Genomic DNA, 57671 nt, shown 5'->3' on the forward strand with positions numbered 1-57671 from the left:
GCAACAGGCCGACCCGCTGCGCAGGATGAAAGCTGCGCGGCCCGGCCTGTTGCTCACCCCACGCTGCGAGGCGTAACTAACCCAAGGACTCTGGTCGCCGCTGGATGAAACCTCAGAGGCACGTCAGGGGAGATGATGGTTCGCTCTGCGATCGTGCGACCCTATGTCGACACCAACTGGCTTCACCATTTCGAGGCGACTCATGATGTCGTGTTCAACGACAGGGCGTTGATCGTCGAGGATAGCGCCGACCTTCTAAAGGTCGGGGCCGGTTTCAACGCTCAGCTGACGCCGACGCTCAGTTCATACTTGGCCGTGGAATGGGGGACCGACCTGGATGGCGAAAGATACCGAAGCCTCGGGGGGACGTTCGGCGTCCGCATCCTCTGGTGAGGAGACGGTGTCGGGCGAACTGACGGCCTTCGTCCTGGAAGGCTATGAGATGCGCATTCGCCCGGCGCCGCTGGAGCGGCCGTGGATGGACGACAGCGCCCAGCGCTTCGCCTATCGCTGCCTGCCGCTGAATATCGCCAACGCCCACGGGTGGGAGCTGCTGTGTCCCACGGGCTTTTCGGCGATCTGGGACGGGAGTCCGCATCGCGAGGGGGTGGAGGTCAGGGCGGATCCCGGCACGATCGCGCCGGCGGTCAGCCATTTCGGCGAGGGCGTCCTGACCTTCCATCTGCCTTGCCTGTTCCGCACCGAGCCCGAGCACGACCTGTTCGTGACCGGGCCGCTCAACCGTCCCAAGGACGGCATCGGCGCCCTGACCGGCATCGTCGAGACGGACTGGTCGCCGTACACCTTCACCATGAACTGGCGCTTCACCCGGCCCGACTACCGGCTTCGCTTCGAGGCGGACGAGCCCTTCTGCCACATCTTCCCGGTGCGGCGCGGGGCGCTGGAGCGGCTCCAGCCGGTGGCGCGCCACCTTTCCAGCGATCCCGAGCTGGAGCGAGAGCACAAGCTGTGGTCCGCCAGCCGCAACAGCTTCAACAGCGAACTGGAACGCGCCGAGCCGGAATCAGCGCGTCAGGGTTGGCAGAAGTCCTATTTCCGCGGCGTCACGCCGTCCGGCGAGAAGGGCGTGGAAGACCACCGCAGCCGTCTTCGGCTGCGGCCTTTCCAGCCCAAGGAGTGACGCCTAGGAGCGTCAGGCACGGCCTCACGGCCGGCCGGTCATCGGCTCCGCCAGGCGGGGTCGAGATCGTTCAATAGCGCGCCCGGCCAGGCGCCGACGTAGGTGTAGCCCAGGCGTCGTTCCCGCTCGATGCTCGCCAGGTTGGCATGGGGAACGGAATCCCGTCCCATGAAGACGGGCGCATTGGTCTTCAGGTCGTAGAAACGAGCCCAGAGGGGATCGGCGCCGGGCGCGGGCGCCAATCGCTTGTCGGGGCGCCCTTCGGCGTCGGTAAAGGCTTCCAGGCGGGTGTCGCGGATCGCCGAGGCCTGGAACCAGGCTACGGCGGCCTCGATGGCGGCGACGACTTCCGGCGAGGGGCGGTCGATCTCCATCAGGAAGCGGACGATGCCGACGCTTTCGCTGCCGGACAGGGAAGGGGGCTCGAACCGCCGCGCCCAGGCGGGTTCGAGCGTGGCGGCGTCATGCTGGGCGCACCAGACGGTCAGCCGGCCGTCCTGACGTACCTGGGCCCTGAGGATCAGGTCGACGCCGCGCTGCACAGCGTCGGCGGCGCGCGCCCTCTGCGCCGTCCCGACAAAGCCGTAGGGTTCGCGACCGGTCGAGACGTCCCGCAGCAGGCGCATGACTCGGATCATGGCGTCGTCGTTGAAGGTCACGTGGTCGTGGTAGTCGCCTCGAAGCGGGTAATACTGCGGCCAGCCGCCGTTCGGATACTGGGCGGCCAGGGTGTAGTCGAGGCCGCGCTGGAAGGCGGCGGCGTAGGCCGGGTCGCCGGTCGCCGTCGCCATCCGGGCGAGAAAGGCCAGGGGCAGGGTCGTGGCCTGATTATCGAACGTGTTGGCGAGGCCGGGGTCGGCGTCCGCGCGGGGCGGATCGCCCAATGGCGTATTCTTGGGCCAGCCTCCCTCGGGGGATTGATGGCGGATGACGTTGTCCGCGATGCGACGCGCAGCAGGGGTCGCATACCAGTCCGCCGCCCGGTTCAGGATGGCGGCCTCCCAGGCGACGGGCGCCTCGGCCGCCAGCGCGGGCGGGGCCGAGATCGACGACAGGAGCAGAGCCGCTGCGGCGGCGCCCAGCCATTGGCGAGACATCATGGCGATCGCTCCTTGCTGTCAGGGGCCGATGCGTCGGTCGGCGGCCTCAGGTTGCGGGCAAAAGGAAGCGCCGTGTTTCCACGGCGCTTCAAGTGCGACAGTTCTCCTGGGAGGAGGCGCTGTCGATCCGAAATCAGAAGGTGAACCGGGCGCCGACGAAATACTGGCGGCCGGTGCTGGCGTAGTTCTGGACGACCGGGTCGTTCTGATAGGCCCAGCGGCTGTCCGTCTGATTGGTCAGGTTCAGCGCCTCGACTGTGATGGTGACGTGGTCGGTCAGCTTGTAGGTGGCCGAGGCGTCGACGTTCAGCGTCTCGTCGCTGCCGATGAAGTCGTTGATCAGCGGCGAGTCGCACACGCCCGGATCGCAACCGCCCGAGGCCAGGGGATAGGTCGTCTGATAGGCGGCGCGGTAGGCGGTCGAGACGCGGGCGCTGAACTTCTCGTCCTCGTAGAAGACGGTGGCGTTGAACGACTCCGGCGAGGCCCCGAGGAAGGGCGCGGTCCCGGTCAGGCCGCGGGCCGGATCCAGGATGTATTCCAGTTCGGAGTTGATCCTGGTGTAGTTCAGCTGGACGCCGGTGTTTTCAAGCAGGCCCGGCAGGAAGGTGAAGTTCTGCTGATAGGCGATCTCGAACCCGTCCAGGGTGCCGCCCGGCGCGTCGTTGTACTGGCGGATCTGGAAGGGCCGGTCGGTGTCGAGGTAGGCGCGGCGGCTTTCGGAGGCCTCGTCGACCAGACCGTCCCAGGTGGCGCGCAGATTGGCGATCGCTTCGGCCTCGAAGATCTCGCTCAGCTTGGCCTCGCGCAGGACGACCTGCGGGAAGCTGTCGATCTCCTTCCAGAAATAGGCGACCGACAGGATGGCGTCGCGAGCGAAATACCATTCGGCGTTGAAGTCGAGGTTGGTGGCGCGGAACGGCTTCAGGCGGGTGTTGCCCAGGGTGATGGCGGCGTTGCTGCCGTCGAATTCCGCCGGCGCCGTGCCGATGCCGGTCGGTACGTTGAAGGCGGTGACACCCGGATGCAGGGCCATCATCTGCGGGCGAGCCATGACCTTGGCCGCCGCGAAGCGCAGGATCAGCTTCTCGGTCGGTTCCCACGCCAGGTTCAGCGACGGCAGGAAGTCGTCGTATTCGTTCGAGTTTTCGACGGGACGACCGCTGGGCGAGCGACCGCGCGCGTCGACCTCGGTGTGGGCGTAACGCAGGCCGGCGTTGCCGCGCAGCGTCCCGAGATAGAGGGGGATGTTGAAATCGACCTGGCCGTAGAGCCCGTTGGACTTCTCATCCACCCAGAAGGTGTTGACGCCGCCATTGCGCAGGTCCGACAGGCGCCAGTCGCCCCATTCGTTGATGCAGTTGCAGTCGAAACCGAAGCGGTTCTGGAAGGCTTGCAGATTGGGCGCAAAGAACTGGGTCGGCATCCCGTCGGGCACGTTCAGTCCCTTGCCCCAGCTGACCGTCTGGCCCATCTGGCCGACGGTGGTGGCCGGCGCCAGACCCGAACGCACGCCTTCGAGCAGGCTGGGGTTCATGGTGTCGCCGATCAGGCGCTCAAAACGCGTGTAGTAGAAGTCGAACTCGCGCATGGTCCCGCCGAAGCGGAAGGTGATGTCGTCGTTATAGTCCCAGGCGAAGTCGACCTTGGCCGTGCGATAACCATTGTCGGTGATGGTCTTGAAGTGGCGCAGGGCCGAATAGCCCTTCACGAAATCCCATTTGGTCGGATCGGCCACGTCGAAGCCGAAATCCATGAAGGGCATATCGCCGCCATTGCGGGCGTCGAAGACGAAGTAGTCGTTGCCCGGCACGCCCTGACCTGAGTCCAGGCGGATGAAGTCCGCGAGAAGCCCGGTGTTCTCGTTGGTGGATCTGGAATCGCCGATCAGCGCCGTCATGCGGAAGCTGTCGCTGAACTCATGTGCGAGATTGATCGAGTTCTGGCGGAACTCGGTCGTGTAGCCGCCCTGGTCGACGCCCGAGCGCATATCGACATTGGCCAGCTTCAGATAGTCGGCGTTCTCGCCGTTGGCGCTGAGGGCGGCGTCTAGGACCCGCACCGAGGGACGGCCGATGAAGGCGCCGCGCATCGCCAGATAGTTGGGGTGGGCCACATAGCCGACCGAACCCGGCTGGTTGTAGTAGTCGTAAACTTCGAGGTTGTTCGGGTTGAAGCTGCCGGTGCCGGCCAGCAGGTTGTTGACGTTGGCGCCCGGCGCCGTCGTGAAGACCGGCGTGTTGCCGTACATGCTCTGGCCGCAGTCGATCGCGTCGCGGAACGCATTGGCTTCCTGGGTGGTGCAGGTGGCGTAGATGCCGCGCCGATTGCGGTAGCTGTTATTGGCCGCGCTGGTTGTCGGATAGGTCTGGTAGCTGAAGGCCGAGGTCGTGCGGTTGCCGTTGGTGTTGTTCCGGTTCAGCCCGACCGCGCCGATCTGATAGTTGGTCGAGATCTGGGTCATCTCGGAATAGAGGTTGTCGAAGCTGATCGTCGTCCGTTCCGACGGCCGCCACTGGCCCGACAGGGTCACACCCACCCGTTCCTGTTCGACCTCGCGGTGGTTCAGGCTGGCCAGCGACGGAATCTTGACCAGCGAGCCCTTGGTGCCGGCGCCGTTCAGCAGGGCGTAGGCCTGGGGGTTGGAGCCGATCAGATAGGCCAGGGCTTCGGGGTTGGTCACGCGCGGCAGGGCCGTGGCCGGGTTGGTCCCGATCGGCAGGGCGAAGCCCTGATGGTCGCCGGCCGCATTGGTTCCGACGTTGTTGAAGGTGGCGCCGCGATACAGATATTCGTTCGAACCGACGCCGCGTGAATAGCTGTCGATCGACTGATCGCGCTTGTTGTAGGCGACCGAACCCAGCAGGCCGAACTCGCCGATCTTGCTGTCCCACCGATCGGAGGCGAGCAGGGCGACCCTCGGATTATGGGTGCCGCCATTTTCGTAATAGGCGTCCTGCAGCGTCAGGGCGAAACGGCTGTCGCTGAAGTTGAACGGCTGACCCGAGATCAGGTCGACGGTGGCGCCCAGCGAACCTTCGTCCGTCATGGCGTCGGCCGACTTCTGCACCTTCAGCGAGTTGAACAGTTCGGAGGCGAAGGTGTTGAAGGCGAAGCCGCGGTCGCGGCGCAGGGCGCCGTCGGCGTTGCTGGCGCCCGAGGTCGACAGGGTCTCCAGGCCGTTCAGGCGCACGCGGGTGAAGTCGCCGCCCAGGCCGCGCACCGAGATGCTGTTGCCCTCGCCGTTCTCGCGGTCGATCGACACGCCGGGGATGCGCTGTAGGGATTCCGCCAGGTTGGCGTCGGGGAAGTCGGCGATGTCTTCGGCGTTGATGACGTCGACGATGGTGTTCGAGCGGCGCTTCTCGTTCAGGGCGCTGGCCAGCGAAGCGCGCAGGCCGGTGACGACGATCTCGTCCACGGTGGTGGGCTGATCGTTCGACTGTTCCTGGGCGACGGCGGGCGCCGCGGCCAGCATGGCCGCCAGGCAAAGCGCGATGGGCGACGCGGCCGCGCGCAACTGTAGCGTTGAGTGGTTCGTCATGGGGTCCCTCCTCCTCGATCCCAGCGCCTCTGACGGGCCCCGTCGATCATCCTGCGGCCAGGCGACCGCCCGGCTTCTCCAGAAAAGTATTATAATATTTTTACGCCGCCAAGCGATTTCTGATACCGGTGTCATCCTATTGATGATCATGTGTGAATCGGATGCGCAAGGGGGAGGGGCGTGGTTATGCACAATCGTCGAACAATGTTCGCATGGGCGGGCGTGGCGACGGCGGCCCTGCTTGCGCCGCGGGCCCTTGCTCAGTCGGCGGATGATTCCGGGCGGCTGATCCCTGCGCCCGAACCCAATCCCCATCCCTACAAGGGAACGAGCGGGGCAGGCGCGCCTGCAACCCCTGCCGACGCGCGCGGCGGCTGGATGTCGGGGCTGGTCGGCGTTCGCTATCGGGGCGGGCGGCCGATGGCCTATCCCACCTTGCCGTGGGGCGAGGCCGCGACGGGTTCGGCGGTGGACAAGGGGCTGCTGCCGTCGATCCATCCGTTGATGGAGCTGCACCTGCGCGACACCCAGATCTGTGTCGGCGGCGACGGCGCCTACTACATGACCGGCTCGACCGGCGACAATATCTGGGCCTTCAACGACGGGATCGAGCTGTGGCGCTCGACCGATCTGGTCGACTGGACCTATCTGGGTCTGGTCTGGAGCCTGGACCGCGAAGGCGGCTGGGCCAGGGAATGGCGGATGCGCCGGGGCGTGCCCTTCCGCGCCATCTGGGCGCCCGAGGTCCACTATGTCGCCGGGAACTACTTCCTCTGCTTCAGCGTCAGCCGCGCCGGTCTCGGCATCCTGCGCAGCACGACGGGCCGGCCGGAGGGGCCGTACGAATACGCCTTCTCGTCCGACGCCCATCTGCGCCGAGGCATCGACGCCACCCTGTTTCAGGACGACGACGGCGCCGTCTATCTGACCTACGGCTCGGGCGACGAGATCGTGCGGTTGAAGGACGACTTGTCCGGCTATGCCGAGGACTGGAAGCGGATCAGCTTCGCCGACACCCTATGCCTGGTCGCGCGCGATCGCGCCCGCTGCCTAAAGGGCGAGAACACCCTGGGCTATGAGGGCGCGACCTTCTTCAAGAAGGACGGGCTCTATTACCTGGGCGCGGTGGGCAATGTGGAGGGGCGCTATTCCTTCGTCTTCGCCGTGTCGGAAAACCTGCACGGCCCCTATCGGATGAAGCATGAGGCCGCGCCCTGCGCAGGGGGCGGCAATGTCTTCAAGGACCGCCAGGGCCGCTGGTGGTCCACCTTCTTCGGCAACGACGAGCAGAGCCATTTCCGCGAGAAGCCGGGCCTGATCCGCGTGGATTTCGACGCCGAGGGCCGCATCGTTGTCGCCGCCGACCAACCCTTCGCCAGACCCCTGCCGCCGCTGGAGCCGCTGACATGATCGATCGTCGCCGTCTGATACTGGCCGCGTCTGCGACCGCCGCCTTGCCCTTGCGGGCCCTCGCTGGCGGCGAGGTCTCGGCCTTTCCCGGCGCGATGGGCTGGGCGGCTTCGACGCCAGGCGGGCGGGGCGGGCGGATCGTCCGCGTCACCACCCTGGCGGGCGAGGGGCCGGGCTCGCTGCGCGCCGCGCTGGAGGCCGAGGGGCCGCGCATCGTGGTGTTCGAAGTCGGCGGCGTCATCGACCTGAAGCGCCGGGACATCCGCGTGGCGAACCCCTTCCTGACCATCGCCGGTCAGACCGCGCCCGAGCCGGGGATCACCCTGATCCGCGGCGGGATCAGCCTGCGCACCCACGACGTCATCGTGCGCCACATCCGCATTCGACCCGGCGCGGATGGGGCGGCGCCCAAGAGCGGCTGGGAAGTCGACGGCCTGACCACCTCGGGCGCGCATGACGTGATCGTGGACCAGTGCTCCTTCAGCTGGGCGACGGACGAGAACCTGTCGGCCTCTGGCCCGCGCTTCGACGGCGGCGACACGGCGGAGCAGTGGCGACAGCACACCTCGCGCCGCATCACCTTCAGCCGCAACATCGTGGCGGAGGGCCTGTCGAACGCCAGCCACGCCAAGGGCGAGCATTCCAAGGGCACGCTGATCCACGACAACGCGACCCAGGTGCTGATCGTCGGCAATCTCTACGCCCACGACCATGAGCGGAACCAGTTGTTCAAGGGCGGGGTCCACGCGGTGACGGCCAACAACCTGATCTACAACCCCGGCAATCGCTGCATGCACTATGCGCTGAACGCCTCGGAATGGGGCGATCATCCCTGGGAGGTCGGCCAGTTGTCCATCGTCGGCAACGTCGTGCGCGGCGGCCCCTCGACCCGCGCCGATCTGCCCTTCCTTATCGTGGAGGGGCAGGGGGATCTGGACATCTACGTCCTCGACAATCCGGCGCGGCACGCCGACGGGCGGGTGATGCAGGAGGTGGGGATCATCTCCGACCGCGAGCCGAAGATCACGCGGCTGGCGGCCCCGCCGCACTGGCCGATGGGTTTCCAGGCGCGGCCATCGGATCAGGTCGAGGCCTGGGTCATGGCCGAGGCGGGGGCGCGGCCCTGGGCGCGCGACGCCGTGGATCGGCGGATTCTGGAAGAGGTGCGGAGCGGAACGGGCCGCATCATCGACGACGAGCGCGAGGTCGGCGGCTATCCGGTCATGGGCGAGACGCATCGCCCCTTCGTCGAGGCGGATTGGGACCTGGCGAGCCTGACGCGCAAGGACGGCTCGCCGAGCTAGAAATGGGGGCGGAGCGCCGCGGCTCCGCCCCTTCATCGCCTTACAGAGCGCGGAACTTGAAGTTCTTGAACCGCGCCTCGCCCTCGCCGGCGGCGTAGAGGCCGGGGCGCAGCATCATGAAGCCGCCGCGGACGTTCTGGTTGTAGCCGGACACCTCCATGCCCCGGTCAAAGCGCTTCCAGTTCACCCCGTCGGCCGAGGTGTCGAAGTAGACGTTCTGATAGGCGTTGGTCAGGCGCATGAACATGCGACGGCCGTGCGGATTGGCGGGCCGCCCGCGCTCGATCCCGTACTGATGGGTGACGTAGCGCGTCGCGTCGAAACCCAGCCCGGCGTAGAGAGCGCGGTCGTAGAAGAGGATCAGGCCGGCCACGGCGCCGGGGTCGATCTCGATCTCGCATTCGATCTGATAGGCCTGTTCGCCCTGGACGAAGGTCAGCGGCGAGCAGTCGACCGGCGCCTTGCCCTTGGCCTTCATGTGCAGGACGCCGTTCTCGCGACGGAGGCGGTCCTTCTCGTTCGGCTGCGGGTCGTAGAAGCTCCACTGGGTTCCGAACTTGTCGGTGGTGAAGTCGTCCGACAGGGCCATGCCGTGGGGCACGGCCTGACCGCCGCGCGGCATGGCGATGGGCTTGGACAGGTCGCCGCCCTTGGCGCGGAACCAGCCGTCGTCGGTCCACTCGATCGGGTCGAGCAGGGTCTGGCGGCCCAGGCTCCAGTAGGCGTTTTCATAGCCGTGATAGACCATCCACCAATCGCCGTCAGTGGGGCCCTCGACCAGAGTGGCGTGACCGCGCGACCACCATTTCTCCGCGCCGCTACGGGTGCGCACGATGGGGTTGTGCGGGCATTCCTCCCACGGACCGTGGATCGACTTGGACCGCGCGGCGATGACCATGTGGCCGGTCGGCGGACCCGCCGTGCCGCCGATGGCGGTGATCATGTAGAAGTACTCGCCGCGCTTCAGCAGCTTCGGCCCCTCCTGGGCGTGGCCCTCGACGATCCAGTCCTCGGGATAGCGCCAGGCGTCATAGACCTGCTCCAGCGGACCGTCGGTGGCCAGGCCGTCGTCGGTCAGCCGCACCCGGTCGCCGCCGTTCAGGAACAGATAGCGCTTGCCGTCCTCGCCCACGATGTGGCCGGGGTCGATGTTGGCCGGGATCTTCAGGTCGATGGGCTCGCTCCACGGCCCTTCGATCTTGTCCGCCCAGATGACGTAGTTGGAGCGGTAGTTCGGGAAGCGGGCCGGGATGTAGCAGTAGAAGCGGCCCTCGTGCTTGATCAGCTCGGGCGCCCAGACCGAGCCGATGTTGGTGGTCAGGGCCGCCGTGATCGGCCGCCAGTTCACCAGATCGCGCGAGTGCCAGATGTGGATGCCCGGCACCGATTCGAACGACGAGAAGGTCATGTAGTAGTCGTCGCTGTCCTTGAGGATCGACGGGTCCGGATGGTCGCCCGACATGATGGGGTTCAGGAAGGTGCCGTCGCCCAGGTCGGCCATGCGCTGGCCCTCGATGCCGCGACGCCACTTCATCCCGGCCCATTCACGGCCCAGCGGCGCCGCCTCTTCATTGGTCTGGGCGAAGACCGCGCCGACCGGCAGGGCCGAGGCGGCGACGCCGCCGAGCAGGCCGCTCAGGGCGGTGCGACGGTTGATGGGGCTCATGGCGTTTCCTCTTTTCTTTTATGCGTTACGCGAACTGAACCGGGGTCAAGGCGCGGGGATGAAGGGATCGATGGTGGCGATCGCGCCGTCGGCATCGTGGTGCAGATCGACGACCTTGGCGCTGCGCAGGTGGGTGCGGTTTGACAACTGGGTGTCGTGGTAGAAGAGCCGCCATTGGCCCTCGACCTCGGCGATGGAGCGGTGCGTGGTCCAGCCCTGAACCGGCAGCAGGATCCGGCCCCGATAGGTGAAGGGGCCATAGGGCGTGGTCGCCGTCGCATAGGTGATGAAGTGGGTCTCGCCGGTCGACCAGCTGAGGTAATAGAGCCCCTCGCGCTTGTGCAGCCAGGCGGCCTCGAAGAAGCGCCGGTCCAGGTGGCCGCCCTTCAGCGGCTGGCCGTTCTCATCCAGGATCACCGCGTCGCGGACGGGTTCGGCCAGGGTCAGCATGTCGTCGCTGAGACGGGCGACCTTGGGCATGAGCGACGCCGCATCGGGCTGGTTCAGGTCGGTGTCGCCCGCCGCCGGGTCGTACTGGCCGCCGGCCCAGCGCTGCAGTTGTCCGCCGTGGATGCCGCCGAAATAGAGATAGGCTGCGCCGTCCGTGTCCACGAAGACGCTGGGGTCGATGCTGTAGGCGCCGGGGATGGGCGTTGGCTCGGGCGTGAAGGGGCCTTCGGGCCGGTCGCCGGTCGCCACGCCGATGCGAAAGACGCCGTCGCGGTCCTTGGCCGGGAAGTAGAGGTAGTAGCGTCCGTCCTTGTAGGCCGCGTCGGGCGCCCAGAGCTGGCGATCCGCCCAGGGCGCGTCGGCCAGGGCGAAGGCGACCGGATGGACGGTGACCGGCCCGCCGATGCGGTCCATCGACAGGACCACATAGTCCTTCATCACGAAGCCCTTGCCGGGCTGGTCGTCGGCGGGCGGTCCCTGAATGTCGTGCGAGCCATAGACATAGACCCGACCGTCGAAGACGTGGGCCGAGGGGTCGGCGAAATAGAGCTCGGTCGTCAGCGGCTGGGCCAGATAGGCGCGGCCGTCGGGCGCGCGGTCCTGGGCCGCGGCGCCGCTGGTTGCGAGCGCGGCGGCGAGAGCGGCGAGGGAGATCAGGCGTCGGTTCATGTCGATTTCGCCTCGCGCACCTGGGCGATCAGCCGGGCCATGTTGTTGATATAGGCCCCGGTCGAAATCCCCATCGGCCCGCTGGCCTCGGTGAAGGGCGAGGTGTCCCAGGCGTCGCCGACCTGGCCGCGATCGACGAAGCCGGGCGGCGGTTCGGCCGGACCGTCGCCGCGATAGGGATGGCTGGTCGTCCGCAGTTCCATCGGCCAATACCCCTCTGCATTCAGCCTCTCGATCATCAATGTAACCGGTGTCATTTCCGGACGCGAGACCGTGACGTTGAGGTCGGAACCTCCCTGGGGCCGCGTGATGACATAGTCGGGCAGCAGGCTGGGGCCGCGCCCCATCAGGGCGGATTGGCGCACGGCCTCTTCCGGCGCTAGGGCGGCGACCAGTTCGACGCGGCGGCGCAGGCGGGGCAGATCGATATGCTTTTCGCCGCGCTGACCGGTCATGTCGTAGTCGACATAGTATTCGCCGTTCTGGGCGTTCGACCCGCGCCGATGCACGGCGATGAAGCGGTTGGTTCCCGGCTCGACAAAGCGGAAATGGTTGCGGCCCTCGTGATGGGCGGTGGCGGGGGCCTCGACCTGCACGAGCCAGTCCAGGGCCTCGTCCAGACGGGCCAGGAAGCTGCGATCGCCGGTCAGGCGGTAGAAGTCCAGCATCCGCTCCACGGCGACGGCGGTGACGTGCGGCGAGACGGCGGCGGGTTCATAGGTCCGGCCCCAGGCGGGCTTGAAGTCGGGCGTGTATTGCAGCGCCCAGCCCGGCGTCGGCGCGGGCTGCTGCAGGTCGCGATAGCAGGCCATGGCGCGGCGGATCGCGGGCTCGACATCCGGGCGGCGCCACTGCTGCAGGACCAGCAGCAGGAAGTCGATGTTCTCGTCCATCACCTCGTCGTTGAGAGTGATCAGCCCGGTGTAGTCGGGGCGGCCGTGGTTCCTGAACTCGTCCGCGCGCGGCCAACGCTGGGGCTAGCCGCCGCTGGGCAGCTGGCTGTCCAGGAGGAAGGCGATGGTCCGGTCCACGGCGGCCAGGACGTGCGGCAGGTCGGTCGCCAGGGCCAGCCGCAGCAGGAAGCGTCCGCACTCGACCGTGGCGTGATCGTCGAAGGTGGCGTTGCCGTAGTAGTGCTGGAATTCCTCCAGCCGCCAGCCGTTCTTGCCGATGGTTTCGTACCAGCGGCGCAGCGAATCCTCGCCCGCGAAGTCGATGACATAGTTCCAGCCGCCGCTCGGGTGCTGCCCCTGGATCAGGGCGTCGCCCGCCGCGACGGCGGCCTCCAGATACTGGGCCTCGCCGGTGGCGCGCCAGGCGTCGAGGAAGATCTGGCCCATTTCCGGGGTGCCGGGCGCCTGGGTCCAGATCATGTTCGGCAGGGCCTCCATCTCGCCCCAGCGGCGAGAGAAGTCGGGCAGGTAGGACCAGACATAGCCGCCGTTGGTCGCCGCCCGTTCGGTCATGAAGCGGGTGGCCCGGCGCATGGCGTCCCGCGCCGCCTCGACCTCCGGCGCCGGCGCGACGGAGCGGGCGGCGGCCAGAAGCGGCGTCGCGGCGGCGACCGCCAGACAGGCGCGTCGGGTCAGCATCCCTGAAAACTCTCCTTCCCCTCGGTCCTGCCGTTCTGACGACGGCGCGGATCGCTCCGCGACCGCTGGACTCGTCAACTAATATAATAATACTTTTTAGTTCGTGCCTAGGGGGAGGAAGACTTGGTCCACTTCAGGATCGCAGGGCTGATGGCCGCAGCGTCCATCGCAAGCGGGGCGCAGGCCCAGACGGCGCCGGACTTCGTCGCCCTGACGCCGCCCATCGACTTCTCGCACGCGGGCTATCGCGGCGGGGGCGTGGCGGCGCCGATCCTGCCGGCTCTCATTCGCGTCGAGCCCGGCGAGGGCGACGACACCGACCGCATCGCGGCGGCGCTGGACCGGGCGGCGAAGGCAGCCCCCGATGCCGAGGGGCGTCGCGGCGCGGTGCTGCTGGGCGCGGGAGAATTTCAGGTCGAGGGACAGATCCGGCTCGACGCCGGCGGCGTGGTCCTGCGCGGCGAGGGTGAGCAGGCGACGGTCATCGTGGCCACTGGCGTGGACCGGCGCGCCCTGATCGCGGTCGGCGCGCGGGTCGCTGCGCCTGACGCCCCGGTCGCCGCCGACGTTCGGATCGTGGGCGAGGCGCCGGTCGGCGCGTCGCGTCTGGCCCTGGAAACAACCCAGGGGCTCGCGCCCGTCGACACGGTGGTCGTCCGCCGTCCCAGCACGGCGGAATGGATGGCCGCCCTGGGCATGGACGCCTTCGTCGGCTGGCGGCCGGAGAGTCGACTGAACTGGAAGCCGGGATCGCGCGACGTGGTCTGGGAGCGCCGCGTCGTCGCCGTGGAAGGGCGGACCATCGTTCTGGGCGCGCCCCTGACCATGGCGCTGGCGGCGGGCGACGGCGTGACCGTGCGGCGGGGGGCTTCGGCGTCGCGCATCCGCGAGGTCGGCGTCGAGAACCTGCGTCTCGTCTCTCGCCACGATCCCGCACGTCCCGCCGACGAGGACCATAGCTGGACAGGGATCGCCGTCGATCGGGCCGAGGACGTCTGGGTCCGCAACGTCGCGTTCGAGGGCTTCGTCGGATCGGCCGTCGATCTGGGGCCGGACAGCCGGCGGGTCACGGCGCGGGACGTGGGCTCTCGCCGCCCGGTGTCGGAGATCGGCGGCTTGCGCCGTCGCACCTTCTACACGGCGGGCCAGCAGACCCTGTTCCAGCGCTGCGCCAGCAACGACGGCATCCATGATTTTTCGGTCGGCCACGCCGCCGCTGGGCCCAACGTCTTTCTCGACTGCACGGCGACGGATTCGCGCGGCGATAGCGGCACGCAGGAAAGCTGGGCCACCGGAGCCCTGTTCGACGGGGTCAAGGTGCGGGGCGGCGGCCTGACCCTGACGAACCGGGGCCGGGACGGACAGGGCGTCGGCTGGTCGGCCGCCAACTCGGTCCTATGGAACTGCGAGGCGACCGTCGTCGTGGTCCGCAGCCCGCCGGGCGCGGCCAATGTCGCCGTCGGCTGTCGGGGCGAGCGTTCCGGCGACGGGGTGCTGGAGGACGCCCGCGCCATGCCGGGCCGCGACTTCCACCGCGCCCAGCCGCAGGAGCCAGCCAGCCTCTATCGGATGCAGTTGGAGAGGCGGCTTGGCGCAGCTGGTCTGGCGGGGCTGGACCCGGTCGCGCTTCCCGTCGAGGCGAGCGTTCCGCGTCTGACCGAGGCCGAGGTCGCGGCCTGGAGGACGGCGACGGCGCAGCCTGTCGTCAGTCATCCGCTGACAGTCGTGGACGGCCGCTTCGTCATCGACGGCCAGCCCGCCTGGCGACGCCGCATCGGCTTCGCCTTCTTCCAGGCCCAGATGATCCCGGCGCTGGCCGAGGCGTCCGGCCCCTTCCTCACGCGCTTTGCGCCGGGGCTGGAGGGGCGTGGGCTGACCGACGACCTGGACGCCTTCGCCGCCGGGCTGAAGACCGGCGACGTGGTCCATCATAACTACGGCCTCTGGTATGACCGTCGGCGGGTGGACCACGACTTCTACGGCTCGCCGGATCAGCGCGACGGCGAGGTCTGGGGGCCGTTCATGGAACTGCCCTGGGCGCGCAGCGGGCAGGGGCGGGCCTGGGACGGGCTGAGCAAGTTCGACCTGGAACGGTTCAATCCCTGGTTCTTCGACCGCATCGCCCGCTTCGCCGACCTGGCCGAGCAGCGGGGCGTGGTCCTGTATCACAAGCTCTATCTGCAGCACTGGCTGCTGGAGAGCCGATCCCACTACGTCGACTTCCCGTGGCGGCCGGTCAACGCGCTGCAGGCGACAGGAATGCCTCACGAGGTCCCGGCGGCCGAGGTCTTCTGGGATGTATCCGACCCCGTGCGGCGCGACCTGCATCGACGCTATATCCGCCATACGTTGGAGACGCTGAAGGGCCGGTCCAACGTCGTGATCGGCCTCGACCCCGAATACACGGGGCCGCTGTCTTTCGTGCGCTTCTGGCTGGACGAGATCGCGGCCTGGGAAGCCGAGACCGGCGCCGATGTCCGGGTTGCGCTGGAGGCGCCCAAGGATCAGATGGACGCCGTTCTGAACGACCCGACGCGGGCGCGGATCGTCGACGCGGTCGGCTTTCACCACTGGGTCTATCGCCCGGACGGGACGCTGTTCGCGGTGCGGGGCGGGCTGGACAAGGCGCCGCGCGAACAGGTCGACGCCATCGCCCGACCGCAGGACCTGCCCGAAGGCGCGGACGCGGGCGAGGTGCGGCGGGCTCTGTGGCGCTCGATCCCGGCCATGCGCTACCGGGCCTACCGCGAGTATCGCGACCGACGCGCCGATCTGGTGGTTCTGGACGCCGACGACGCCTTTCCCGACCTGAGCCGCGCCGTCGAGGCGGCGGTCGAGGCGAGTGCGCGGGCGTCGCTGCGTTCGGACCTGGACCTGATGGCGCCGACCCGTGCGGCCTGGGCGACTGCAGGGCCGGACGGGGCGGCCCTGATCTACAGTATCGACGGCGCGCCGATCGAGCTGGCGCGACCGCTGGTCGGCGCGCGGGGCGTGACATGGATCGCCGAGGGCTCCCTCGTCGAGGACCAGTCGTCCGAAGGACAGACGCAGTTGACGCCGCCGACGGCGCTGGCGGGGCGGCCGCTGGCGCTGTGGATCGCACCCGCGCCTTGACGCCGGCCCCGCTTGCCGCGACCAGTGCGGGGCCGATCGCCACCCCTTCCAGGACGACATGACCGCAGACGAGCGCAATCCGACGATCGGCGACATCGCCCGCATGGCGGGGGTCTCTCCCATGACGGTGTCGCGCGTCATCAACGGCGGCGCTCGGGTCAGCGCGGCGACGCGCGAGCGGGTTCAGGCGGTGATCGACGCGGCAGGCTATGTCCCCGATCCGGCGGCGCGGATTTTGGCGCGCGCGGGGGCGGGGCGGATCGGTCTGCTCTACGCCAACCCCAGCAACGCCTATCTGGCCGAGGTTCTGTCGGGCGCCCTGGCGGGGGCGCGGGCGGCGGGGCTGCTGTTGATGATCGAGCCGTCGCAGGCGGGCGATCCGGCGCAGGAGGCTGACGCCGTGCGACGGTTGGCGGCCGGCGGGGCGCAAGGCCTGATCGTGCCGCCGCCGCTGGGCGAGTCGCCCGCGACCCTCGACGCGGTGGCCCAAACCCTGAGCGCCCACCAATATCCTGACGGTTTCGCCCTCTACCTCGGCACCATGTTCGCGCCGGTCGAGGATCGTGACGAGGCCGACAAGGGCTTTACGCACAAGGTCGGGGACCGGGTGCGGGTGTCGTCGGAGAAGCTAGGCGTGCTCGAGAACATCGTGACGACCTGCGATCAGGCGCCGCCGTGGACCATGGGTGTCAGCGCCCTGATGCGAAATCTGGCCGGACGCGGCCTGCTGGGAGGCGCGGCATGAGCGGCGCCGTCTATCCCTCGCTGAAGGGGCGTCTGGTCGTCGTCACGGGCGGCGGCTCGGGCATCGGCGCGGGCGTGGTCGAGGCCTTCGCCCGGCAAGGCGCGCGCGTCGTCTTCTTCGATGTGGCTGAGGTCGAGTCCAGGGCGCTTGAGGCGTCTCTGGCTCACCTGGAACTGGCGCCGGTCTTTTACGGCTGCGACCTGACGCGGGTCGAGGCGCTGCAAGCCTGTCTGAGCGATGTGGCCGCCCGTTTCGGTCCGGTGGACGTCCTGATCAACAACGCCGCCAGCGACGATCGTCACGCCCTGGACGAGGTCACGCCCGCCTATTGGGATGACCGGATCGCGGTGAACCTGCGTCATCTCTATTTCGCGGCCCAGTCGGTCGCGCCGGCCATGCGCGACCAGGGGCGCGGCGTGATCCTCAATCTGGGCTCGATCAGCTGGCATCTGGGGCTGCCGGACCTGTCTATCTACGAGACCGCCAAGGCGGGCATCGAGGGCATGACGCGGGCGCTGGCGCGCGAGCTGGGCGCCGACGGGGTGCGGGTCGCCTGCATCGTGCCGGACAATGTCAAAACCCCGCGTCAGATGAAATGGTACACGCCCGAAGGCGAGGCCGAGATCGTCGCCGCCCAGTGCCTGAAGGGCCGCATCGAGCCGCGCGACGTGGCGGCCCTGGCCCTGTTCCTGGCTTCCGACGACGCCCGTTTCATCACCGGGCATGAGTATTTCGTGGACGCGGGCTGGCGCTGACGCAAACTGATCAACGACCGCCCGCGATCAACGACGGGTGGTAAACAAGAGACCTGGGGAGGGTCGAAAATGGCGGGACCAACGGGGGGCTCAGGCCCGGATATCGCGGGGGACGATCGGGTCAACATGGCGTTCATCGCCCTGATCGTGGCGGTGGCCACCATCGGCGGCTTCATGTTCGGCTATGATTCCGGCGTCATCAACGGCACGCAGGACGGGCTGGAGGCGGCCTTCAACCTGTCGGCCCTCGGTACGGGCTTCAACGTCGGCGCCATCCTGCTGGGCTGCGCCTTCGGGGCCTTCGCGGCGGGGCGTCTGGCGGACGCCGTCGGTCGCCGCACGGTGATGCAGATCGCCGCCGTCATGTTCATCATCTCGGCCGTCTGGGCCGGGGCGGCGGACACCTCGGCCCACTTCATCATGGCTCGCTTCATCGGCGGTCTGGGCGTCGGCGCGGCCTCGGTCCTGTCGCCGGCCTATATTTCCGAAGTCACCCCCGCCTCGATCCGGGGCCGGCTGTCGTCGGTCCAGCAGATCATGATCATCACGGGTCTGACCGGCGCCTTCGTCGCCAACTACGTCCTGGCCAAGACGGCGGGCGGCTCGACCGCTGAGTTCTGGCTGGGCTATCCGGCCTGGCGCTGGATGTTCTGGCTGCAGGTTGTGCCCGCCGGGATCTATTTCCTGGCCCTGCTGGCCATCCCGGAAAGCCCGCGCTTCCTGGTGGTCAAGAAGAAGGACGTCCAGGCCGAGGCCGTGCTGTCCAAGCTGTTCGGCCACGGCGCCGGGGCTCGCAAGGTTCAGGAAATCCGCGCCTCCCTGGCCGTGGACCACAAGCCCCGCTTCGCCGACCTGCTGGACCCCGCGACGCGCAAGGTGCGCCCCATCGTCTGGGCCGGCCTGATCCTGGCCGTGTTCCAGCAGCTGGTCGGCATCAACATCGTCTTCTACTACGGCGCGGTGCTGTGGCAGTCGGTCGGCTTCTCCGAGAACGACGCCCTGCAGATCAACATCCTGTCCGGCGTGCTGTCGATCGCGGCCTGCCTGGGCGCGGTGGCGGTGATCGACAAGATCGGGCGCAAGCCCTTGCTGCTGATCGGCTCGGCCGGGATGTTCGTGACCCTGGCCGTCGTGGCCTGGTGCTTCTCCAAGGCCGTCATGGTCAACGGCTCGCTGCATCTGGACGACCAGACGGGCCTGACCGCCCTGATCGCCGCCAACGCCTATGTGGTCTTCTTCAACCTCAGCTGGGGCCCGGTCATGTGGGTCATGCTGGGCGAGATGTTCCCCAACCAGATGCGCGGTTCGGCCCTGGCCGTCGCCGGCTTCGCCCAGTGGATCGCCAACTTCGCCATCTCGGTCAGCTTCCCATGGATGGCGGCGACGCTGGGGCTGGTCGTGACCTACGGCTTCTATGCGGTCAGCGCCTTGATCTCCTTCTTCCTCGTCCAGGCCTGGGTGAAGGAGACCCGTGGTCGCGAACTGGAAGACATGGGCTGAGGCCCGTCTGCTCTGCTACTGATCTCCCCGAAGACGGGCGGCGCTCCCCCGTCGCCCGTCGCCCTCTGAAAGGACTACCCCATGACCGACACCCTCGAACTTTCGCACTGGATCGGCGGCGAGAAGGTCGGCGGGGCCCTGGCGGGCGAGAGCCTGAATCCGTCGGACACGCGCGACGTGGTCGCCCGCACGCCCAAGGGCGGGGCGGCTGAGGTCGATCAGGCGGTGCAGGCCGCGCGGGCCGCCTTCCCGGGCTGGGCCGACGCCTCGCCGGAGGTGCGCTTCGACGTGCTGGACCGGGCGGGTTCGCTGCTGATGGAGCGCCGCGAGATCATCGGCCGGCTGCTGTCGCGCGAAGAGGGCAAGACCCTGCCCGAGGGCATCGGCGAGACCCTGCGCGCCGCCCGCATCCTGAAGTATTTCGCGGGCGAGGCCCTGCGCGTCCACGGCCAGAACCTGACCTCGACCCGTCCGGGCGTGGAGATCCAGACCTATCGCCAGCCGGTCGGCGTCTTCGGTCTGATCACGCCGTGGAACTTCCCCATCGCCATCCCGGCGTGGAAGATCGCGCCCGCCATCGCCTTCGGCAACACCGTCGTCATCAAGCCCGCCGGCCCGACGCCCGCCACCGCCGAGGCCCTGATCGCCATCCTGCATGAGGCGGGCCTGCCCAAGGGCGTGGTCAACATGGTCATCGGCGACGGCGACGTGGGCCGCGCCATCGTCGCCCATCCGGGCGTGGACGGGATCAGCTTCACGGGCTCGCAAGGCGTAGGCGCCGGCGTGGCCGAGGGCGCGATGAAGCGTCAGGCGCGGGTGCAGCTGGAGATGGGCGGCAAGAACCCGCTGATCGTGCTGGACGACGCTGATCTGGAGCGGGCGGTGGCTATCGCCCTGGACGGCAGCTTCTTCGCCACCGGCCAGCGCTGCACCGCCTCCAGCCGCCTGATCGTGCAGGACGGCATCCACGACCGCTTTGTGAAGGCTCTGGCCGAGAAGGTCGCGGCCCTGCGCGTCGGCGATGCACTGGATCCCAACACCCAGATGGGCCCGGCGGTGACCGAGGCCCAGCGCGACGTCTCCTACAGCTACATCGACATCGCCAGGGACGGCGGCGGCCGCATCGTCACCGGCGGCGAGCGCCTCAGCCTGGACAAGCCCGGCTGGTACGTCCAGCCGACCCTGATCGCCGACACCCTGCCGGACGCGCGCATCAACACCGAGGAGGTCTTCGGCCCCGTCGCCTCGACCATCCGCGTCGCCAGCTATGAAGAGGCCCTGGCCGTGGCCAACGGCGTCGAGTTCGGCCTGTCGGCGGGCATCGTCACCCAGTCGCTGAAACACGCTCGCGACTTCCAGCGTAACGCCAAGGCCGGCATGACCATGGTCAACCTGGCCACCGCCGGGGTCGACTATCACGTGCCGTTCGGCGGCACGAAGAAGTCGTCCTACGGTCCGCGCGAGCAGGGCTTCGCGGCGGTCGAGTTCTACACCCAGATCAAGACCAGCTACTCGGCGGGCTGACGGGTATGGGCACGCCGACCCTCGTCTGGGACGTTCAGGCCGAACTGGGCGAGGGGCCGGTGTGGGACGCGGGCCGCGACTGCCTGTGGTTCGTCGACATCAAGGGGCGACGGCTGCATCGCTACACGCCCGCGACGGGGGGCAAGGCGTCGTGGGATGCGCCGGACCAGATCGGCTTCGCGCTTCCGGCCGAGGACGGGTCGTTGATCTGCGGCGTTCGAGGCGGCCTCCATCGCTTCGACGTGGAGCACGGCGATTTCACGCTGATCCAGCCGGTAGAAGCCGATCGCCCGCAGAACCGCCTGAACGACGGCTTTGTCGCGCCGGATGGATCCTTGTGGTTCGGGTCCATGGACGACAGCGAGGAACAGAAGACGGGCGCCCTCTATCGCTGGTTCCGTGGCGAGCTGACGCGGCACGACGACGGTTATGGTGTGACCAACGGGCCGTGCTTGAGCCCCGACGGTCGGACCCTCTATCACCACGACACGCTGGCGAAGACGGTGCTGGCCTTCGATCACGACGCGGGCGTGCTGACGAATCGGCGCGTCTTCGCCGTGACCGAAGACGGCTATGCCGACGGGCCGAGCATGGACGCCGACGGCGTGCTGCACGTCGGCCTGTTCAACGGCTGGGGCGTGGCGCGGTTCTCGCCATCGGGCGAGCGGATCGGCACGATCCGTTTCCCGGTCCAGACGGTGACCAAGGCGGCCTTCGGCGGCGCGGACGGGCGCGACCTTTATTGCACCACGGCCTGGCTCGGGAACGCCGACAAGCGCGAAACGCAGCCGACGCTCGGGGGCCTCTATCATGTGCGGGTCGAGACGCCGGGCCTGCCGCAGCATCGGATCGCGCTGTGAAGATCGAACGCGGCGACTGGGCGCTGAGCCTGCGGCCCGACCTGGGGGTCTCGATCACGGCTCTGACCTGGCGAGGGCGCGACGTGCTGCGCCCGGCGCCGGCGGATGTGGACAGCCCGCTGGCCGCGTCCAGCTTTCCTCTGGCGCCCTACGCCAACCGCATCGACGGCGGTGGCTTCGCGTTTGAGGGCAGGGCGGTGCGTCTGCCCGCGACGCCGGGGTTCGCGCCGCACGCCCTGCACGGCGTCGGCTGGCGGTCGCGGTGGAGCGTGCTGCGCGCCCACGGCGGGACGGTCGATCTGGCTCTGGCGGCCGAGGCCGGACCGGAATGGCCCTGGGCCTGGACGGCCTCGCATCGGCTGACCCTGAGCGAGACGGGGCTGGAGATGAGCCTGGCGATCACCAACGAGGACCGCGCGCCCATGCCTGCGGGTCTGGGCCTGCATCCCTATTTCGCGGTCGAGGCCACGACCCGGCTGCGGCTTCCGGCGCCCAAGGTCTGGCTGACCGACGCGCGTGAAATCCCGGATCGGCTGGCCGCGTCGGGTGAACTGATCGACTGGAGCGACGGCGTCGCCGTGGCCGGGGCGCCCTTCGTCGATCACGCCTACGCCGACTGGAATGGTCAGGCCGAACTGATCCACGACTGCTGGCGCGTCGATCTGACGGCCTCGCCCAACGCCCGCTGGGCTCAGGTCTATGCGCCGCGTGGCGAGGGTTTCGTCTGCGTCGAGCCGGTGACCCATCGCCCGGACGCCCATAACGCTCCGGCGGGCGAGGACAGCGGCCTGACCGTGCTGCAACCCGGCGGCGCCCTGTCGATGACCGCCCGCATCACCGCCTCGGAGACCTGAGATGATCGCCGCCCTGACCGCCGCCCTGACCTTGGCCGCAGCCCAGACGCCTGCATCGACCGAAGCGCCCGCCGTTCAGCCGATCCGCGCGTCCAAGATCATTCTGGTGGGGGATTCCACCACGGCGGTGGTCGGTGGCTGGGGGCCGAGCTTCTGCGCCTATCACGTCACCTCCTTCGCGGCCTGCGTGAACCTGGCGCGGGGCGGGCGCAGTTCGGGCAGCTACATCGCCGAGGGCTCGTGGGATCTGGCCCTGTCCGAGATGTCCACGCCGGGCTTCGCCGCCACCTATGTGCTGATCCAGTTCGGTCACAACGACCAGCCGGGCAAGCCGGGACGGTCGACCGATCTGGCCACCGAGTTTCCCGCCAATCTGAAACGCTATGTGGCCGAGACCCAGGCGCGCGGCGCGACGCCGATCCTGCTAACGCCGCTGGTCCGGCGCCAGTTCGTCGACGGGCGGCTGCAGAACGATCTGGAGCCCTGGGCCGAGGCGGTGCGGACCGTGGCGCGTGAGACCAATACGCCGGTGGTGGATCTGAACCGGGCCAGCGCTGAGACGGTGCAGGCGCTGGGACCCGTAAAGTCGGCGCGCTTCGCCCAGGCGGCGCCGTCGCCCGAGGTCGCCGCCGCCCTGCTGACCGGCACGACTATCGCTTCCAGCACCGGCGTTCCCGCCGCACCCGGCGCGCCGACCCCGGCCACTCAGAACAATGCGACGGTCGAGCCCCTGGGTCAGGCGCGGGTTTCATTCGACTACACCCACGTCGGACGCGAGGGCGCGGACTTCTTTTCGGCCCTGGTCACCCGCGATCTGATCGAGGCGGCGCCGCCAATGCGACGGCTGCTGATCCCCTGACCTGACTGGCGCCCCGCTTCAGTGGTTGTCGCGGGGCAGGCCGAGGGTGTCGACGATGCGGTGATATTTGACGGCGGGCTCCAGCACGGCGCCGGTCTCCAGCTCGCCGATCATGGAGCGCTGGAACTCTTGCCACGGGGTCTGCGACGCCGGGTACTGGTAGCCGCCGGCGGCCTCGAAGGCGGCGCGGCGCGCGGCCATCTCGGCCGCGTCGATCAGCACGTCCACCCGGCGGGTGTTGAGGTCGATCCGCATCCGGTCGCCGGTCTTGAGCAGGGCGATGTTTCCGCCGGTCGCCGCCTCGGGCGAGGCGTTCAGGATCGACGGGGAGCCCGAGGTGCCGGACTGGCGCCCGTCGCCGACGCAGGGCAGGGCGTGGACCCCCTGTTTGATCAGATAGGCGGGCGGCCGCATGTTCACGACCTCGGCCGCGCCGGGGTGGCCGACGGGTCCGGCGCCGCGCATCACCAGGATGCTGTCGGGGGTGATGCCTTCCGCCGGATCGTCGATGCGATGGTGGTAGTCCTCGGGCCCGTCGAAGACCACGACGTCGCCGGTGAAGGCGTCGGGGCCGGCCGGATCGGACAGGTAGCGGTCGCGGAACTCGGGGCTGATGACGCTGGTCTTCATGATGGCGCTGTCGAAGACATTGCCCGACAGGACCAGGAAGCCCGCGTCGTTCACCAGGGCCGTGTCGAAGTCGCGGATGACGTCGGGCAGGACCACGGTTGCGTCGCGGCAGTTGTCGCCGATGGTCCGGCCGTTGACCGTCAGGGCGCCCTCGTGGATCTGGCCGCGCCGCATCAGCTCGGCGACCACGACGGGCACGCCGCCGGCCTGATGGAAGTCCTCGCCGAGATATTTTCCAGCGGGCTGCAGGTTCACCAGCAGGGGCGTCCTGTGGCCGACCTCCTCCCAGGCCTGCAGCGGCAGGTCGACGCCCGCGTGGCGCGCCAGGGCGGTCAGGTGGATGGGGGCGTTGGTCGAGCCGCCGATGGCGGAGTTGACGACGATGGCGTTCTCGAACGCCTCGCGCGTCAGGATCCTCGACGGTTTCAGGTCCTCGCGCACCATGTCGACGATGCGCTTGCCGGTCAGGTAGGCGACCTGGGGCCGCTCGCGATAGGGGGCGGGAATCGCCGCCGAGCCAGGCAGGGACATGCCCAGGGCCTCGGCCAGGCTGTTCATCGTCGTCGCCGTGCCCATGGTGTTGCAGTAACCGACCGAGGGCGCCGAGGTGGCGACCAGGTCGATGAACTCATCGTAGCCGATCTCGCCCGCCGCCATCATCTCGCGGGCCTTCCAGATGATGGTGCCCGAGCCGACGCGCTCGCCCCTGTGCCAGCCGTTCAGCATGGGGCCGACCGACAGGGCGATGGCGGGGATGTCCACGGTGGCCGCCGCCATCAGGCAGGCGGGCGTGGTCTTGTCGCAGCCGATGGTCAGGACCACGCCGTCCAGCGGATAGCCGTACAGCAGCTCGACCAGACCCATGTAGGCCAGGTTGCGGTCCAGCCCGGCGGTCGGCCGCTTGCCGGTCTCCTGAATCGGATGGACCGGAAACTCCAGGGCGACGCCGCCCGCCTCACGGATGCCCTCGCGCACCCGCTTGGCCAGTTCGATATGGTGGCGGTTGCAGGGGCTGAGGTCCGAACCCGTCTGGGCGATGCCGATGATCGGCTTGCCCGAACGCAGCTCCTCCAGCGTCAGGCCATAGTTCAGATACCGCTCCAGATAGAGGGCGGTCATGTCGGGGTTCGACGGATTGTCGAACCAGGCCCGGCTGCGTAGGCGCTTGGGCGAAGTCTGGGTCATGGGGCGCGGCAGGCTGAGCATCGCCGACAGTGGCGACTTTTTGTGAATATCATAATACTAATGATTGGCCAGCGCCTTTGCGCCGGTGCGGTCGGGCCGCTAGAGGATTTGACCATGGATATGTCTTCGCCCAATCCCTCGTCAGTCGGCTCGAAAGCGAACGGCCATGTGGTCTCGGCCCATGATCAGATCGTCCGCGCCCTGGCGCAGGACATCCTCACCGGCGCGCTGGCGCCCGGCGACAAGCTGCCGGCGGAGGCCGACCTGCTGGAGCGGTTCGGCGTGTCGCGCACCGCTCTGCGCGAAGCCCTCAAGACCCTGTCCGCCAAGGGGTTTCTGAGCGTGAAGACCCGAGTCGGCACGCGGGTCACCGACAGCGTCCACTGGAACTTTTTCGACAAGGAGGTTCTGGCCTGGCGGGTCGCGATCGGCATGGACGCCCAGTTCCGACGCCATCTGGCCGAGGTCCGGCGCAGCCTGGAACCCACCGCCGCGGCGCTGGCGGCCAAGCATCGCACCGAGGCGGACCTGCAAACCATGCGGGCGGCGCTGGAGTGGATGCGGCGAGAGAGTGCGTCGGCCCATGAATTCGCGCGCGCTGACCTTGCGCTGCACCTGGCAATCGGCGCGGCTTCGCAAAATCCGATGATCCGTTCCGTGGCCGGGGTCATTGAGACGGCCCTGCTGGAGGCCTTTGTCCTGAGCCCGCCCACGCAAGCGCCGGACCTGCATCTGGAGACGGTCGAGGCGCACGCCCGGATCGTCGATCGAATCGCCGCGCGCGACGAAATCGGCGCCGCACAGGCCATGCTCGCGGTGATCGACGCCGGCTATCAGCGGGTCGAGACGGAGCAGTCGCCCTCCGCGACGTGACTTAGTCGGGGCGGCGCGTCTCGAGAACCGCTCTCCGGATGAAAAAAGGCGCCGGCGATCAGATCGCCGGCGCCGAGTGCACCGCTCAGGAGTGCGGTGGAAACGTGGTCAGAACTTGTAGCGGAAGCCGGCGAAGACCTGACGGCCCGTGTGGTGGTGCACCGAGACCAGGTTGAAGTCGCCGACGTACTGGGTCGGGACTTCGTCGGTCAGGTTGATGCCCTCCAGCGTTAGGGTGAAGCTGTCGTTGACCTGCCACGAGGCCGAGGCGTCGACGTTGAAGGTGTCGACCACGCCCTCGATCGCATTGCCGTTGCGGCCCGGAACCTGGGTCAGGTAGCCGTCGCGATAGGTGCCCGAGACGCGGGCGCTGAAGCGCTCGTCCTCATAGTAGAGGGTGCCGTTGTAGGCGTTCTTGGACAGTTCGGTCAGGGTGTTGGTGATGCCGCCGGGATACTCGATCTCCGAGTCCACGAAGGTGTAGTTGGCCATCACGCCGAAGTTGGACCACAGGCCCGGCAGGAAGCTGAAGGGCTGCTGGTAAGACACCTCGAAGCCGGTCAGATCGCCGCCCTCGGTGTTGACCGGCTGGTTGAACACCCAGTCCGCCGAGGGCGAGCAACCGGCCACCGAGCCGCAGGCCGCGATGGCGACGCTGTCGGGAATGCCGAAGGCGTTGCCGGTGAAGGGGGCCGTGACGGCGTTGGTGGCGACGAAGCTGTCGATCTTCTTGTGGAAGACGCCCAGCGACAGGATGGATTCGGGGGCGAAATACCATTCGACCGCCGCGTCGTAGGTCGTGGCCCGCGTCGGGTCGAGCAGGGGGTTGCCCGAGTTGACGGTGCGGTTGTTGCCGGACACCGAGACGCTGCCGCCCGGCGTCAGGCTGCCCAGGCCCGGACGGGCCATGACCTTGGCGGCGGCGAGGCGGACCAGCAGGTTCTCGCGCGGCTCGATGACGATGTTGGCCGAGGGCAGCCAGTCGTCGTAGCTGCGGGTCGAGCGGACCTGGATCGGCGTGCCGGCGGCGATCTGATAGCCCCTGGAAAACTGGTCGGTGTTGATGTAGCGCACGCCGACGTTGCCGCGGATCGGCAGGGCGGTGTCCAGATCGAAATCGACCTGGGCATAGGCGCCCGTGGTCTTTTCCTCGACCGAACGGTTGTTGCCGCTCGCCGGCATCCAGCTCAGGGCGTAGTTGTCGAAGCCGAACAGGTCGGCCGCCTTCTGATAGTCGGGGATCAGCCAGTTCAGGGCCGTGCCCGACGGGATGTCCCAGCCGTCCGAGAAGCCGACAGTGCGGCTGTAGCTGCCGATGGCGGCGGCGGCCACGGCGGCGGGAATGCAGGCTTCGGCGTTCGCCGTCGCCGCCAGCGGCGGGGTGCACGACGCAGGATCGCGGCGCTGCTCGGTGGTGGCGAAGGTGTAGTCCTTGAAGAAGTAGCCGGTCTTCAGCTGGACCTGGTCGTTGATGTCGAAGACCGTGTTCACCTGGATCGTGTCATAGGTGTTGTCGGCCGTCTGGGGACGCATCCGGATCTGCGACAGGCGCCATTGGGCGGGGTCGTTGACGTCGAAGCCGTAGGTGATCAGCGGCAGGTTCGCGTTTTGGCGATAATCGTAGACGTAGTTCTGCGAGTCCGTCTTGTCGAACAGCAGGGTCGTCTGGATCGGGTTGTCGTGTTCCGACTTACTCGAGCCGACCAGGGCATCCATGCGGAAGCGGTCGTTGAAGTCGTGTTTGAAGTTCAGGGTGACCTGGGTGAACTCGGTCGACAGTTCGTCGTAACGGGACTCGGAACGCACATCGACGTTGTCGAAGCGGCCGTAGAGCATGTTGCCGTTGGCGTCGACGAAGGAGTCGCGGACGATGATGCCGTTGCGGCCGGCGGCGCCGCTGGCGCTGAAGTCCGGCGCCTGCAGGAAGTGTTCGAAGCGGGTGGCGCTGAAGTCAGCGTAGAGGACGTCCAGGCTGACTTCGGTCGCATCGCTGGGGCGCCATTGCAGGGCGGCGGTGACGCCCAGACGATCCTGATCGTGCTCAAGAATGCCGTAACGCGGCAGGCGCGGGGTGAAGGCGTTGATCACGCCCTGGCCCTGACCGGCGCGGCCGATGTTTCCGCCCTGCCAGCGCACGGTGCTGTGGCCTTCTTCCAGGGCTTCGCGCGTGGAGTAGGCGACCGACAACAAGGCGCCGAACTTGCCGTCGGCCCAGGTGTTGGAGATCAGGAAGGCCCCGCGCGGATCGGCGTTCTGAGCCAGGTCGTTGTAGCCCATCTGGCCCGAGACAGCGATCGTCAGCCCGTCCTTGTAGTCGAACGGACGCGCGGCGCGCAGATCGACCGTGGCGCCGAGCGAGCCTTCCTCGGTTTCGCCCGAGGCGGTCTTGCGCACCGTGATGCTGTTGAACAGGTCCGAGGCGAAGACGTTGAAGTCGAAGCCGCGTCCGCGGTTGGTGCCGCCCGAGCTGTCGGTGCCGCCGGTGGTGCCCAGGGCCTCCATGCCGTTGATGCGGATGCGGGTGAAGTCGGGGCCGAGGCCGCGCACCGAGATGTTGCGGCCCTCGCCGGCGTCGCGGGTGATGGCGACGCCCGGAATGCGCTGGATGGCTTCGGCCAGGTTCTGGTCGGGGAAGTCGGCGATGTCTTCGGCGACGATGACGTCCACTGCGCCGGCTTCGCGTTTCTTGACGTTCAGCGCCTGGGCCAGGCTGCCCCGGAAGCCGGTGACGACGATTTCGTCGACGGTCGTCGCTTCCTGGTCCGGGGCGGAACCGGCGTCCTGGGCCTGGGCGGCGCCGGCGAGCGCAAGGGTCAGGGCGCCGAGCGAGGCGCCGAGGGTCAGCGCATAACGCGCACGGGTAGCGTGGTGGGTCATCTATGTCCTCCTCCCAGTTGGGCCTTTCGGGGATCGTGCGTCCCCGTTCCAGCCTCCGCGATCGCGGGAACCGGTGTCATTTGGCGTTTGTCAGTCACTGCCACCGGTGTCATATAAAGCTACGCACAGTTTCCGACGTGTGGCAAGACGATGGTGAACGCTGATCGCATCCAAGCCACGGGACGGTTCTGCGCCTGACGAAAGAACCACACGACCACCCCCGTCAGAGGGGCGGCGAGGGGAGGCGACCCTGTCGGCGTCGGATCAACCGGGTCCGCGCCGAAACGCGATTCGCCGCGCCTTGACCGTCTCTCCGGCCGTCCGAATTCCAGTCTCGAGTTGTCGCATGACCCAGCCGCTTCGCCTGAACCCCGACCGCCTGTTTCCGGCCGACGTCGATACGCGCGCTGTGGCGCGTCGTCTCTACGCCGAGGTGAAGGGGCTGCCGATCATCAGTCCGCATGGCCACACCGACCCCGCCTGGTTCGCGGGCGACGAGAATTTCGCCAATCCGGCCGAACTGCTGATCACGCCGGACCACTACGTCTTCCGTATGCTGCACTCGCAGGGGATGGCGATGGAGGATCTGGGCGTGCCGCGCGCCGACGGCGGGTCGGTCGAGACAGACCCGCGCAAGATCTGGCGCCGCTTCGCCGAGAACTATCACCTGTTCCGGGGCACGCCGTCGCGGATGTGGCACGACTGGGTCTATGCCGAGGCCTTTGGCATCGACGTGCGCCTGTCGGCCGAAACGGCGGACCACTATTACGATGTCATCGACGCCGCGCTGAAGACCGACGCCTTCAGGCCGCGCGCCCTGTTCGACCGCTACAACATCGAGGTCCTGACCACGACGGAGAGCCCGCTCGAGACGCTGGAGCACCATAAGACGATCAAGGCCTCGGGCTGGAAGGGCAGGGTGCTGACCGCCTATCGTCCCGACCCGGTGCTGGACCCGGACTACGAGGGCTTCCGCGACAATCTGGCGGGTCTGGCCGAGCAGACCGGCCGGGATACGATGTCGTGGGAGGGCTACCTGCAGGCCCTGCGCGACCGCCGTGCCTTTTTCATCGAGATGGGCGCCACCTCGACCGACCACGGCCACCCGACCGCCTTCACCGCTGATCTGTCGAAGGCCGAGGCCGAGGCCCTGTTCAAACGGGTCTCGACCGGTCCGGCCAGCGCCGCCGACGCCGAGCTGTTCCGCGGCCAGATGCTGACCGAGATGGCGGCCATGTCGGTCGAGGATGGTCTGGTGATGCAGCTGCACCCCGGCAGCTTCCGTAACCACTCGGCCACCGTCTTCAACCGCTTCGGCCGCGACAAGGGCTGCGATATTCCGACCCGCACCGACTATGTCCGGGCGTTGAAGCCGCTGCTGGACCGGTTCGGTTCGGACACGCGTCTGACCCTGATCCTGTTCACCCTGGACGAGACCTCCTACAGCCGCGAACTGGCGCCGCTGGCCGGCCACTATCCGGCGCTGAAGCTGGGGCCGAGCTGGTGGTTCCACGACAGCCCCGAGGGGATGCGGCGCTTCCGCGAACAGGTCACCGAGACGGCGGGCTTCTACAACACCGTCGGCTTCAATGACGACACCCGCGCCTTCCTGTCGATTCCGGCGCGGCATGACGTGGCGCGGCGCATGGACTGCGGCTTCCTGGCCAAGCTGGTGGTCGAGCACCGTATGGAAGAGGACGAGGCCCACGAACTGGCCCAAGCCCTGACCTATGGCCTGGTCAAGGCGGCCTACAAACTGTGACCCGCTTGAACCAAGCAGGCCTGTCGGGCCTGCCCGCCGACGTCGCTCGGCCTGCATACGATCGCGCGCAGGTGAAGACCGGCGTGGTGCATCTGGGCATCGGCGCCTTCCATCGCGCCCATCAGGCGGTGGTGTTCGACGACGCCCTGGCCAGCGGCGACCTGCGCTGGGGCGTGCTGGGGGCCTCGCTGAGGTCGCCCGGCGTGAGGGACCAACTGAACCCGCAGGACGGTCTCTATACCCTGGTCGTGCGCGACGGGGCCGAGGAGCATCTGCGGGTCATCGGCGCCGGTCGCGGCGTTTTGGTGGGGCCGGAAGACCCCGCCGCCCTGGTGGCGGCCATGGCCGGGGCCGAGGTCCACATCGTCACCCTGACGGTGACCGAGAAGGGCTATCGCCTCGATCCGGCGACCGGCGACCTGCTGATCGACGACCCGGACGTGGCCGCCGATCTGGCCGATATTTCCGCGCCCTGCACGGCGCCGGGTTTCATCGTCGCGGCCTTGGCCGCCCGGAAGGCGGCGGGGCTGAAGCCCTTTACGGTCATCTCTTGCGACAACCTTCCGTACAATGGCCAGCGTATCCGGGCCGGGGTCATCGCCATGGCCCGGCGGATTGACCCGGCCCTGGCGGAGTGGATCGAGGCCGAGGGGGCCTTTCCCCAGACCATGATCGACCGGATCGTGCCGGCCACCATTCCCGACGACGTGGCCCGCCTGAGCGCCCGTCTCGGCGTCGAGGATCAGGGGATGGTCAAGGCCGAGCCCTTCACCCAGTGGGTGATCGAGGACTGGTTCGCGGGCGAGCGGCCCGACTTCGCGGCTTTCGGCGTCCAGCTGACCGACGCGGTCGAGCCGTGGGAGGACGCCAAGCTGCGCCTGCTGAACGGGGCCCATTCGGCGGTGGCCTATCTGGGGGCTCTGTCCGGCTTTGAGCATGTGCACGAGGCCGTGGCGGTCCCGGCCTTCCGCGCCTTCATCGAGGCCCTGTGGGACGAGGCGCAGACGACGCTGAACCCGCCGCCGGGGCTGGATGTGGCGGCCTATCGCGAGGAGTTGATGGCCCGCTTTTCCAACTCGGCCCTGATGCACCGGACGCGCCAGATCGCCATGGACGGCTCGCAGAAGCTGCCTCAGCGGCTGCTGGCCGGGGCCGCCGATCGGTTGGCGGTCGGGCAGGGGATTGAGGCCATGGCCCTGGGCGTCGCCGCCTGGATGCGATGGCAGGAGGGCGTGACCGAGAGCGGAGAGGCCGTGGTGGTCGACGACCCGCTGGCGTCCCGCACCTCCGAACTGATCGCAGCCTCGGAGAACGACGAGGCCGAAGTCCGCGCCCTGCTGAGCCTGTCGGCGGTCTTCCCGGCGGCCCTGGCGAACGACCGGCGCTTTGTCGAGGCGGTGACGGGCGCCTTCCTGTCGTTGAGAGAGCATGGCGCGGTTGAGGCCGCGCGCCGCGTGACGGAGTAGAGCATGAGCCGCGTCCTGATCCTGAACCCCGCCGATGATGTGGCCATCGCCCTGGACGACATCGCCGTGGGCGACACGCCCGAGGGGCTGGACGCGCCCGCGCGCGCCGCTGTCGCCACCGGGCACAAGATCGCCCGTCGTGCGGTGGAGGCGGGCGGACTGGTCCGTCGCTATGGTCAGGTCATCGGCCGAGCCAGGGCGGCCATCGCGGTAGGCGACCATGTTCATGTGCACAACCTGGCCATGGCCATGGCCGAGGACGGGCGCGAGGCCGAGGTCGGCGTGGACGTGAAGCCGCTCGAAGCCCTGTCTGGGGCGACCTTCAACGGCATCGTCCGCGCGGACGATCGGGTGGGGACGCGGAACTACATCGGCGTCCTGACCAGCGTGAACTGCTCGGCCACGGTGGCGCGGCGCATCGCCGACGCCTTCCCCGATTCCGCCTTGCCCCAGGGCGTCGACGGGGTGGTGGCCTTCACCCATCAGGGCGGTTGCGGCGGGTCTTCGTTGTCGAGCGACACGACCCTGCTGCAACGGACGCTGGCGGGGTACGCGCGGCATCCGAACTTCCATTCGATCCTGATCGTGGGTCTGGGCTGCGAGGCCAATCAGATCCCGGCCTGGCTGGCCAATGAGGGTCTGGAGGCGGGGCCTTCCTTGCGCGCCCTGACCATTCAGGAAGCCGGCGGCACGGCCCGCGCCATCGAGGCGGGGATCGAGGTCGTGCGTGAACTGGTGAGCGAGGCCGCCAAGGTCCAACGCCAGCCGGTGTCGGCGGCGCACCTGACGGTCGGCCTGCAATGCGGCGGGTCGGACGGCTGGTCCGGCGTCACGGCCAATCCGGCGTTGGGGGCCGCAGTCGACCTGCTGGTCGCCCACGGTGGTTCGGCCATGCTGTCGGAAACGCCGGAGATCTGGGGGGCGGAGCATCTGCTGCTGCGCCGCGCGGCCTCGCAGGCGGTGGCGGATCGGCTGAACGCGCGTCTGGAATGGTGGCGGGCCTATGCCGACAAGCACGGCATGGAGCTGAACAACAATCCGTCGCCCGGCAACCTGAAGGGCGGCCTGACCACCATTCTGGAGAAGTCGCTGGGCGCGGTGGCCAAGTCGGGCTCGACGCCGCTGAACGACGTGATCGGCTATGCCGAGCCGCTGACCGCCCGGGGGCTGAGCTTCATGGACAGCCCCGGCTATGACCCTTGCTCGGCGACGGGGCAGATCGCCTCGGGCGCCAATCTGATCGTCTTCACCACGGGGCGGGGTTCGGTCTTCGGCGCCAAGCCCGCGCCGTCGATCAAGGTCGCCTCCAACGCCAAGCTGGCCAGTTGGATGGACGAGGACATGGACATCGACGCCTCGCCGGTGCTGACCGGCGCGCCGATGGAGGACGTGGGGCGGGCCATCTTCGAGCGGATGCTGGCCGTGGCCTCGGGCGAGCCGTCCAAGTCGGAGGCCCTGGGCATCGGCGACAACGAGTTCGTGCCCTGGCAGGTCGGCGCCTATCTCTAGACTCGGAGGCAGGGCTTGGGTCAGCCCTCCAGCGTCTCGATCAGTTCGCCCATGTTGCGGATGAAGACCTGGGTGGAGATGCATTCCACCGGATAATCGGTGTTGTAGGGCGAGGTGTCCCACAGGTCGCCGACGCGGGTGGTCTGATACTCGCCGCCCGTCACGGCCGCCGGGGCTTCGCCGATATAGGGGTTGGAGGTCGTGGTCAGCGGCGAGGGCCAGTAGCCGCGCGCATTCAGGCCCGCGACCAGTTCGGCGGCGCGGCCGGAGGCGGGGCGGGCGAGGCGGCGCGCGTCCGACGACATGTCCCAGACGTCGACGTCCTGAAGCGTGAAGTATTTCGGCAGCTTCAGCGAGCCTGCGCGGGCCTTCAGCGGCGAGTTGCGGCTGGCTTCCTCGGGCGACTTGGCGGCCAGGCCCTCGTACTCGCGGCGCAGGGCGGCGGTGTCGACGCTGCGGAACGAGCCGTAGTGGACGATCAGATTGTTCGGGTTGGTGTCGGCGTAATACTGGCCGTTGGTGACGTTCGACCCGCGCCGGTGGATATAGACCGGGGTGTTCGTGCCCTCGAGGATGAAGGTCGGGTGGGTGCGGCCCGGCGCGATCAGCGACTGCGGCGTCTTCACCTGATCCAGCCAGTCCAGGGCCTCGGGCAGGCGGGCCAGGTATTTGCGGTCGCCGGTCAGGCGATAGAAGCCCAGCATCGACCTGATGTTCGTGCCGGTGGCGTGGGTGGCGAAGGCCTGGGGCTCGATGGTGCGGGCGCCGGCGGGCTTCAGGGTGTCAGGGAAGTGCTGCAGGCCCCAGGCCGGCTGCGGCTGCGGCTGCTGGGTCTTCACGAAGATGTCCATGCCGCGATGGATGGCGTCCAGCACGCGCGCGTCGCCGCGACCGTTCGTCGCCAGGCCATGCCAGGCGTAGAGTAGGAACTCCAGGTTCTCGCCCGCCACGTCGTCGTTGAAAGTGATGTAGGGGGTGTAGTCGGCGTGGCCGTGAACGCCGCCGCCCTGCACGAAGGGATAGCGCTGCGGCCAGCCGCCGTTCGGATATTGGGCGTCGAGGACGAACTGGATCGCCTTGTCCAGCGGGGCGCGATACTGGCGCTCGCGCTTCTCCAGATAGACCCGCAGCAGCAGCTGCGAGGCCTCGGCCGTGCCGGCGTCGTCGAAGGTGGCGTTGCCGTAGTAGCGGTGGAATTCCTCCATCCGCCAGGCGTTCTTGCCGTAGGTGGCGTACCAGCGCTTCAGCGCTTCCTCGCCCGCCGTGTCGATGACGTAGTTCCAGCCGCCGGCCGGGTGCTGGCCCCGGATCAGGGCGTCGGTCGCGGACTTGGCGGCCTCATAGAACTGCTCGTCGCCAGTGGCGTGATAGGCGTCGAGATAGAGGTGGCCCATCGTCGCTGTGCCCGGAGGCTGGACCCAGATCATGGTCGGCGAGGCTTCCAGTTCGCCCCAGCGGCGCGAGAAGTCGGGCAGGACGTTCCAGACATAGCCGCCCTCGACGGCGGCCTCGTCGGTCATGAAGCGCGTGGCGCGCTTCATCGCGGCCAGGACGGCGGCGCGGTCGGGCGCGGCCTGCATGACGGTTCTAGCCAGGGCAGGAGCGGAGGCGGCCGTGAAGGTCGCGGCGGCGCCGGCGGCCAGCAGGGCGCGGCGGTTCATGCTTGTCATGGTGTCTTCCTCGGATGCGTCGCCTCGCAGCTCTGGCGGCTGCTTGAGTCAGCGGAGCTAATCATGATTGACACCGGTTTCCTAGTGCCGGAGCGCGGCTGAAAACGCGCCGGGTTTCACGATGCCGTCAGCGGCGGATGTCGAAGCCGCCGTCGCCCATGGCCGCGCGCACCTCGGCGGCGGTGAACAGGTTGAAGTCGCCCGGCACCGAGTGTTTCAGACCCGCCGCCGCCAGACCGAAGTCCAGGGCTTCTTGATCAGTCCAGCCGCTCCACAGGCCGAACAGCACGCCCGAGGCGAAGGCGTCGCCGCCGCCCACTCGGTCCACGACGCCGGTCATGTGAATGGCTTCGGCGCAGGTCTCGACCACACTGTCGTCAGCACCGCGCGTCAGCATGACCGCCGACAGGGCCTGATCGGCGACGCTTTCCTGCACGCGCAGGGTGCAGGCGATGCGTTGCAGGCGGGGGAAGGCGGCGAAGGCGGCGGCGGCGGCCAGGCGGCGGCGCGCATGGGGATCGGCGTCCTCGAACTTCGTCTTCAGCACCAGGGCGAAGTCGCGGTCGTCAGCGAAGGCGATCTCGGCCCAGGCCAGCATCCTGCCGAGGGTCCCGGGCGGATCGCCGGCCCATTGCTCCCACAGCTTGCCGCGGAAATTGCCATCGTAGCTGACGCGGACGCCCTTGCGCACGGCGGCTTCGACCAGTTCGACCGCCGCGCGCGAGCCGTTGGGGCCGGTGGCGGGGGTCACGCCGGAGACGTGCAGCCATTCATAGCCGTCCAGCAGGGCGTCCCAGTCGAAGGCGTCGGCGACGCGCTCGACAAAGGCTGAACCGGCGCGATCGTAGAGGACTTCCGATGGACGGCGAACGGCGCCGGGCGTCAGGAAATAGAGGCCCATGCGGCCGGGGGCGAAGACGATGGGTGTCGTATCCACGCCGTAGCGCCGCACCTCGTCGCGGGCGGCCTGGCCCAGGGCGTTGTCGGGCAGGACGGTCGCCATCGCCGCCGGCGCGCCGAAGCGGGCCAGGGCGACGGCGACATTGGCCTCGGCCCCGCCCGGACGCGCGGTCAGGGCAGGGGACTGCAGCAGCAGCTCGTTCTGGTTCGGACTGAACCGCAGCAGCATCTCGCCGAAGCAGAGGATGCCTTTGTCTTTGGGGCCTATGCTCGCGACGCGGTCGCTCGCGGCTTGAGGCCTGTTCGCTGCTGACGGGTCTTGGGTCATGCTTGGGACGCTAACGCGGGATCAACGCGCCTGCCAGCCGCCGTCGACCGGCAGGATGGCGCCCTGGACATAGTCCGAGGCCCGGCTGGCCAGGAAGACGGCGGCGCCGCCCAGGTCCGAAGGCTCGCCCCAACGTCCGGCCGGAATGCGGCCCAGGATCTCGGCCGAACGCACCGGGTCCTCGCGAAGGGCCTGGGTGTTGGCCGTGGCGAAATAGCCGGGGGCGATGGCGTTGGCGGTGATGCGGTGCGGCGCCCACTCGTTGGCCATCAGCTTGGTCAGGCCCGCGACGCCCGACTTGGACGCCGTGTAGGACGGAACCCGGATGCCGCCCTGGAAGGACAGCATGGAGGCGATGTTGATAATCTTGCCCCCGTCGCCCTGTTTGATGAAGTGGCGGGCGACCGCCTGGCTCATGAAGAAGACCGTCTTCAGGTTGATGTTCATCACCAAGTCCCAGTCGGCTTCGGTGAAGTCGACGGCGTCGGCGCGACGGATCAGGCCGGCGTTGTTCACCAGGATGTCGATCCGGCCCATGGCGGCCAGGGCTTCCTGAACCACCCGCTCGACCGGCTCGATCGAGGTCAGATCGGCGCTGACCGCCGCGGCGCGACGGCCCATGGCCTGGACCTTGGCGACCGTTTCGTCGGAATCCGACAGGGCGACCGAGACGATGTCGGCGCCGGCTTCGGCCAGCGCCAGGGCGATGCCCTGGCCCAGGCCCGTGTTGCCACCGGTGACCAGGGCCACCTTGCCGGTCAGGTCGAACGGGTTGCTCATGACGTTTCTCCCCCAGTTTCTGGATTATTTCAGCTGACAGATGTCGAGCTTGTTCATGTCCGTGTAGTCGAGGTTCTCGCCGCCCATGCCCCAGATGAAGGTGTAGTTCGACGTGCCTGCGCCCATGTGGATCGACCACGGCGGGCTGATGACGGCTTCACCGTCGGCCATGATGATGTGACGCGCCTTGTCGGGCTCGCCCATGAAGTGGAAGACGCGGTCGTTCTCGCCCAGACCGAAGTAGAGGTAGGCCTCCGAGCGGCGGTCGTGCAGATGCGGCGGCATGGTGTTCCACACCGAACCGGGCTTCAGGACGGTCACGCCCAGCAGCAGTTGGCAGGACTTCACCTTGGCCGGAACGATGTACTGGTAGATCGTGCGCTCGTTGGAGGTCTCCAGCGAACCCATTTCCAGCGGCACGGCGTCGGCGATGTTGATCTTGGCCAGGTCGTAGCGCGTGTGGGCCGGGGTCGAGATCAGATAGAACTTGGCCGGGTTGGCGGCGTCCTTCGAGGCGAAGACGACATCGGCCGCGCCCATCGGCACATAGAGACCGTCGCGGAAGTCCAGATCGATGGCTTCGCCGTCAACGGTCACGGAGCCTGCGCCGCCGATGTTCACGACGCCCAGCTCGCGGGCGACCAGGAAGGGCTGGCCGGCCAGCGACGGCGGTTCGGAGTGGGTCGGCAGGCTGAGCGGGGCGTCGGTCGGCGTGGCGCCGCCGATGATCATCCGCTCGTTGTGCGAATAGTTGAGGCTGATCCGGCCCGCCTGGAACAGGCCGCCGACCAGGTAGCGGTCGCGCAGCTGGTCGTTGGAGGCGCCCTCCATCATGTCGGGATGGGTCGCGTGATAAACCTTGTCGTACACCTTGGATCCTCCTGGATTCCGCGAGCGGAAATCGGTTGCAGCGGGTTCGGCCGCCGTCTTCTGACCGGTTAGGTAACCGGTGTCAGAGTCGAGAGCAAGGGGCGACTTGTCGCGAGGGGCTTCGCGTCAGACGGCGGAAATGGAGGAGTGGCGCACCACCAGGGCCGGGCGCACCTCAGGCTGCTGCAGCTTGGCGGGATCGACGCCGCGCATGGGCGCCAGCAGCTTCTCGGCGGCCATCCGGCCCATGTCGCGGATGGGCAGTCGCACCGATGTCAGATTGGGCCAGACCCGCGCCGCCATCGGCAGGTCGTCGAAGCCGACGACCGACAGGTCGCGCGGCAGCTCCATGCCCCGCTCGCGCGCCGCCTGCATGACGCCCAGGGCCATGTCGTCGTTCAGGGTGAAGATGGCGGTCGGCGGCTGGGGGAGGGACAGCAGGGCATGGCCCGTCTCGACGCCGGATTCATAGGTATAGGCGCCCTGCAGGTCGTATTCCGGCGGCAGGGAGATGCCGCGCTCGGCCAGGGCGTCGATGAAGCCCTGACCGCGCACGGCGGACGAGCGGAACGAGGCCAGACCGCGCACCAGGGCGATTCGTCGGTGGCCCAGGTCAGCCAGATGCCGCGCGGCTTCGGCAGCGCCGATCCAGTCGTTGGTCACGACCATGTTCTGCGGCTCGTCCAGCGTCAGCGAGGCGATGCGGACATAAGGGCAGTCCAGTTCCCGCAGCAGCTCGATCACTGAATCGTCTTCGGACACCGAGGGCGGCATGATGACGCCGAACAACCTCTGCCGCTCGACGAAGCCGCGGATGTCCTTGAGCAGGGTGGGGGAGTTGCGGCTGCAGGGATGGACGACCAGTTCGAGGCCCGATCCCTTTAGCGCGTCCAGAATGCCCTGCTGCATATTGACGACGTAGGTGGGGCTCGGCTGATCGTAGATCATGCCGATCAGGAAGGACCGCCGGAACGCAAGGCCGCGCGCCTGCGGATCGGGAATGAAGCCCAGTTCGTCGATCGCCGCCTGGACGCGCTCGCGCGTGTCCTCGCGCACGAAGGGCGACTGGTTGATGACGCGCGAAACCGTCTTCTTCGAGACCTCGGCCACGCGGGCGACATCATTGATGGTAGCGCGTTTGCCCGCCTTGGTCGGCCGCGAATCGTCTTGCGACAACAGCGTTCCCCCTCGTGTTCTTTTTCTGACCATAAGGCATAGCCCCGCTCGGCGTCGTGCGCCATGGGCTGTTTTTAAGGCGGATTGACACCGGTTTCCTAAGCCGCCCATTATCCGGCGTTTTCCAATGGGGCGTCATTTGACCGACCAGATCATTCATTCGGAGCGCTGCGTATGACGGCGGCTCCCGTTCAGACGCCGATCACGGATCAGGCCGTCGCCGAGACCTTCGTCAGCGCGCGCCTCGCCGCGCGCGCCGTGCCGGGCTATCCGGGCGACGCGCCCGAACAGATGGCCCGCTCCTACGCTATTCAGGACGCGGCCATCGCCCTCTACCCGGACCGGGTCGTCGGCTGGAAAGTGGGCGGCGTGCCCCCGGCGCAGCAGCCGGCCCTGGGCATCCACCGTCTGGCCGGCGCCATCTTCGCCGGCAATGTCTGGACCGCGGGCGAAGCGCCGACGCCTCTGCCCGCCATCGACGGCGGCTTCGCGGCGGTCGAGGCCGAGTTCATCGCCCGCATCGGCGCCGACGCCGATCCCGCCAAGACCGACTGGACCATCGAGGAAGCCGCCGATCAGATCGACGCCGTCTTCATCGGCGTGGAACTGGCGGGCAGTCCGCTGTCGGCCATCAACGACCTGGGCTCGGCCGTGGTCGCGTCGGATTTCGGCAACAACGGCGGTCTGGTGATCGGCCCGGAACTGAACGACTGGCGCGACCGGCTGGACGCGATCAAGGTCGAGACCGTCATCGACGGCGTCAGCGTCGGCAAGGGCGGCTCGCCCTCGCTGGCCGGCGGCGCTCTGGAATCGGTGCGTTTCCTGCTGGAGCACTGCGCCCGCTGGGGCCGTCCGCTGACGGCGGGAACGCTGGTCTCGACCGGCGCCGTGACGGGGGTGCACCGCATCTACGCCGGCAGCGAATCCACGTGCGTGTTCGACGGCGTGGGAGAAGTTCGCTGCACGGTCGTGAAGGCCGCGCCGCATCCGACGCAGGACTAGTATCAACACAGCGCGAACCCGTCCGCCGTTCAGGGCGGTCAAGAAGACGGGACGCGCCGAGGAAACCAAGGGAATGGGTCTCGTACCATGAGTGACGCTTCGAAAGCCGCACCCGCCGGGGAGGGGCCGATCCGCGTGACGGCGCCGCCGGCGGGCAAGTACCGCTGGATCGTGATGTGGCTGCTGTTCGCGGCCATGGTCATCAACTACGTCGATCGTCAGATGATCGGCTTCCTCAAGCCGACGCTGTCGGCCGAGTTCGGTTGGTCCGAGACGGACTATGCGGACATCGTCTTCTGGTTCCAGGCCTCCTACGCCGTCTTCTACCTGATCTTCGGGCGGGTGATGGACAAGATCGGCGCGCGCTGGGGCCTGGGGGTCGCCTTCCTGATCTGGCAGATCGGCCACATGATGCACGGCGCCGCGCGCGACCTGTCGCACTTCATCATGGCCCGGATGCTGCTGGGCGTCGGCGAGGCCGGCGGCTTCCCTGGCGGGATCAAGGCCGTGGCCGAGTGGTTCCCCAAGAAGGAACGCGCCTTCGCCACCGGCCTGTTCAACGCCGGCACCAACATCGGCGCCATCGTCACGCCTCTGGTCGTGCCGGTCCTGGTGCTCAGCTTCGGCTGGCAGATGGCCTTTGTCGTCACCGGCCTGCTGGGCCTGATCTGGCTGCCGATCTGGCTGCTGGTCTATCGCCGTCCGCGTGAAGTGAAGAAGCTGTCCACGGCCGAGCTGGAATGGATCGAGCAGGACCCGGCCGACGCCGTCGAGAAGATCGGCTGGAAGAAGCTGCTGACGGTCAAGGAGACCTGGGCCTATGCCGCGGGCAAGTTCCTGATCGACCCGATCTGGTGGATGTTCCTGTTCTGGCTGCCCGACTTCCTGGGCAAGAGCTACGGCCTGGACCTGAAGACCTTCGGCCCGCCGATCGTGGCCATCTATCTGCTGTCCGACGTCGGTTCGGTCGGCGGCGGCTGGCTGTCGTCGAAGTTCCTTCACAAGGGCATGAGCCTGAACAAGGCGCGCAAGCTGACCATGTTGCTCTGCGCCCTGTGCGCCGTGCCGGTCGCCTTCGCCGCCTTCGCCTCGAACCTGTGGGTGGCGGTGCTGATCATCGGTCTGGCCACGGCGGCCCACCAGGGTTTCTCGGCCAACCTCTACGCCTTCCCTGGCGACGTCTTCCCGCGCGGCGCCGTGGGCTCGGTCGTCGGCATCGGGGGGATGTTGGGCGGCATCGGCGGCATGATCATGGCCAAGTACGCCGGCTTCGTTCTGGACAAGATCGGCACCTACACCCCGATCTTCGTGGTGGCGGGCTCGGCCTATCTGGTGGCCCTGCTGGTGGTCCACCTGATCTCGCCGCGATACGAACCGGCCAAGGTCTGATGACCTGACGCCGACAGGGGGCGCTCGTCTGAGGGGGCGAGCGCCCCTTTTCAATTCGGGACAGGAGGCGGGCATGGATCTGCATAGACGCAGTCTGCTGATCATGGGGGCGGCGGCCCCGGCCTTGATGCCGGCCGGGCCGACCACGGCGACGGCGCAGACCTCGGCGCTGGCACCCGCCGACCCGACCGAGGTGATCCGCCTCTGGCCCCAGGGCGCGCCGGGCGGGGAGGGGGTGACGGTGGTCCCCGTCGTCCCCGAGCGCTCGACCGATCCGGCCTATCGCGACCGTTACGCCCAATACACCACCGACCCGATCATGACGGTGATGCGGCCCGAGAAGCCCAACGGCTCGGCCCTGCTGCTGATCCCCGGCGGCGGCTATCGCTGGTCGGTGCTGGACAAGGAAGGGTTCGACGTCGCCCGCGTCTTCGCCGCCAGCGGCACGACCTGCTTCGTCCTGCGCTATCGCCTGCCGGCCGACGGCTGGGCGGCGGGAGCGGATGCGCCGCTGCAGGACGCGCAGCGGGCCATCCGCCTGATCCGCAGCCGGGCCGCCGAGTTCGGCGTTCGCCCCGACCGGATCGCAGTGCTGGGCGCCTCGGCGGGCGGGCATCTGGCCGGGCTGGCCAGCGCGCGGACAGACGCCGCCTATGCGCCGGTCGATGCGGCGGACGAGGCGTCCCTGCGGCCCGACCTGACGGTGCTGATGTATCCGGTCGCGACCATGGCGGACCCCCATGTTCATGCGGGATCGCGGACGCACCTGCTGGGCGAGGCGCCGAGCGAGGCGCGGATCGCCGCCTATTCGCTGGAGCGGATGAACTGGGCGGGCGCGGCGCCGGTCTTCCTGCTGCACGCGATGGACGACGCCTCGGTGGCGGTCGAGAACAGCCTGATGCTGCTGGCCACGCTGAAGGCGGCTTCCGTGCAGGCCGAGGCCCACCTGTTCCAGGAGGGCGGCCACGGCTTCGGCGTGCGCCTGATCCAGGGGCGGCCGGCTCAGGTCTGGCCCGAACTGGCGCGCGCCTGGGCTGCGCGGCTGGACTTTTCTCTCTAGGTCCCGGGCTGGACGTAGGGAATGGTCGAGAAGAAGGCGCGCTCGTCGCCGCGCGGGTCGTTCGCCATCCGGGTCTCCACGTCGAACAGCAGGGTCTGGCGCGTCGGCAGCTCATAGCGGTCCCAACGCGGCAGGCCCGCGTGGTTGGGATCACCGGCGCGCGCCAGGGCGATGAAGGCGTCGCTCATCCGGTCGGCCACGGCTTGCGAACCCGGTCCGTTCGTGCGCGATCCCGGCGCGTCCACGTTGTCGAACGCCAGAGGGATGTCGGCGGTGTGAAAGGCGCCCTTGCGGCCCGACGCCGTCTCGCCCGGGAAATCCAGTTGATAGACCCAGGCGGGCGCGCCCGCCCTGGCGCGTTCCTCGGCCTCGATCACCGCGCCGCGCCATGACCGTCCGGCGGTGGTGGCGGCGATCAGCACCTGATCCGGCGACCAGTCGGGATGCATCCGGCGATAGCCCTCGATCACGGCCTCGGGCGTGATGTCGATGCGCATGACGCCGGGCGACATCCGCGCGGCCAGCGTCTCCCAGGTCAGGCCGAGGTTCTTCGGATCATTGCCCATGAAGCCGAGGGTCTCCTCGCGCGTATTGCCGATGATCATGGGGATGCCGAGGCCCTGCGGCGCGGCGTCGGGATAGAAGGGGTGGCGCGGCAGGTTGCGGAAATCCAGCACCGGCCCGAAGTAGAGCCCGCCGTAGCCGAGGATAGGGTCCTCGACGCTTTGGGCCTCCAGCAGCCGTTCGAGCGACATGGTCGCAGCCTCATGGGCGCGGTCGGGCGTCAGGCCCAGGGCCTTGAGCCAGGCGGTCGCTCGGGTCGTGGCGTTGAGGGGGCCCGACGCCGTGACCTGCTGGCCGCTCATGGTCGCGGCGCGATGGAACAGGCCCTTGGCGGCGGGCGTGGCCATCAGGGTCGCGATCTTGGCCCCGCCGCCCGACTGGCCGAAGACCATGACGCGCTCGGGATCGCCGCCGAAGGCCGCGATGTTGTCGCGCACCCAGCGCAGGGCCAGGATCAGGTCCATCTGGCCGACATTGCCCGAGTCCTCGAACCCTGGTGTCAGCCGCGCCAGATAGGCGTAGCCCAGAGCGTTCAGCCGGTGGTTCAGCGTCACCACCACCACGTCGCCGCGCGCCGCCAGCCGCGTCCCGTCATAGAGCGGGTCCGACCCCGAGCCGCTCGAATAGGCGCCGCCGTGGATATAGACCATGACCGGTCGGCGGCCCGCGTCGGTCCCGGGCGTCCAGACGTTGAGGAACAGGCAGTCCTCGCTCTGGTTCGGTTCATCGCCCCGCTGCGGGCTGGCGGCGCCGTAGGCGAAGGCGGGCGCCGGATCGCGCCACGGCGCCGGCGGTTCCGGCGGCTGGAACCGACGCGTCGGCGCGCCGTAGCGCAGGCCCTTGAAGACAGCGAGTCCGTCCTGTCGTCGGCCGATCACCGGCCCATGGCGCGTGGCTGCGCGGGGCGCGCCCCTGTCGGCCCATGCGACCGATGGAGCGGCGGCGGCGGTCAGACCGGCGAAGACGGCGGATCGGCGGGTCAGCATCAGGGCTTCCTTGGCGATGCGGAATGTGAAGAAACCGGTGTCACTACTTCAGCAGCGAAAAGGCCGAGGGCGCCAGAGCCCGGCGCGAAAAGGCGGCGGCCCGCACGGCGCCGTTGAAATGGTTGACGCGGTTGAAGCGGCATCCCACCGAGGTCGCGCCCGCGCCCTGCGGGCGGAAGGCCAGGGGCGCCTCGCCCTGCAGCACTCCGTTGACGAAGCTGCGATAGGTCGCGCCGTCGTAGGTCTGGGCGACATGGGCCCATTCGCCGACGGGGTGCAGCTTGTCCGGGAAGATCAGCACCTGATTATAGCCGGGACCCTTGGTGAAGGCGTCCAGGCACCACTGGCGATCATAGACCCGGATCTCGAACAGGAAGCGCGTGCCTGGCCATTGCTCGGCGCCCGTCGCCGGAGGCGTTTCCTGCAGGTGGAACCAGCGCTGCTCGTGCGCCCCGCCATCGGGACGGAACAGGGCCTCGAAGGTGAAGTGCTCGGCCCCGGCCAGGGGGTGATTGTCGATGAACAGGGCGTCGTCGACCCCATCGAACCGGACGGCGCGGCCGAACGGCGAGTCCGTCAGCTGGGGTTGGCCTTCCACCGTCACGGCATGGCCGCCGATGGCCGCCAGGCGGTCGAAGGTCCAGACCTCCGGCTGTGCCGAGCCTGCCCTTGCAAGAGACCGAGAGGCGCTGCCGCTGGTCGCCAGCGCCAAGCCGCCGACGAGGACGGAACGACGCGCCATGGTTTTTTCGCTGAAGGCGACGGGCAAGGTTCCAACTCCATGGACACAGGCGGAGAGAATAGTTGCCGCTGATTCTGCATCCTCAACGAATGTTAGGCCATTCCAGCTCCTCGGACGGCCGTGTTTGGGTGCTTCGTGAAAATAGCGGTTGAACACCCCCGCCGCCGTCATGCAGTAGTCGCGCATGGGGGTTTCTGACGAACGGGCGCTGTGGCTTGCCACATATGTCATGCCGCACGAGCCGGCCGTGCGCGGCTGGCTGCGCCGGAGTCGTCAGCCTGATTTCGACGTCGACGACATCATTCAGGAAGCCTACGCCAAGCTGGTGACGGTCGCCGACGTGTCGGAGATCCGCAACGTCCGGGCCTATTTCTTCCGCACCGCCTATTCGGTGGTGGTCAGCCGGGTCAGGCGCAAGAGCGTGGTGTCGATCCGTTCCCTGGCCGAGGTCGAGAGCCTGCAGCTGGCGGTGGACGAGCTGACGCCGGAGGACACGGCCATGGCCCGGAACGAGCTTCAGGTGCTGGCCGAGATGATTTCTCGCCTGCCGGAAAAAACGCGAAAGATATTCCTTTTGAGCCGGGTCTCGGGGCTTTCGCAGAAGGAAGTTTCGCGACGGACCGGGATTGCGGAAAGCACGGTCGAAAAACACATAGCCAAGGGGCTGGGTCTGCTGATGGCGGCCTATGCCGATGGCGGATTCGGCGCGGTGGTCGCGTCTAGGACTGACAAGCAACAACGCGGACGAGTTCATGGTCAGGCAGTCAAGCCAGGAGGTTGAGCGGGCCGCTTGCCTCTGGGCGGCCAGGCTTGACGACGGACCGCTGTCACCGGCGGATCAGGCGGAACTGGACGCCTGGCTGGAAGGCGACGTGCGCCGTCTGGGCGCCTTTGCCCGGGCGCGGGCCGTTGCGGTTCACAGTCGCCGGGCGGCGGCCCTGGCGGGCGGGGCCATCCCGTTCACGCGCGCGGCGCCCAAACCTGTTCTGAGCCGGCGCGGTCTGATCGCGGCCTCGGTTTCCCTGCTCGCGGTCGGCGGGGCAGGGGCGCTGGGCGCTTTCTGGAAACGCGCGCAGCCGTTCGAGACGCGGATGGGCGAGACCCGTGTCGTGCCACTGGACGACGGGTCAGTGATGACGCTGAACACCCTGTCGGAAGGCGACGTCCGCTACAATCGCAAGGCCCGCGAGATCGTGCTGAACACGGGCGAGGCCCTGTTCAACGTGGTCGCCGACGTCGGCCGCCCCTTCGTCGTTCGCTCGGGCGAGGCGGCCGTGATCGCCAACGGCGCCAGTTTCCTGGTGCGAAAACTGGGCGAGGCTCCGTTGCAGGTCGTCTCGTTCGGGGGGCTGGTCGAACTGAACGGCGCGAGCGGCGAGGGCCTGAAGCTGGCGGCCAACACCCGCGCCCTCCTGGCCGACGGCGCCCAACCGGTCCGTACCGGCGAGGTCGACGCTGATCGCGAACTGGCCTGGCGGCACGGCCGGATTCAGCTGGAAGACGAGACCCTGTCCCGCGCGGTTCGGGAGTTCGCCCGCTATAACGCCACGCGGATCGTGCCGGCCGATCCGGCGGTCGCGAACCTCAGGATCACCGGCCTGTTCGTGGCCAACGACCCGGTCTCCTTCGCCCGTGCGGCTGCCGGCAGTCTGAATCTGGACGTGGCCGTGAACGCCGAAGAGATCCGCCTGAGCCGCCGTCTGGCCTGAATTCCGACCACGAATTGCTTTTTTTGGAGGATTCGGGCGCGCCCCGCGTCTTGGAGGAGATCCGTCGCAAAGGCGGGCGTCCAAAGAGAACAAGGGTCGGGGTATGAAAGCGTCTTGGAAACAGTGCCTGGCGGGAAGCGCCGCGGGATTGGCGCTGCTGTTTGCGGCAAACGGCGGTCAGGCCCAGGATCGGACGTTCAACGTTCCGGCCCAGCCGATCAGCCAGGCCATCACGGAGCTGGCGCGTCAGGCCGGCGTGCAGATTTCGGCCCCGACGGCGCATCTGGCCGGCGTCCGCACCCGGGCTATCAGCGGCGTGATGGATGTCGAGGCGGCGGTGAACCTGCTGATCGAAGGCACCGACCTGGAGATCGTCAGCCACGAGGGGACGACCTTTGTCCTGCGCCAGCGCCCAAAGGCGGCGGACGCCACCCAGGTCGACGAGGTCGTGGTGGTCGGCAGCCGCATCAAGGGCACCCGGATCAATGAAGCCCTGCCGGTTACGGTGCTGGGGGCTCAGGACATCGACGCCATCGGCGCCGTCGACGGCGACGACCTGTATCGCGCCATCTCGCAGGCCGGCGACGTGAATTTCAACGACGCCGACACCGACAACGGCGGCATCAACAATGCGCGCGGCGACGTCGCATCGATCGACCTGCGCGCGCTGGGCACCGGAAACACCCTGGCGCTGCTGAACGGCCGCCGTCTGGTGGCCCACCCCGGCACCCAGGTCGAGAATTTCGTGCCGGTCACGACCGTCAACACCAACTCGATCCCGGTCATGGGCGTGCAGCGCGTCGAGGTTCTGGCGGACGGCGCGGCGGCCCTGTTCGGCACCGACGCCGTCGCCGGCGTGGTCAACACCGTCCTGCGCGGCAATTTCGAAGGCCTGACCGTTCAGTCGGGCATGGGCCGCGACGACGGTGGGATGGAGGAGTATTCCTTCAACTTCCAGGCGGGCAAGGACTTCAACGACGGCCGCACCAACATCTCGCTGATGGGCGACTATCTGACCCGCGATCCGCTTTTCATCTGGGAGCGGAACTATGCGACGGTCGCCGGCCGGATCAAGCGCTTCGGCGACAAGGCCACGGGCCTGGATTACGTCTCCTACAGCTCCATCACCGCCTGGGCCGAGGGCTATCGTCTGCAACCCGGCACCTATGCGCCGGGCAGGGCGGCCACCACGGTCAACGGCCAGAGCCTGACCAGCACCGCCGGCTCCTTCCATATCCAGCCGGGCACGAATCCGGGCTGTCTGGCGGCAGGCTTCGTGGCCGGCACCTGTTTCGACAACTCGACCCTGACGCTGACGTCGGCGACCAGCGAAGACGACAACCTGCGCTATGATCTGGACACGATGCGGACGATCAGTTCCGCCGTCGACCGCGCCAACCTGTTCACCTTCATCAACCACGAGTTCGAGAACGGCGTCGAGGCGTTCGGCGAGGTCGGCTACTACTGGGCCTCGACCTGGTCGCAGCGTCAGCAGGACACGCCGCTGGACTATCAACGCGTGCTGATGTCGCCGACGGCCTATTGGAACCCGCTGGGCGCCGTGGGCGTCACGGCCCGTTTGCCGGGCCTGGCGACCTCGGGCGCGGGGGCCGTGCCTCTGTCGGGTGCGCCGGTCGAGATCCGCGACTTCCGCTTCGCCGACCTGGGCTACCGCAGCATCGACGTCGATAACGTCACCACCCGTTTCGTCGGCGGCCTGCGTGGTCAGTTCCGGGGTTTCGATTGGGAAACGGCGCTGCTCTATTCCAAGGCGCGCACTGAAGACGAGATGGACGGCGTCAGCATGACCGGCCTGCAGGCCGCGCTGAACATGACCACCCGCGACGCCTACAACCCGTTCGCGGGGGGCAGTCTGAGCGATCCGCGCAACGCTGCGTTCGGCGTGAACAATCAGACCACCATCGACAGCTTCATGGTTCGGGTCGGCCGCACGGCGGAAACCGAACTGATGCAGTGGGACCTCCACGTCTCGCGCCCCGATCTGTTTACGCTTCCGGCCGGCGATGTCGGCCTGGCGGCGGGCGTCGAGGCGCGTCGCGAAACCTTCGCCGAGGATCGCGACGATCGCCTGGACGGGACCATCACCTTCACCGACCTGGCCGGCGCGACGACGCAGACCGATGTGATGGGCGTCACCTACACGCCGGACAGCTCGGGCGCGCGCAACGTCTATTCGGCCTTCGCCGAACTGGCGATCCCGGTCGTTTCGCCGGAAATGAACATCCCCTTCGTCAAGTCGGTCGATGTTCAGGTGGCGGGCCGCCTCGAGGACTATTCGCTGTTCGGCCTGGTGGGGGCGCCCAAGGTGGCGGTCGCCTATCGTCCCAATGACTGGCTGATGTTCCGCACGGCCTGGTCCAAGGGCTTCCGCGCGCCCAACCTGACCCAGTTGCACCAGCCGGACTTCCAGCGTTCGAACGCGCGCCGGGACTTCGCCTCCTGTGCGGTTCAGCTGAAGATCGGCGCGATCCCGACCCTGACGTCCAACAACGACTACTGCGCTTCGGAATCCCGGGTCGAGAACCGCGCCGGAAACCCTGATCTGAAGCCCGAGCATTCGGAAAACCTCAGCGCGGGTCTCGTGTTCGAGCCCAGGCTGTGGCCGCGTGAATACGGCGATCTGACCTTCGCCGTCGACTATTGGAAGATCAACCAGACCGACCTGGTGGGCATCTTCGGCGGCACGAACCAGCTGATCATGGACTACTACCTGCGTCAGAAGGGCAGCTTCAACGCAAACGTCGTGCGCGCCGCGCCCGACGCCCAGCAGATCGCCGACGGTCTGGCCGCCGGCCTGGCCCCGGTCGGCGACATCCTGTCGATCAAGGACGACTATCTGAACCTGCAGCCGCGCGAATCCGAAGGCGTGGACTACCGGATGCACTACAGCCTGCGCGACACGCCGGCCGGCTCCTTCACCTGGACGATCAACGTCAGCCAGTGGCTGAAGCTGTTCCAGCAGGCCAATGAAGACCACCAGATGCTGCTGGACGGTCTCGAGGACGGGGTGATCTCGGGCGTCACCGTGTCGGGCGTCGAGGAACAGGTTCGCCGCAACGGCCGGCCCCAGTGGAAGGCGTCGTCCAGCCTGACCTGGGACAACGGCCCGTGGAGCACCGGTCTCTACACCAGCTACGTCAGCGACTATTACGACACCTCGGCGACGATCACGGGGACCACCGACTTCTGGGTGGTCGAGGATTGGCTGACCCACAACCTGTATGTCCAGTACGAGTTCGAGGACGGTCGGATGGCCGGCACGCGCCTTCGCGTCGGCGCGCGCAACCTCACCAATGAAGAGCCGCCGCTGGCCAACGACCGCTTTGGCTACGACGGCGCCGTCCACTCCAACCGTGGTCGCTGGTGGTATGCGACCGTCCGAAAGGAATTCTGATCTAGGCGCGAGGGCCGATTGGCTTTAGCAACGGTATGAACGAGACGGGGCAGTGGACATTTCGAGCGTCTGCTGCCCCGCTTTGTATGAAACGGATGGGGCTCGTGCGGTCGGGGGGAAGTGTTCCGACGGGGTGAGCCGAGTGCAGTTGGAACATTGAATATGAACCGAATATTCGCCTTTCTCATCATCGGCGCCATGATCCTGGGCGTGCTGGTCGGCTGGGGCGTCAACCAGTACCTCGACGCCGACCAGGCCAAGGCCGCGGCCGAGAATCTCAGCCTGATCACCGACGTTTTCCTGCGCCTGATCAAGATGATCATTGCGCCGCTGGTCTTCACGACCCTGGTGGCGGGCATCGCCCACATGGAAGACGCGGCCTCGGTCGGGCGCATCGGCGTCAAGACCATGACCTGGTTCATCGGCGCCTCGGTGGTGTCGCTGCTGCTGGGCCTGGTCATGGTGCAACTGCTGCAGCCGGGCGCGGGAATGCACCTGCCGCAGGCGGCGCTGGCGACGGCTCCGGCCGCCTCGACCGACGCCTTCTCGCTGCACGGCTTCATCACCCACCTGGTGCCGACGTCGATCTTCGACGCCATGGCCAAGAACGAGATCCTGCAGATCGTGGTCTTCTCGCTGTTCGTCGGTACGGCGGTCGCCGCCCTGGACGACAAGGCGCCGGCGGTGCTGAACCTGGTCGAACAGGCCGCCTCGATCATGCTGAAGGTGACCGAGTTCGTGATGAAGCTGGCGCCGCTCGCCATCTTCGCCGCCCTGGCCTCGACCATCGCCACCCAAGGTCTGGAGATGCTGGTTGTCTACGCCAAGTTCGTGCTGGGCTTCTACGGCTCGATGGGCATCCTGTGGGGCCTGCTGTTCCTGGCCGGCGCCCTGGTGCTGGGCCGTCGCGTCCTGCCGCTGTTCAAGGTGATCCGGACCCCGGCCCTGCTGGCCTTCTCGACCGCCAGCTCGGAAGCCGCCTATCCGCGCATCCTGGACGCCCTGCCGACGGTCGGCGTGCGTCGCCGCATTGTCAGCTTCGTCCTGCCGCTGGGCTATTCGTTCAACCTCGACGGCTCGATGCTCTACTGCACCTTCGCCACCATGTTCATCATGCAGGCGCACGGCGTGCACCTCAGCGTCTCGCAGCAGGTCTTCATGCTGCTGCTGCTGATGGTGACGTCCAAGGGCATTGCGGGCATTCCGCGGGCCTCGCTGGTGGTCATCATGGCGACCCTGACCTACTTCGGTCTGCCGGAAGCCTGGATCGCCATCGTGCTCGGCGTCGACCACCTGCTCGACATGGGCCGCTCGGCCACCAACGTGGTCGGCAACTCCGTCGCCGCCGCCGTGGTCGCCAAGTGGGAAGGCGAACTGGACGACATCCCCGAAGGGGACGCGCCCAAGCCCGCCGCCGCCTGAGGCGTCAGGCGCACTTAATGAAAAGGCCGCCCCAGCGATGGGGCGGCCTTTTTGCTGCGCGGTGACAAGGGAAGAGGGCAGCAGCCCGAAGGCCGCCGCCGCGTCCTAGTCCTCGGCGCTGACCGCCGGCCCGTAGAAGAGGGCGTTGAACAGCAGGCGGACCGACGAGCGGGCCTGGGCGCGGTTGACCACGTCGGGGCCGAGCACGATCACCCGGCCCTCGCCGTGCGGCAGGTCCAGAACCGCGTCCGAACCCGACAGCTTCTGCGGGCCGATGGCCCAGCCGCTCGAGACTGCGACCTGTTCGGGGTAGCGGACGATGGAGCCCGCCTCGCCCGCGCGGCGGAAGCCGGTGTTGCGGTTGAAGAAGACGTCCATCTGCGCCGGGGCGCCGAAGGCCAGAGGCTGGCGGTTGTCCACCTCGGTGCGCAGGATGGCGCCGGGGATGAAGAAGTCGGTCGAGGCCGGGGCCTTGCCGTCCGCGCCGCGCAGCACGTCCTGCACCGGGGCGCCGAGGGCCGTGGCCAGGCGGTGCGAAGAGCCGATGGTGACGACGCTGCCGCCGCCGCGCACGAAGGCGTCGATCTGCGGCACGGTCTTCTCGGCCGTGATATTGCCCAGCCAGCCGCGATACTCGGCGGGGATGGCCTCTGGGGCGGGCTGGCGGTCGTCGGCGTCCTGGGCGGCGGCCGACAGGTCGGACGGGATCATGTCCGAGGCGAAGACCAGGACGTCGAAGTCCTTGGCCAGATCGCCCGCGTCCAGACGCTGCGGATAGACCACCTCGAACGGATACTCGAACTGCTCCAGCATCCAGCGCGTCCAGCCCGAGGCCATCGAGCCGCCGTAGCGGTCGACCAGGCCGACACGCACCGGCTTCAGCGCGATCCTGTCGCCGCCGGGGGCGCGGGCGGCGGCATGGGCGTTGAGGCCCAGGTCGCGCACGGCGGCCTCGACGATGGGACGCGCCGCATCGCTGGCCGGGATCCACAGGGCGCCGGGGGCCAGGGTGGCGCGACCCGCGCGGGTCTCGCCTTCCTGCCAATAGACAGCCACGCCCGCCTTCAGAAGACGGTTGGACAGGATGTAGCCGTTGACCGGGGCGTGATCGATCAGCCAGCCGGCGCGGCCCGTGCCCTCGATCTTGCCGGGCGGCGGGGCCATGACGTCGGCGACGCGCTCGGTCGGGGCTTCGAAGCCGTCGAGGATGCGGTCGAACTTCACCCCCATCTGGAGGGCCAGAGTATAGCCGGTGGCGTCATAGGGCAGGGCGGGCGGGCCGCCCGGATACTGCAGGTCGTGGGGGTGGTCCTGAGGCTCGAACATGTCCAGCACGTGCGGGCGATAGGCCTGGGCCGTCTTCACCACATAGGAACCGGCCGGATAGGTCTTGCCCCCCACGGTGAAGGCGCGCGTGGCGCGGTCCACGTCGACGCCGGTCTTGATCAGGCTGTTGAGGAAGGCGACGGCGTTGGGCAGGTCGGCCTGATCCGCCGGGATGACATAGCCGCGCGGATCGCGACGGGCCGGATCGCGCAGCACCTTTTCATACAGGGTCGGATCGACGCCGCGACGGCCGTTGGCGTTCTCGCCCGCCGCCTCGACCAGGGCCTCGACCCCGGTCGGTGTTATGCGCCAGGTGTCGGTGTTGCCCTTGTCGATGGCGTTCTGGCCCATGCGCCAGATGTTGAACAGCAGCCGGTCCTTGTTGCGCGAGGCGTAGTTCAGCACGGCGCGGTTGATCGACTGCGAGTACTCGATCGACTGGGCAAAATGCCAGGTCTGGGGCGCGACCGGCATGGGCAGGTCGTTGCGGGCCAGCTGGTTCTGCGGGATCAGGCTGATCTGGCTCGGCGTGGGGTGGCCGGTGATCTCGGTCAGCAGGCCGACCGCATTGTGGAAGTAGGTGATGGAGCGTTCCATCCCGTTGTTCCAGGTCGAGTAGCTGGCGCCGCTGCGCATGGTCGAGCCGGGCTTGCCCTCTTCGATCAGACGGCTGTGCATGGCCGCGCCGACTTCCGACAGCGTCCCCATGACCAGGGGGTCGTAGTTGTAGTTAAACGGATCGCGGAAGGGCGGCATGAAGACCACCGTCCCTGCGGGCGCCGTCTGGTGGTGGTTGTAGATGATCTGCGGGAACCACTCGCGGAAGAACTGGCGGTTGACGTTGGTCGTCTCGGCCATCGCCGACAGGTAGTAGTCGCGGTTGTTATCGTGGCCGACGTACTTTTGATAAAGCACGGGGATCGAGGCGAACTCGCGCTTCAGCGGGTCCTCGTTGCGCATGTACCAGTTGGAGACCAGCTCCATCCCGTCCGGGTTCAGCGGCGCGAACAGGATGATGGTGTCGTTCAGCACGCGCAGGGCCTCGGGGTCCTCGGCCGTCAGCCATTCGTGCACGGCGGCGATCAGGGCCTGGGGCGGGACGGTCTCGGTCGAGTGCAGACCGCCGTCGATCCAGACCACGGCCTTGCCCTCGGCGGACATGGCGCGGGCCTGTTCTTCGCTGACGCCCTCGGCCTTGGCCAGACGACGCGCGATCTCCTGATAGCGGTCCAGGTTGGCCAGGTTCTCGGGCGTCGAGACGATGGCGATGTATTGGGTGCGGCCCTCGGAGGACTGGCCGATCTCGACCAGCTTCATCCGGTCCGACTGGCCGGCCAGGGTCTTCAGATAGGCTTCCCACTGGGTGTAGTTGACCAGGTGATAGTCGGCCCCGACCTCATGACCGAACGCCTCGCTCGGCGAGGTGATGCGCGAAGCCTGCGCCGAAACCGCAACCGGCTGCTCGGCCAGCACGGCCTCATAGGCCAGGGCGCTGGCGCCGTTCAGGGCCAGGGCCGTGAAACCGACCGTAAAGGCCAGGGCTCGAAGAGGCCGGCGACGCGAGTGCAGGGTCCGCTGAACGGCGGCGGGGGACGGTCTGATCATGGCGTTCCTGTTACAGGTTTACTGGGCGCTCGATACATGACGCTGCGGCAGCGCTGAATCCTCCACGACGCCGCGCCATCTGCGGATGTCCTATTTTGTGCGGCGTCAACGCGTCGCGGTCGCTGGCGCCGGCGCGCCGTTCTTGTAGCGGTCGAACCAGGTCAGGATGGCGCTGATCCGGGCGGCGTTCTGGGACGGGCGGACGGCCAGGCTGTGGCCGACGCCGGGGATCTTGACCAGGGCGGTGGGGACGCCGCGCAGTTGCAGGGCGCTGTAATACTGCTCGGACTCGCTGACCGGGGTGCGGTAGTCCTCGTCGCCGACAACGACCAGGGTGGGCGTCTTCACATTGCCGACCAGCGACAGCGGCGAGCGGCGCCAGTAGGCGTCGGGGTTTTCCCACGGATATTCGCCGAACCAGTAGCGGGCGAAGAAGGCCGGGTTGTCGGCGGTCAGGACGAAGCTGGCCCAGTCGATGACCGGCTTCTGGCTGGCGGCGGCCTTGAAGCGGTCGGTCTTGCCGACGATCCAGGCGGTCAGCACGCCCCCGCCCGAGCCGCCGGTGACGAACAGGCGGTCGGGATCGGCCACGCCGCTGGCGATGACGGCGTCGACGCTGCTGATCAGGTCGTCGTAGTCGTGGCTGGGGTAGTCGTGGTGGATCAGGTTGGCGAACTCCTCGCCATAGGAGGTCGAGCCGCGCGGATTGACCGACAGGACGGCGTAGCCCGCCGCGGCGAACAGCTGGTTGTCGGTGGCGAAGTGCGGACCGTAGGCGGCGAAGGGGCCGCCGTGGATTTCCAGGATCAGCGGATACTTGCGACCCTCGACGTAGCCGGCGGGCAGGGTCAGCCAGGATTCCACCGCCCGCCCGTCATGCGAGGAAGCGACCTCCAGCCGCTGGACGGCGCCCAGGGTCTTGCCGGCCAGATAGTCGGCGTTCAGGCGAGTCAGCTGGGTTTGGCGGTCCTGACGCAGCACATGGATGTCGGCGGGGCGCAAGGCGTCGCCGCGCGTGAAGGCGACCGCGCCGTCGTCGGCCACCGAGAAGTCGCCGCCGGTGTAGGGGCGGCCGATGTCATCGCCGCTGAGGCCCTGAACCACGGTCGAGACGGCGCCGTCCAGCGACACGCGCGCAACCGTGGTCGAGCCGTGATCGTCATAGGCGATCAGGACGGAGCGCCCGTCATGGCTCCACACCGGCGACTGGACCGAGCGGTCCAGACCGGCGGTCAGGACGCGTTGGTTGGAGCCGTCGCGGTCCATCACATAGAGACGGGTGTTGTGATAGCCCATCCGCCGGTCGTCATAGCCGACGTAGGCGACGCGGCGGCCGTCGGGCGAGGTGACCGGCGACTGATCCGGTCCGCGGCGGTCGGTCAGGGCGGTCAGGACGCCCGAGCGGACGTCCAGGGCGTAGACCTCGCTGTCGCCCGCCTCGCGCTGCCAGTCGGCGCGCCGGTTGGCGCTGAGATAGAGGGTGGCGGAATCGGGCGACCAGGACAGGTCGCCGCCGTGGTTGAAATCGCCCCGAGTCAGTTGGCGCGCGCCGCCGCCGTCAGCGGGGGCGACGAAGACCTGGCGATAGCCGGGCTTCAGATAGCCCTGGCCGTCGGCGCGATAGGTGACGGTGTCGATGACTTCCAGCGGCGGGGCCCACTGGGCGCCTTCCGGCTTGGTGAGGGCGGCGCCGAGCGTCGGCGCCTGGCCGGCGACCAGAACCGAATAGGCCAGCCTGGTCCCGTCCGGCGACCAACTGATCCCGGTCGGCGTGTTCGGCAGACTGGTGACGCGCACCGACTGGCCCGAGCCGATCCAGCGCACGAACAACTGGGCGCCGCCGCCCTCGGCGGTCGAGATATAGGCGACGCGGGTTCCGTCCGGCGACCAGCGCGGCTGGCTGTGTGATCCGGCGCCGGCGACCAGCGGCGTCTGCTGGCCTGTGCGGACGTCGATCAGCCATATGGTCGGCCGCATCCGGTCGGTCATGATGTCGGCGGTCTGGCGCACATAGGCGATGCGCGAACCGTCCGGGCTGATCTGCGGATCCGAGGCGACCTCGAGGCCGAACAGGTCCTGAGGCTGGAATCGTGCGGCCTCGGACGACAGCGGCGCCGGCTGCGCCATCGCGGGCGTGGCCATCAGGATCAGGGCGCAACAGGCCCAGACGGACTTCGACATCGGATGCTTCCCCCTCGGAACTGGCGTCGATCATAGGTCGGCGAAGCGAGGCGGCAAGCGTCTCCTTATGCGCGCCTTATGCGCGGCTCCGCTTTCCGCATGGCTTGCTTACGCCCCGAAGGCGTCTTTTCCGCCCCTAACTGAGCTGGAGGCTTCGGCATGGCCGATGTGATCTTTCTGGCGATCGGCGGCGGGGCCTTCCTGGCCTTCGCCGCCCTCGCTGCTGCGTTGAAGAGGTTGTGACGATGTTGCTGAACGTCCTGTGGGGCGCCGGGGCCCTCGTCATCGCCGGTTACATGGTCGCAGCCTTGCTGCGCCCCGAGCGGTTCTGAGCGGAGCCGCCTCAAGATGAACATTCAAGGTTGGGCGGAAATCGCCCTGACTATCGGCCTCGCCGTCGTGCTCGGCTGGCCGATCGGTATCTATATGTCGCGCGTCTGGAACGGCGAGCGGACTTGGCTGGACCCGGTGCTGAAGCCGGTCGAAGGCCTCTTCTATCGCGCCGCCGGGGTGGACCCGACGCGCAGCCAGGGCTGGCTCGGCTACGCCGGCGCCCTGCTGGCCTTCAACCTGGCGGGCTTTATCCTGTTGTACGCCATGCTGCGTCTGCAGAGCGTCCTGCCGATGAACCCGCAGGGGTTTGACGGCCTCAGCCCGCATCTGGCCTTCAACACCGCCGTCAGCTTCGTCACCAACACCAACTGGCAGAGCTATGGCGGCGAGACCACCGTCTCGACCTTCAGCCAGATGGTCGGCCTGACGGTGCAGAACTTCGTCTCGGCGGCCACCGGCGCGACCATCGCCGCCGCCCTGGCTCGCGCCTTCATCGCCAATCGCGGCGATGGCCTCGGCAACTTCTGGGCCGACCTGACGCGCACCAGCCTCTATGTCCTGCTGCCCATCGCCTTCATCGTCGCAGTGGTTCTGGCCGGGCTCGGCGTGGCCCAGTCGCTGGCGGCCTCGACCGATGCGACGACGCTGGAAGGCGGATCGCAGACGATCAGCCTGTTCCCGACCGCCAGCCAGTTGGCCATCAAGCAGCTGGGCATCAACGGCGGCGGCGTGTTCAACGCCAACTCGGCCCACCCGCTGGAAAACCCCACGCCGCTGACCAATCTGATCACGGCGATCAGCATCAACGTCCTGGGCTGGGCGGC

At 68.2% G+C, this 57671-nt stretch carries 41 protein-coding genes and 2 pseudogenes (1 of these 43 running past the window's edge); 26 read left to right on the forward strand and 17 right to left on the reverse strand.

The window, feature by feature from the left end; all coding sequences use genetic code 11:
• The first annotated feature begins 135 nt into the window (after positions 1–135).
• Positions 136–393 carry an autotransporter outer membrane beta-barrel domain-containing protein gene (locus ACREEF_RS03545; RefSeq protein WP_431564275.1) on the forward strand — a complete coding sequence of 86 codons (258 nt, stop codon included), beginning with the start codon at positions 136–138 and terminating at the stop codon, positions 391–393.
• Positions 338–1141: a DUF6065 family protein gene (locus ACREEF_RS03550; RefSeq protein WP_431564234.1), complete on the forward strand. Its 804-nt coding sequence runs from the start codon at positions 338–340 to the stop codon at positions 1139–1141. Before ACREEF_RS03545 ends, ACREEF_RS03550 begins: the two co-directional genes overlap by 56 nt.
• A 38-nt stretch (positions 1142–1179) precedes the next feature.
• Here ACREEF_RS03550 and pelA read toward each other — a convergent pair whose 3' ends face one another.
• Entirely contained in the window at positions 1180–2241 is a 1062-nt protein-coding gene (gene pelA / locus ACREEF_RS03555) for a pectate lyase (RefSeq protein ID WP_431564235.1), read from the reverse strand.
• A 133-nt stretch (positions 2242–2374) separates the two neighbouring features.
• Positions 2375–5785 carry a TonB-dependent receptor gene (locus ACREEF_RS03560; protein ID WP_431564236.1) on the reverse strand — a complete coding sequence of 1137 codons (3411 nt, stop codon included), beginning with the start codon at positions 5783–5785 and terminating at the stop codon, positions 2375–2377.
• 204 nt (positions 5786–5989) lie between these two features.
• Here ACREEF_RS03560 and ACREEF_RS03565 point away from each other — a divergent pair, with 204 nt between their 5' ends.
• Together ACREEF_RS03565 and ACREEF_RS03570 are read left to right on the forward strand one after the other, a co-directional pair.
• Complete coding sequence (locus ACREEF_RS03565; RefSeq protein WP_431564237.1) at positions 5990–7195, forward strand: family 43 glycosylhydrolase; 1206 nt, start codon at positions 5990–5992, stop codon at positions 7193–7195.
• Positions 7192–8499: a pectate lyase family protein gene (locus ACREEF_RS03570; RefSeq protein ID WP_431564238.1), complete on the forward strand. Its 1308-nt coding sequence runs from the start codon at positions 7192–7194 to the stop codon at positions 8497–8499. The genes ACREEF_RS03565 and ACREEF_RS03570 overlap by 4 nt, the downstream gene beginning before the upstream one ends.
• A gap of 40 nt (positions 8500–8539) precedes the next feature.
• Here the strand turns inward: ACREEF_RS03570 and ACREEF_RS03575 are convergent, their stop codons facing one another.
• The 4 genes from ACREEF_RS03575 to ACREEF_RS03590 form a co-directional block, all read right to left on the reverse strand.
• The gene (locus tag ACREEF_RS03575; protein WP_431564239.1) at positions 8540–10165 is read right to left on the reverse strand and encodes a family 43 glycosylhydrolase; all 1626 of its coding nucleotides are present in this window, start codon (positions 10163–10165) and stop codon (positions 8540–8542) included.
• Between the two features lie 45 nt (positions 10166–10210).
• Complete coding sequence (locus ACREEF_RS03580; protein WP_431564240.1) at positions 10211–11284, reverse strand: glycoside hydrolase family 43 protein; 1074 nt, start codon at positions 11282–11284, stop codon at positions 10211–10213.
• Positions 11281–12177 (reverse strand): hypothetical protein, encoded by an 897-nt coding sequence (locus tag ACREEF_RS03585; protein ID WP_431564241.1) that lies wholly within the window; start codon positions 12175–12177, stop codon positions 11281–11283. Before ACREEF_RS03585 ends, ACREEF_RS03580 begins: the two co-directional genes overlap by 4 nt.
• Before the next feature lie 84 nt (positions 12178–12261).
• On the reverse strand, positions 12262–12876 hold the full coding sequence (locus ACREEF_RS03590) for a hypothetical protein (protein WP_431564242.1): 615 nt from the start codon (positions 12874–12876) through the stop codon (positions 12262–12264).
• 150 nt (positions 12877–13026) lie between these two features.
• On the opposite strand from ACREEF_RS03590, the gene ACREEF_RS03595 reads away from it, so the two are divergent.
• The 9 genes and pseudogenes from ACREEF_RS03595 to ACREEF_RS03635 all read left to right on the forward strand — a co-directional run bounded on the left by ACREEF_RS03595 (position 13027) and on the right by ACREEF_RS03635 (position 23087).
• On the forward strand, positions 13027–15990 hold the full coding sequence (locus ACREEF_RS03595; protein ID WP_431564243.1) for a DUF6298 domain-containing protein: 2964 nt from the start codon (positions 13027–13029) through the stop codon (positions 15988–15990).
• A gap of 58 nt (positions 15991–16048) precedes the next feature.
• Positions 16049–16198 (forward strand): annotated as a pseudogene (locus ACREEF_RS03600) (LacI family DNA-binding transcriptional regulator); the annotation flags it as partial.
• Positions 16199–16489: 291 nt separating this feature from the next.
• Positions 16490–16735, forward strand: a pseudogene (locus ACREEF_RS03605) (fumarylacetoacetate hydrolase); the annotation flags it as partial.
• A complete protein-coding gene (locus ACREEF_RS03610) occupies positions 16732–17490 on the forward strand; it encodes an SDR family NAD(P)-dependent oxidoreductase (RefSeq protein WP_431564244.1) in 759 nt (252 codons plus the stop codon). The pseudogene ACREEF_RS03605 and the gene ACREEF_RS03610, both read left to right, overlap by 4 nt.
• Before the next feature lie 69 nt (positions 17491–17559).
• Positions 17560–18990: a sugar porter family MFS transporter gene (locus ACREEF_RS03615; RefSeq protein WP_431564245.1), complete on the forward strand. Its 1431-nt coding sequence runs from the start codon at positions 17560–17562 to the stop codon at positions 18988–18990.
• 81 nt (positions 18991–19071) lie between these two features.
• The gene (locus tag ACREEF_RS03620; protein WP_431564246.1) at positions 19072–20514 is read left to right on the forward strand and encodes an aldehyde dehydrogenase family protein; all 1443 of its coding nucleotides are present in this window, start codon (positions 19072–19074) and stop codon (positions 20512–20514) included.
• A 5-nt stretch (positions 20515–20519) separates the two neighbouring features.
• Complete coding sequence (locus tag ACREEF_RS03625) at positions 20520–21374, forward strand: SMP-30/gluconolactonase/LRE family protein (RefSeq protein WP_431564247.1); 855 nt, start codon at positions 20520–20522, stop codon at positions 21372–21374.
• Entirely contained in the window at positions 21371–22228 is an 858-nt protein-coding gene (locus ACREEF_RS03630; RefSeq protein WP_431564248.1) for an aldose 1-epimerase, read from the forward strand. Before ACREEF_RS03625 ends, ACREEF_RS03630 begins: the two co-directional genes overlap by 4 nt.
• A gap of 1 nt (position 22229) precedes the next feature.
• Positions 22230–23087, forward strand: coding sequence for a rhamnogalacturonan acetylesterase (locus ACREEF_RS03635; protein ID WP_431564249.1), 858 nt, complete (start codon positions 22230–22232; stop codon positions 23085–23087).
• An 18-nt stretch (positions 23088–23105) separates the two neighbouring features.
• On the opposite strand, the gene ACREEF_RS03640 is transcribed toward ACREEF_RS03635, so the two are convergent.
• Positions 23106–24902, reverse strand: a complete 1797-nt coding sequence (locus ACREEF_RS03640) for an IlvD/Edd family dehydratase (protein WP_431564250.1) — start codon at positions 24900–24902, stop codon at positions 23106–23108.
• A 114-nt stretch (positions 24903–25016) separates the two neighbouring features.
• Here ACREEF_RS03640 and ACREEF_RS03645 point away from each other — a divergent pair, with 114 nt between their 5' ends.
• Entirely contained in the window at positions 25017–25775 is a 759-nt protein-coding gene (locus tag ACREEF_RS03645) for a FadR/GntR family transcriptional regulator (protein ID WP_431564251.1), read from the forward strand.
• A gap of 108 nt (positions 25776–25883) precedes the next feature.
• Here the strand turns inward: ACREEF_RS03645 and ACREEF_RS03650 are convergent, their stop codons facing one another.
• A complete protein-coding gene (locus ACREEF_RS03650; RefSeq protein ID WP_431564252.1) occupies positions 25884–28652 on the reverse strand; it encodes a TonB-dependent receptor in 2769 nt (922 codons plus the stop codon).
• Between the two features lie 346 nt (positions 28653–28998).
• On the opposite strand from ACREEF_RS03650, the gene uxaC reads away from it, so the two are divergent.
• The 3 genes from uxaC to ACREEF_RS03665 are packed head-to-tail and all read left to right on the forward strand — an operon-like array spanning position 28999 to position 33389.
• Positions 28999–30414: a glucuronate isomerase gene (gene uxaC, locus ACREEF_RS03655; RefSeq protein WP_431564253.1), complete on the forward strand. Its 1416-nt coding sequence runs from the start codon at positions 28999–29001 to the stop codon at positions 30412–30414.
• Entirely contained in the window at positions 30411–31880 is a 1470-nt protein-coding gene (locus ACREEF_RS03660; protein ID WP_431564254.1) for a mannitol dehydrogenase family protein, read from the forward strand. The genes uxaC and ACREEF_RS03660 overlap by 4 nt, the downstream gene beginning before the upstream one ends.
• A 3-nt stretch (positions 31881–31883) precedes the next feature.
• On the forward strand, positions 31884–33389 hold the full coding sequence (locus ACREEF_RS03665) for a UxaA family hydrolase (protein ID WP_431564255.1): 1506 nt from the start codon (positions 31884–31886) through the stop codon (positions 33387–33389).
• 20 nt (positions 33390–33409) lie between these two features.
• On the opposite strand, the gene ACREEF_RS03670 is transcribed toward ACREEF_RS03665, so the two are convergent.
• The 5 genes from ACREEF_RS03670 to ACREEF_RS03690 form a co-directional block, all read right to left on the reverse strand.
• Positions 33410–35059, reverse strand: coding sequence for a pectate lyase (locus ACREEF_RS03670; RefSeq protein ID WP_431564256.1), 1650 nt, complete (start codon positions 35057–35059; stop codon positions 33410–33412).
• A gap of 127 nt (positions 35060–35186) precedes the next feature.
• Positions 35187–36227 carry a PfkB family carbohydrate kinase gene (locus tag ACREEF_RS03675; protein WP_431564276.1) on the reverse strand — a complete coding sequence of 347 codons (1041 nt, stop codon included), beginning with the start codon at positions 36225–36227 and terminating at the stop codon, positions 35187–35189.
• Between the two features lie 81 nt (positions 36228–36308).
• Complete coding sequence (gene kduD, locus ACREEF_RS03680; protein ID WP_431564257.1) at positions 36309–37067, reverse strand: 2-dehydro-3-deoxy-D-gluconate 5-dehydrogenase KduD; 759 nt, start codon at positions 37065–37067, stop codon at positions 36309–36311.
• 24 nt (positions 37068–37091) lie between these two features.
• Entirely contained in the window at positions 37092–37937 is an 846-nt protein-coding gene (gene kduI, locus ACREEF_RS03685) for a 5-dehydro-4-deoxy-D-glucuronate isomerase (protein ID WP_431564258.1), read from the reverse strand.
• A gap of 126 nt (positions 37938–38063) precedes the next feature.
• Positions 38064–39113 (reverse strand): LacI family DNA-binding transcriptional regulator, encoded by a 1050-nt coding sequence (locus ACREEF_RS03690; protein WP_431564259.1) that lies wholly within the window; start codon positions 39111–39113, stop codon positions 38064–38066.
• A 174-nt stretch (positions 39114–39287) separates the two neighbouring features.
• Between ACREEF_RS03690 and ACREEF_RS03695 the strand changes: the two genes are divergently transcribed.
• From ACREEF_RS03695 to ACREEF_RS03705, 3 genes are all read left to right on the forward strand, one after another.
• Entirely contained in the window at positions 39288–40115 is an 828-nt protein-coding gene (locus ACREEF_RS03695) for a 2-keto-4-pentenoate hydratase (protein ID WP_431564260.1), read from the forward strand.
• A 174-nt stretch (positions 40116–40289) separates the two neighbouring features.
• Positions 40290–41504, forward strand: a complete 1215-nt coding sequence (locus tag ACREEF_RS03700) for an MFS transporter (RefSeq protein WP_431564277.1) — start codon at positions 40290–40292, stop codon at positions 41502–41504.
• A gap of 73 nt (positions 41505–41577) precedes the next feature.
• Positions 41578–42564 (forward strand): alpha/beta hydrolase, encoded by a 987-nt coding sequence (locus tag ACREEF_RS03705; RefSeq protein WP_431564261.1) that lies wholly within the window; start codon positions 41578–41580, stop codon positions 42562–42564.
• On the opposite strand, the gene ACREEF_RS03710 is transcribed toward ACREEF_RS03705, so the two are convergent.
• Positions 42561–44114 (reverse strand): carboxylesterase/lipase family protein, encoded by a 1554-nt coding sequence (locus ACREEF_RS03710; RefSeq protein ID WP_431564262.1) that lies wholly within the window; start codon positions 44112–44114, stop codon positions 42561–42563. The genes ACREEF_RS03705 and ACREEF_RS03710 overlap by 4 nt on opposite strands.
• A gap of 43 nt (positions 44115–44157) precedes the next feature.
• Positions 44158–44856, reverse strand: coding sequence for a LamG-like jellyroll fold domain-containing protein (locus ACREEF_RS03715; RefSeq protein WP_431564263.1), 699 nt, complete (start codon positions 44854–44856; stop codon positions 44158–44160).
• A gap of 184 nt (positions 44857–45040) precedes the next feature.
• Here ACREEF_RS03715 and ACREEF_RS03720 point away from each other — a divergent pair, with 184 nt between their 5' ends.
• The 4 genes from ACREEF_RS03720 (at position 45041) to ACREEF_RS03735 (ending at position 51402) form a co-directional block, all read left to right on the forward strand.
• Positions 45041–45637, forward strand: coding sequence for an RNA polymerase sigma factor (locus ACREEF_RS03720; protein WP_431564264.1), 597 nt, complete (start codon positions 45041–45043; stop codon positions 45635–45637).
• A complete protein-coding gene (locus tag ACREEF_RS03725; protein WP_431564265.1) occupies positions 45609–46565 on the forward strand; it encodes a FecR family protein in 957 nt (318 codons plus the stop codon). The genes ACREEF_RS03720 and ACREEF_RS03725 overlap by 29 nt, the downstream gene beginning before the upstream one ends.
• Before the next feature lie 148 nt (positions 46566–46713).
• Positions 46714–49980, forward strand: a complete 3267-nt coding sequence (locus ACREEF_RS03730; RefSeq protein ID WP_431564266.1) for a TonB-dependent receptor — start codon at positions 46714–46716, stop codon at positions 49978–49980.
• A gap of 162 nt (positions 49981–50142) precedes the next feature.
• Positions 50143–51402, forward strand: coding sequence for a dicarboxylate/amino acid:cation symporter (locus tag ACREEF_RS03735; RefSeq protein ID WP_431564267.1), 1260 nt, complete (start codon positions 50143–50145; stop codon positions 51400–51402).
• 105 nt (positions 51403–51507) lie between these two features.
• Here ACREEF_RS03735 and ACREEF_RS03740 read toward each other — a convergent pair whose 3' ends face one another.
• Positions 51508–54333: a M14 family metallopeptidase gene (locus ACREEF_RS03740; protein WP_431564268.1), complete on the reverse strand. Its 2826-nt coding sequence runs from the start codon at positions 54331–54333 to the stop codon at positions 51508–51510.
• Positions 54334–54438: 105 nt separating this feature from the next.
• The gene (locus ACREEF_RS03745; protein ID WP_431564269.1) at positions 54439–56514 is read right to left on the reverse strand and encodes a prolyl oligopeptidase family serine peptidase; all 2076 of its coding nucleotides are present in this window, start codon (positions 56512–56514) and stop codon (positions 54439–54441) included.
• 245 nt (positions 56515–56759) lie between these two features.
• Here ACREEF_RS03745 and ACREEF_RS03750 point away from each other — a divergent pair, with 245 nt between their 5' ends.
• Entirely contained in the window at positions 56760–56846 is an 87-nt protein-coding gene (locus tag ACREEF_RS03750; RefSeq protein WP_327020087.1) for a potassium-transporting ATPase subunit F, read from the forward strand.
• 16 nt (positions 56847–56862) lie between these two features.
• Positions 56863–57671: the 5' portion of a potassium-transporting ATPase subunit KdpA gene (kdpA, locus tag ACREEF_RS03755; protein ID WP_431564270.1), read on the forward strand. The gene runs 904 nt beyond the window's last position; the window shows 809 of its 1713 coding nt (coding positions 1–809); it begins with the start codon at positions 56863–56865; its stop codon lies off the right edge, out of view.

Source organism: Brevundimonas sp., from assembly GCF_050729455.1.
In the GTDB taxonomy this organism is placed as follows: Bacteria; Pseudomonadota; Alphaproteobacteria; order Caulobacterales; family Caulobacteraceae; genus Brevundimonas.

What these genes read in the sequence shown, in the direction of transcription:
- ACREEF_RS03545 (WP_431564275.1), top strand. Translation starts at nt 136, where the DNA reads ATGGTTCGCTCTGCGATCGTGCGACCCTATGTCGACACCAACTGGCTT.
- ACREEF_RS03550 (WP_431564234.1), top strand. Translation starts at nt 338, where the DNA reads ATGGCGAAAGATACCGAAGCCTCGGGGGGACGTTCGGCGTCCGCATCC.
- pelA (WP_431564235.1), bottom strand. Translation starts at nt 2,241, where the DNA reads ATGATGTCTCGCCAATGGCTGGGCGCCGCCGCAGCGGCTCTGCTCCTG.
- ACREEF_RS03560 (WP_431564236.1), bottom strand. Translation starts at nt 5,785, where the DNA reads ATGACGAACCACTCAACGCTACAGTTGCGCGCGGCCGCGTCGCCCATC.
- ACREEF_RS03565 (WP_431564237.1), top strand. Translation starts at nt 5,990, where the DNA reads ATGTTCGCATGGGCGGGCGTGGCGACGGCGGCCCTGCTTGCGCCGCGG.
- ACREEF_RS03570 (WP_431564238.1), top strand. Translation starts at nt 7,192, where the DNA reads ATGATCGATCGTCGCCGTCTGATACTGGCCGCGTCTGCGACCGCCGCC.
- ACREEF_RS03575 (WP_431564239.1), bottom strand. Translation starts at nt 10,165, where the DNA reads ATGAGCCCCATCAACCGTCGCACCGCCCTGAGCGGCCTGCTCGGCGGC.
- ACREEF_RS03580 (WP_431564240.1), bottom strand. Translation starts at nt 11,284, where the DNA reads ATGAACCGACGCCTGATCTCCCTCGCCGCTCTCGCCGCCGCGCTCGCA.
- ACREEF_RS03585 (WP_431564241.1), bottom strand. Translation starts at nt 12,177, where the DNA reads ATGGACGAGAACATCGACTTCCTGCTGCTGGTCCTGCAGCAGTGGCGC.
- ACREEF_RS03590 (WP_431564242.1), bottom strand. Translation starts at nt 12,876, where the DNA reads ATGCTGACCCGACGCGCCTGTCTGGCGGTCGCCGCCGCGACGCCGCTT.
- ACREEF_RS03595 (WP_431564243.1), top strand. Translation starts at nt 13,027, where the DNA reads ATGGCCGCAGCGTCCATCGCAAGCGGGGCGCAGGCCCAGACGGCGCCG.
- ACREEF_RS03610 (WP_431564244.1), top strand. Translation starts at nt 16,732, where the DNA reads ATGAGCGGCGCCGTCTATCCCTCGCTGAAGGGGCGTCTGGTCGTCGTC.
- ACREEF_RS03615 (WP_431564245.1), top strand. Translation starts at nt 17,560, where the DNA reads ATGGCGGGACCAACGGGGGGCTCAGGCCCGGATATCGCGGGGGACGAT.
- ACREEF_RS03620 (WP_431564246.1), top strand. Translation starts at nt 19,072, where the DNA reads ATGACCGACACCCTCGAACTTTCGCACTGGATCGGCGGCGAGAAGGTC.
- ACREEF_RS03625 (WP_431564247.1), top strand. Translation starts at nt 20,520, where the DNA reads ATGGGCACGCCGACCCTCGTCTGGGACGTTCAGGCCGAACTGGGCGAG.
- ACREEF_RS03635 (WP_431564249.1), top strand. Translation starts at nt 22,230, where the DNA reads ATGATCGCCGCCCTGACCGCCGCCCTGACCTTGGCCGCAGCCCAGACG.
- ACREEF_RS03640 (WP_431564250.1), bottom strand. Translation starts at nt 24,902, where the DNA reads ATGACCCAGACTTCGCCCAAGCGCCTACGCAGCCGGGCCTGGTTCGAC.
- ACREEF_RS03645 (WP_431564251.1), top strand. Translation starts at nt 25,017, where the DNA reads ATGGATATGTCTTCGCCCAATCCCTCGTCAGTCGGCTCGAAAGCGAAC.
- ACREEF_RS03650 (WP_431564252.1), bottom strand. Translation starts at nt 28,652, where the DNA reads ATGACCCACCACGCTACCCGTGCGCGTTATGCGCTGACCCTCGGCGCC.
- uxaC (WP_431564253.1), top strand. Translation starts at nt 28,999, where the DNA reads ATGACCCAGCCGCTTCGCCTGAACCCCGACCGCCTGTTTCCGGCCGAC.
- ACREEF_RS03665 (WP_431564255.1), top strand. Translation starts at nt 31,884, where the DNA reads ATGAGCCGCGTCCTGATCCTGAACCCCGCCGATGATGTGGCCATCGCC.
- ACREEF_RS03670 (WP_431564256.1), bottom strand. Translation starts at nt 35,059, where the DNA reads ATGACAAGCATGAACCGCCGCGCCCTGCTGGCCGCCGGCGCCGCCGCG.
- kduD (WP_431564257.1), bottom strand. Translation starts at nt 37,067, where the DNA reads ATGAGCAACCCGTTCGACCTGACCGGCAAGGTGGCCCTGGTCACCGGT.
- ACREEF_RS03695 (WP_431564260.1), top strand. Translation starts at nt 39,288, where the DNA reads ATGACGGCGGCTCCCGTTCAGACGCCGATCACGGATCAGGCCGTCGCC.
- ACREEF_RS03700 (WP_431564277.1), top strand. Translation starts at nt 40,290, where the DNA reads ATGTGGCTGCTGTTCGCGGCCATGGTCATCAACTACGTCGATCGTCAG.
- ACREEF_RS03705 (WP_431564261.1), top strand. Translation starts at nt 41,578, where the DNA reads ATGGATCTGCATAGACGCAGTCTGCTGATCATGGGGGCGGCGGCCCCG.
- ACREEF_RS03710 (WP_431564262.1), bottom strand. Translation starts at nt 44,114, where the DNA reads ATGCTGACCCGCCGATCCGCCGTCTTCGCCGGTCTGACCGCCGCCGCC.
- ACREEF_RS03715 (WP_431564263.1), bottom strand. Translation starts at nt 44,856, where the DNA reads ATGGCGCGTCGTTCCGTCCTCGTCGGCGGCTTGGCGCTGGCGACCAGC.
- ACREEF_RS03720 (WP_431564264.1), top strand. Translation starts at nt 45,041, where the DNA reads ATGGGGGTTTCTGACGAACGGGCGCTGTGGCTTGCCACATATGTCATG.
- ACREEF_RS03725 (WP_431564265.1), top strand. Translation starts at nt 45,609, where the DNA reads ATGGTCAGGCAGTCAAGCCAGGAGGTTGAGCGGGCCGCTTGCCTCTGG.
- ACREEF_RS03735 (WP_431564267.1), top strand. Translation starts at nt 50,143, where the DNA reads ATGAACCGAATATTCGCCTTTCTCATCATCGGCGCCATGATCCTGGGC.
- ACREEF_RS03740 (WP_431564268.1), bottom strand. Translation starts at nt 54,333, where the DNA reads ATGATCAGACCGTCCCCCGCCGCCGTTCAGCGGACCCTGCACTCGCGT.
- ACREEF_RS03745 (WP_431564269.1), bottom strand. Translation starts at nt 56,514, where the DNA reads ATGTCGAAGTCCGTCTGGGCCTGTTGCGCCCTGATCCTGATGGCCACG.
- ACREEF_RS03750 (WP_327020087.1), top strand. Translation starts at nt 56,760, where the DNA reads ATGTTGCTGAACGTCCTGTGGGGCGCCGGGGCCCTCGTCATCGCCGGT.